This is a genomic window from Micromonospora reichwaldensis, from assembly GCF_031845925.1.
Classification (GTDB): Bacteria; Actinomycetota; Actinomycetes; order Mycobacteriales; family Micromonosporaceae; genus Micromonospora; species Micromonospora reichwaldensis.
In genome coordinates, this window is the sequence record NZ_JAVRFL010000038.1 from 1 (window position 1) to 57,671 (window position 57,671).

The following is a 57,671-nucleotide window of genomic DNA, read 5'->3' on the forward strand; positions in this document are numbered from 1 at the left end:
GGTGCATGGTGGGTGTCATTGGGTTGGCAGTGTGGAGTTGCTGGTCAGGCATTGTCGGGTGGTGGTGGGGCATGAGTCCGTCATCCGGGTCTGATGAACGGCGCACACACGGTGCGGGAACGGCGCCGGTGAGCTGCCGAAGGTTGCTCCCACGGCCGGTGGGGAGCAATTCCCTCCGGCCCGCTCCCCGGCCGGCCCACCGCCCGTGGCCCCTGTCGCGCAAGGGCTTCCCGGGTCGGGGGTCCACCCTGGACACCGCGCCCGCGGCGCCCGGACGGCCGGGCCGGGTATTGACAAAAGTCACCGGGCCTGCCACGTGTGACGGGTATGAGCGATTCACGAATGCGTTGTGACGAACCTTCGCGCAGACGGTGAACGCAGACCTTGTTGAAACACGTGCCCGTCCAGCAGGTTTAGATGGCGTTCCGCACCACCGGGCCAAGCTGTGCGAGAGGGGACTCCCATGTCTGTCAATGCGACCGAGATTCTCAATGCCTTCTTCTTCGATGGTGCCGACGCTCCGGCGGACGGTGACCTGCGCATCGACGTCGTGGACAGCTGGACCACCAGCGACCTGGCGGCGGTCCGGCCGACCACCATCAGCTGGAGCGAGGCCCGGGTGGACGCGGCCCGCTGACGGAACCGGGGCGACCGCCACCGGCGACCACGAGCTGAATCGCGGGGGAACGAGATGACGGACACCGACCTGTGGGTGCGACGGTTCCACCCGGCGGACGAGGCGGCGACCAGGTTGCTGTGCCTGCCGCACGCCGGCGGCTCGGCGAGCTACTTCGCCCGGGTGGCCAGGACGCTCGCTCCCGAGGTCGACGTGCTCGCCGTCCAGTACCCCGGTCGGCAGGACCGGTTGCGGGAGCCGGGCCTCACCTCGGTCCACGAGATCGCGGACCAACTGGTGACGGTGCTGCTGCCGCTGGTCGACCGGCCGATCACCGTCTTCGGCCACAGCCTCGGCGCGACCATCGGCTACGAGGTCGCGCTGAGGCTGCGGCGGGCGGGCGTCGGCCCGACCGCGCTGTTCGTCTCCGGCAGGCGGGCTCCGCACCTGCGCAAGGAGGAGCGGACCCACCTGCGGGACGACGCCGGCCTGATCGCCGAGGTACGCGCCCTGGCGGGCACCGACAGCGCGCTGCTGAAGGACGAGGACGTGCTGCGGATGGTCCTGCCGGCCATCCGCTCGGACTACACCGCGGCCGAGACCTACGAATACCGGCCCGGGCCACGCCTGGACTGCCCGATCGTCGCGCACATCGGCGACAGCGACCCGCGGGTGACGGTCGACGAGGCGAAGGCGTGGCGGGAACACACCGACGCGGGGTTCGAGTTCGTCGTCCACCCGGGCGGTCACTTCTATCTCAACGACAACATGTCCGCGGTGCTGCGCAGCATCAGGGCGCACACCCGGTCGCTCAGCTCGGCCTCGCGCGGCGCCGCCACGGTCGCCCACGCCGAACAACCGGGGTGAGTCGCCGGTCGACCCGAGCCTCAGGAGTGTCCGGAGGTGACCCACATGGCACTGATCGAGAGAGAACACCTGCTGTCCGACCTCGTCGAGACGTACGCGACGGCTGCCGCGGGCCAGGGCCGGGTCGCGCTGGTCGACGGCGGCGTCGCCAGCGGGAAGACCCGACTGGTGAACGCCGTGACCGAGGTGGCCGTCGGCGAGGGCGCGCTGGTGCTGACCGCGGCCTGTTCGGTCGCGGAGAGCATGATCCCCCTGGGGGTGGTGGGACAGCTGTTCCACAGCCTCCGGGCCCAGACCACCTCGACCGGCCACCTGCCGCTGCTGCGGCGCGACACCGGGCCGGCGGGGAACCCGGACGCCCCCACCCTGCGGCACGGTGACGCGCAACTGCTGGAGGACGTCTGCCAGGTCCTTCTCGACGTGGCCGCCGACCGGCCCCTGGTGGTGGTCGTCGACGACGTCCAGTTCGCGGACTCCCTGTCGTTGCAGGCGCTGCTGTACCTGCAACGGCGCATCCGTTTCGCGCGGGTGCTGCTCGTACTGAGCGGATGCGTGGGCGCGCGGCCCGAGGCGGCGGCGTTCCGTGCGGAGCTCACGCGGCAGCCGCACTGCCGTCACCTGCGGCTGCTCCCGCTGTCGCCCGACGGCGTCGGGCGACTGCTCGCCGAGCGGATCCGGCCGGAGGCCGCCCGGCGGCTCGCCGCGTCGGCGCACGCCGTCAGCGGCGGCAACCCGATGCTCGTACACGCGCTGCTCGACGACGCCCTCACCGGCGCCGACGGGGACGTCGCGCCGACGGTGGGCGCGTCGTTCGTCCAGGCCGCGCTCGCCTGCCTGCACCGCAGCGACCCCCGGCTGCTCGACGTCGCCCGCGCTCTCGCGGTCGTCGGCCCGTCCGCGTCCCCCGGGCTCGTCACCGGGCTGGCGGGCCTCTGCACGGCGACCACCCGGCAGGTGCTCGGCGCGCTCGCCGAGGCGGGCCTCACCGAGGGGCACGCCTACCACCACCCGGCGGTACGCGCGGCGGTGCTCGACGACTGCCCGCCGCAGACGCAGTCGGCACTGCGGTCGCGGGCCGCGCTCCTGCTCCACGAGGACGGCGCGTCCGCCGCCGAGGTGGCCGCGCACCTCGTGGGCGTCGGCGGGCCGGCCGGATCCTGGGCCGTGCCGGTGCTGGTCGCGGCGGCCGGGGAGGCCGTCGCCGGCGGCGCCGCACGGCACGCCGTGGACTGCCTGGAACTGGCGCTGCGATCCACCGAGGACGACCGCGAGCGGGCCGCCGTGGAGGCGGCCCTCGTCCGGGTGCACTGGCGCAGCGACCCCGAGGCGGTTCCGCGGCACCTGTCGTCGCTGGCGGCGGCGGGTCGCGCCGGCCTCCTCGACGAGGCCGACACGCTGCTGCTCGCCCGGTCGCTCGCCTGGCAGGGCAGGCACGACGAGGCGGTGGAGGCGCTCGACGGGGTGGGCGACCTCACCACGCACCCGGACCCCGACCTCGGCACCGACCACCTCGCCACCCGCGAGTGGCTGCGGCACTGCCGCCCGCATGGCGGCGACGATCCGGGCGACCCCGGGCCGGGCGCGGCGGTCGACCGCGCCGAGGAGGTGCTGCAACGCGCCCGCCCCGGTGACTCCCTCCTGGTGTCGGTGTGGCACGCGCTGCGGGTGCTGATCGGCGCCGACCAGCTCGACCGTGCCGCCGACTGGTGCGAGAAGCTGGCGGAGGAGGCCGAGTCGCACGGGATCACGAGCTGGCGTGCCGTCCTGACCGACGTACGGGCCGCCGTCGCCCTCTGCCGCGGCGACCTCGCCGCCGCCGAGCGGCACGCGCGCGACGCGCTGGCCGCGATGCCGCCCGCCGCCTGGGGCGTCGCCGTCGGCTCGCCGCTCGCGCACCTGGTCCTGGCCTGCACGATGACCGGGCAGCTCGCCCAGGCCGAGGCGGCCCTGCGGGAGCCGACGCCGGCCGCGATGCGCCAGAGCCTGTTCTGGCCGCAGTACCTGCGGGCCCGGGGCGTCTACTACGACGCCGTGGACCGGCGGCACGCCGCGCTCGCGGACTTCCAGACCGCCGGCCAGCTCGCCGTCGGCTGGGGCGCCGACGATCCGTCCGCGCTGCCGTGGCGGGTCGACCTCGCCCGGCTGTACGTGCGGATGGGCCGCCCCGACCAGGCCCGGAAGCTGGTCACCGAACACCTGGCGCTGCCGGGTGGCGACGCTCCGCGCGCCAAGGGCATGGGGCTGCGGGCGTTGGCGGCGGCGTACGCGCCGAAGCAACGGCAGGTGATGCTGCGCGAGGCGATGGACCTGCTGCACGCCAGCGGCGACCGGCACGAGCTGGCGCACGTCTTCGCGGACCTGAGCCAGACCGGGCACGCCCTCGGCGAGTTCGGGCGCGCCAAGATGATGGGCGCGCACGCCCTCCAGCTCGCCGAGGGCTGCCACGCCGAGCTGCTGCGGCGCAAGCTCAAGCCGTCCGACGACACCCTCGAAACCGGGGTGGCCGGCGCGAAGGACGGGCTCGCCACGCTGACCGACGCCGAGCGCCGAGTCGTGAACCTGGCCGCCCGCGGGCACACCAACCGCGAGATCGGCGACCGGCTGTTCATCACCGTCAGCACCGTCGAGCAGCACCTGACGCGGGCCTACCGGAAGTTGAAGATCAGCACGCGTACGGAGCTGGTGCACATCGACCCGCCGAAGGGCGCGCGCGGCGCGCGGCGCCGGCGCGTCGCCCCGGTCGGCCCGCCCTCGGGCGACAAGGAAACCACGATGCGATCGGACACGACATGACCGTTGCCGAGGACGAACAGGTCGGGAGCCGGGAGCGCACGCTCGCCCGGCAGATACTCGACCTTGTCTTCCGCTTCCGCCGTCTCGAGCACGCCGACGACCCGTGCGGGGCGCAGCCGTGCGACGAATGCTTCGCGATCCACGAGGAACGGGTGGGCCGGTACGTACGCAGCGGTGAGCCGCTGCACTTCGTGCTGCCGGCGTTCCCCGCGAAGTCCCGCAACCCGGAGAAGGTGGTCGGTACGCTGCCCGACCTCGGTGAGCGGATCTCCGTGGAGTTCCTCCAGTCCTTCTGCGAGCAGGTCAGCCACTACCACCCGGCGGGCGCGCGGATCCTCATCTGCTCCGACGGCCACGTCTTCTCCGACCTGCTCGGCATCCCCGACGAGGACGTGACCGCGTACCGCACGGAACTGCAACGCATCATCGACCAGACCGGCGCGTCCTCGGTCTCGATGTACTCGCTCGACGACGCGTTCGGGGCGATGTCCTACGACGAGATGCGCGGGCGGCTCCTCGCCGGGTACGCCACGCCGCTGGCGGACATCCGCGCCGAGGTGCTGACCGACCTGGGCGCCCGGTCGCTGTTCAACGGCATGCACCGGTTCATGCTCGAGGACCAGGGCCCGCTGCACCCCCACCTGAGCCGGACCAAGCTGCGCGAGCACTGCAAGGAGTTCGCGTACCAGATGATCCGGCGCAGCCGCGCCTGGGGAGACCTGGTCGGCACGAAGTTCCCCGACTCGCTGCGGCTGTCGATCCACCCGCAGCCCCGGCACGCCGAGAAGATCGGGCTGCACCTGATCCGGACCAGGGACAGCTGGCTGACGCCGTGGCACGGCGTCGTCCTCGACGACGGCGTCAACCTGACGCTGGTCAAGCGCAGCCAGGCCGAGCGGGACCGGGCCTCGCTGGTCTGGCGCAACGGCCGGCCGAGCCACTACGTCAACCCCCACTTCCGGCAGGAGGAGATCGCCTCATGACCACGGCAGACGAGCTGCGGGTGCAGCGGACGCCGCTGGCACCGTTCGGCACGCTGGTGACGGCGGAGCACGACGGCGCCGACCTGCGCGACATCGCGCCCGCGACGCTGGAGCGCTGGACGATCGAGTCCAAGGTGGTCGTGCTGCGCGGCTTCCCCCTGCTCGACACCGAGGACCTCGTCGCCTACTGCGAAACCTGGGGCGAGGTGCTGACCTGGGACTTCGGCGCCGTCCTGGACCTGGTGGTCCAGGAGGACCCGAAGAACTACCTGTTCAGCCGTACGGACGTGCCCTTCCACTGGGACGGCGCGTTCGCGCGGGCCGCGCCGCGGTTCTTCCTCTTCCAGTGCCTCGAGGCGCCGGTGCCCGGCGGCGGCGGCGAGACGGTGTTCTCCGACAGCACCGACGTGATCCGGCGCGCCTCGCCCGAACTGGTGCGCGAGTGGGCGGCGACGGAGGTCAGCTACCGCACGGAGAAGCTCGGCTACTACGGCGGCGAGACCGTGTCGCCGCTGCTCACCACGCACTCGGAGACCGGCGAGACGATCATGCGGTACGGCGAGCCGCTCGACCCGGAGCGCTACCGCAACCCGGTGTGGGTGACCATCGGCGGCAGGTCGGCGGAGGAGGCCGAGCCGTTCATGGCCGACCTGCGCGAGCGGCTGCACCACCCGGACGTCTGCTACCACCACGAGTGGGTCGACGGCGACATCGTGGTCGTCGACAACCAGGCGCTGCTGCACGGTCGCAACGCCTTCCGCGGCAACTCCTCCCGGCACCTCCAACGGATCCAGATCCTCTGACCCCGGTCAGGGCCCCGCGGGTGCCACCGAAGGTCCTCAACCCCGAAGGAAGACACCATGACCGTCGAAGAGGCGCGCGCGGGCGCGTCCACACCGGCGCCAGCCACCGCGCGGCGCCCGATCTACCACTCCATCCGCATCCGCCGGGTCGAGTTCCTGCCCGTGATGCTGGCCATCTACGCGATCCCGTCGCTGCTGTCGGTCGACGACCTGAGCACCCTGGCCTCGGTCCACTTCGCGCTGGTGATCGTGATGGCGCTGTCCATCATGCACTTCATCGACATGACCAACGCGTACGCCGACCGCGACGTCGACGCCGTGTACAAGACGTGGCTGTCCCAGGCGGTGTACGGGCTGGGGCTGCGCAACGTGCGGTGGCAGATCGCCGCCACGGGCGCGGGTGTGCTGGCCCTCGCGACCTACTTCACCTTCCAGACCGGGCACTGGGACATCCTGCCCCTGGTCGCGTTCACCCTCTGGATCGGCGCCCAGTACTCCATCCCGCCGGTCCACCTGAAGAGCTCCGGCGTGGGGCAGATCCCCGGCCTCGCCGCCGTGCTGATCTGGCTGCCGATGCTCGTCGTCGTCCGGTCGGTGCCCGGTGAGCTGTCGTGGCCGCTGCTGGCCGTGATCATCGGCTTCGGGCTGAACCAGGTCGGCATCGTCATGGTCAACACGGCCGAGGACTGGCCGGAGGACGCCGCGTTCAACATCCGCACGTGCGTACGCGCGCTGGGCCTGTCCCGCGCGATGGCCGTCGCGAGCGGGCTGATCGCGGTCGGCGGCTCGACGGTCTGCGTGTCGGTGCTCGCCATCGGCGGGTTCACCTGGGGTGCGGTGCCGATGATCGCCGCCATCGCGTTCGCGCTGGTGCACGTGTCGGGCACCTGGCGCGGCGTGCGCGGCAAGCCCCTCACGGACGCGCTGGCGTTCCTGCGGCCCCGGGCGAAGCTGGTGCCGTTGCAGGTGGCGAGCACCGGCTGGGGAACCGTGATCGCCGCCGCCTTCGCACAGGCGAGCTGAGTCCCGGTGGGGAGGGACACCATGGCGCAGGTCGTGCTGCTCGACGAGGAGGGACGGCCGGTGGGCGCCACCGAGGGCGCGACGGTGCACCACCTGCGTACGCCGTTGCACCTGGCGTTCTCCTGTTACGTCTTCACCAGCGACGGCAAGCTTCTGCTCACCATGCGCAGCGACCGGACGCGCACCTGGCCGGGGATCTGGACGAACTCGTGCTACGGGCACCCCGTGCCGGGGGAGCCGGTCCCCGCGGCGGTGACCCGCACCGTACGCGCCGAGCTCGGCCTGGCCGCGCCCGCGCCGGAGCTGGTCCTGCCCGCCTTCCGGTACCGCGCCACGATGGACAACGGCGTGGCGGAGAACGCCGTGTCCCCGGTCTTCCGGGTGGTGACCGACGACCGCCCCACCCCCGACCCGGCCGCCATCGGCGACTTCGAGTGGGTCGCCTGGGCGGACTTCGTGTACGCGGTGGGCACCGGCGACATCTCCGTGTCGCCGTGGTGTCGCCTCCAGGTCGCCGAACTCGTCACCCTCGGCGACGACCCGACGCGGTGGCCCACGGCCGACGAGTGTCTCCTGCCCGGCGGGACGCTGACGGCCACCGGCTGAGCGGCGCGCGGCGGACCGTGCCCACCGGCGGGGTGGGCGCGGTCCGTCGTCCGTTGCGGCGGGTGCGGCTGTCGGGCCCGGTCACGACCCGGCCCGGACGCTGGCCTGTACGGTGAACGTGCCGTCCCCCCGCCAGGTGCGCAGGGTGCCGCCCGCGTCCCGCAGCCGGTCGGCCAGCCCCGGCAGCCCGCTGCCGTCGAGGTCCGGCGCCCCGTCGCCAACCCCGTCGTTGACCACCGTCAGCCGCGCCCCGGACGCCTCGCCGGCGATCTCGATCGTGCACCACCGCGCCTCGCCGTGCCGCAGCACGTGGGCGCCGGCCTCACGCAGCACGGACACCAGCGGCCCGGTGAGCGCGGGCGGCAGGTCGCGCTCCGGTTGCGTCACGGAGCACCGCACGCCGGCGTTGCGCAGCACCCGTGCCACCGTCTGCGCCTGCTCGCGCAGGCCGACGCTGCGGTAGCCGTGCACGGCCTCGCGCATCCGGGCCGACGCGGCCGCCGCGAGCGCCCGCATCTCGGCCGTCTCCTTCCTGGTCCGCTCCCCGTCGACCATTGCCAGCCGCGACGCCAGCTCCGCCTTGAGGACGAGCGCCGACAGCTCGTTCGCGAGCAGGGCGTAGACGTCCCGGGCGCACCGCAGTCGCTCCTCGGCCGCCGCCAGGCGGGCCAGGGCGTCGTGCCCCTCCCGGGCCTGCGCCCGGAACGTCCAGAACCACAGGTGCAGCACGTTCCACGTCGCCACCGTCAGCCCGAGCACCACCGTGACGGTGACCGCGTCGCGCACGGGACCGCCGAGCCACCAGGCCGTCGCCGCGGCCACCAGCACCGTCCCGGCCATCAGGGTCACCGCACACCGGACCGGCAGCAGCAGCGGCGCGGCCCCGACGAGCGCGGCCCCCACGAACGCCCAGGCCCGCCCCGGGGCGCCGCCGACCGGCCCGACGAGCGGGACGGACAGCACGGCGGCCGTGGCGCAGCCGGCGACCAGCCACCGGCCGGTCGTCGTCGCTCGCCACGGCATGACCGACCGGTGCAGCGCCGCGGCCAGCGCCAGGACCAGGAGCAGCGACCCCGCCGCGCCGAGCACGATCCCGCGCGGGTCGGGCTCGCGACGCAGCTCCAGGGCGGCGAGCAGTACGCACGCCGCCACCCCGCTCGCGGCGCCCGCCAGGATGCACAGCCTCGCCCGCCGCATGCCCGGGGTGGACAGGGCGTCAGCCGGCGCGGCGGGGGTCCCCGTCAGGCCGGTGGGCCGGCTCCCGGTGACCATCAACGCCACGGCTCCCGGCAGACGTGGCGCGTGCCGGGCCCCGGCACGCGCGGACGCGCCGGCCCGGGCAGCGGCGCGCTCGGTGTCGTCGCCTGCCGGATCACGGTCACCACGGAATGCATGGTATCGGTTACGGTCGGTTCGTGCCGACGCGGATCCGTCCCTGCCGTCGAGTCCCGGGGCCGCCACCCGCCGGGCTCGCCCGTGCGGTGGGTGGTCTCGAGGAGCTGCGCTGTCATCGGAGGGCCTCCGTCCGGTCCTGGTCGCGTGGGCGCCAGCGGGCGCCGGTCCGCCCCGCGGGTCGCCGGCCGAGCCGCGGGCGTCGCCACGCGCTCGGTCGTGCCGTCAGCATGGCGGCGGGGACGCGCCGGATCCCATCCCCGCGTGTCACGTACGACCCGGGAGAACTGCACGGGTGAACCGTGCGTCGGGGTGTCGTCAGCGGGTTCCCGGGCGGCCCGGAAATTGCGCGTTCCATCGCCCTGAAATTGTTACCGCCATCGCTCGGTAATTTGCGCTTCGAGTCGTGTAGACGGATGGCGAACGTGATTGCGGCCGATGGTTCGACTCGGCTAATTTGCAGACACGAAATGCCTCTCCTCTCTGGAGGCTGCTGTGTCCTCATCCGTCGGAATTCTGGGCACCGGATCCTGGGTGCCCACGCGAGCATTGCCGAACGAGGAAATCGCGCGTCGCGTACCGGGCGCCAGCCCGGAATGGATCGTACGCAAGACCGCCATTCGTTCGCGCCGTTTCGCGGCGGCGGAGGAGGCCACGTCGGACCTGGCCGTGCGGGCCGCGTCCCGCGCCCTGCGGGACGCGGGCATCGGCGCCGACCGCGTCGACTACCTCATCGTGTCGACGTCGACCCCGGACCACCCGCAGCCGCCGACGGCCTGCCTCGTGCAGGACCGTCTCGGCGCGTACGGGGCCGCGTGCTTCGACGTCAACGCGGTGTGCGCGGGATTCGTGCACGCCCTGGTGCTGGCGCAGTCACTGGTGGCGGACCGGCCCGGCACCCACGCGCTCGTGGTCGGCGCCGACGTGTACTCGCGCATCCTGGATTTCGACGACCGGCGCACGGCCGTGCTGTTCGGCGACGGCGCCGGCGCGGCCGTCGTGGGGACGACGGCACCGGGGCGCGGTGTCGTCGAGTACGAGCTGGCCAGCCGGGGCGACGCCAGCGGCCTGATCGGGGTGGCGGCGGGCGGCAGCAGGCTGCCGGCGTCCGCGACGACGGTGGCGGACGGCGGTCACTTCTTCCGCATGCACGGCCGTGGCGTCACCGGGCTCGTCCTCCAGGACGTCCCGCCGTTCGTGGACAAGCTGCTGGCCAGGGCGGGCGTCGGCGCGGCGGACGTCGCGCACGTGGTGCCGCACCAGCCCAACGGCCTGCTCCTCGACGAGCTGGTACGCGCGTGCGGGCTGACCGCCGCGCACACGCACCGCACGGTGGAGGAGTACGCGAACGTCGGCAGCGCCTCGGTGCCGCTGACCCTCGACCACGCCAACCGGGCCGGGCTGCTCCGCGACGGCGATCTCGTCCTCCTGCTGGCGTTCGGCGGGGGGATGTCGCTCGGGGCGTGCCTGCTGCGGTGGGGCCGGACACCCGGCCCGGACCCCGGTGGGGACCGGTGAGCCCACCGGCCGACCACCGCACCCCCGAAACCCTGCCCGCTTCCACGCCAACCCTGTCGAAACAGGACGGTTATTCATGAAGACCTTGACGAAGCTCGGCGCGTTCGCGCTCGCCCTGGTGTTGGTGCTGGGGAGCGCCTACACCGTCGGCCGCGTGGTCGGGCCGCCGCCGACCGCCGCACCCGCAGCCGCACCCGCCGCCAAGCCGGCCGCCGTGGCCGAGGAGTCCTCGTACGGCCTGACCATCAACCACGAGAGCATGAACCTGAAGGTGATCACGGACAACGTCCGGGCGGGCACGAAGCAGACCTTCGCCTTCCAGATCCTGCAGCACGACGGCACGCCGCTGGTGAAGTACAAGCCGCAGCACGAGAAGCTGATGCACCTGATCGTGGCGCGGCGCGACCTGACGAACTTCCAGCACGTCCACCCGAACCTCGGCTCGGACGGCGTGTGGCGGGTGCCGCTGACCTTCGCGGCGGCGGGCGAGTACCGCGTCTTCGCCGACTACATGCCGCTGTGGGGCATCCACGGCGAGACGCTCGGGGCGGACGTGTCGGTGTCGGGCGACTACCGGCCGGAGGCGCTGCCCGCGCCGTCGACCACCTCGACGGTCGACGGCTACACGGTGACCCTCGGCGGCGAGCTGACGCCCGGCAAGAGCGGCAAGCTGACGCTCAGCGTCGCGAAGGACGGCAAGCCGGTCACCGACCTGGAGCCGTACCTCGGCGCCTTCGGGCACCTGGTCGCGCTGCGCGACGGCGACATGGCGTACCTGCACGTCCACCCCGACGGCACGCCGGGCGACGGGCAGACCGCGCCCGGTCCGGACGTCCTGTTCCACGCCACCGCGCCGAGCTTCGGCGACTACCGGCTGTTCCTGGACTTCCAGCACCAGGGCGTCGTGCGCACGGCGTCGTTCACCCTGCGCGTGAAGGGCCCCAACCCGCCGCCGCACGGCCTGAGCGAGGAGGCCTTCGCGGCGGCCAAGGCCCGCAACGAGGAGGCCGTACGCAACGGCGGAGCCGCTGTCCCGGCCGACACGACCGGCGGCGGCACGGAGGGGGGCACCGAGCATGGCCACGGCTGAGAACCACCTGGAACTGCTGATCGGTGGCATGACGTGCGCGGCCTGCGCCGCGCGCATCGAGAAGCGCCTCAACGACATCGACGGGGTGGAGGCGACCGTCAACTACGCCACCGAGAAGGCGAAGGTGCTCCTCGCGCCCCAGGTCTCGCGGGAGACGGTGATCGCCGCCGTCGAGGAGATCGGCTTCACGGCCCGGCCGGTGCTGCCGGCCGCGGCGCCGGCGGCGGACGTCCCGGATCCGGCGGCCGCGGAGGAGGCCGAGCACGACCGTGAGCTGCGGGCGGCCCGCCACCGCCTCTGGGTCGTCGCCGTGCTGGCGGTGCCGGTCATCGCGATGTCGATGTTCTCCCAGCTCCAGTTCGAGTACTGGCAGTGGGCCTGCCTCACGTTGAGCGCGCCGGTCGTGGTGTGGGGGGCGTGGCCGTTCCACCGGGCCGCCTTCGCCAACCTCCGGCACGCCGCCGCCTCGATGGACACGCTGGTCTCGGTGGGCACGCTCGCCGCGTTCGTGTGGTCGCTGTACACGCTGTTCCTCGGCACCGCCGGCGTGCCCGGCATGCGGCACCCGTTCCGGATCACCCTGGAGCGGACGCCCGGCGAGGGCAACATGTACCTGGAGGTCGCCGCGGGCGTCACCCTCTTCATCCTCTGCGGCCGGTACTTCGAGGCCCGCGCGAAGCGCCGCTCCGGCGCCGCGCTGCGCGCGCTGCTGTCGCTGGGCGCCAAGGACGTGACGGTGCTGCGTGACGGCGCCGAGGCGATCGTGCCGATCTCGGCGCTCGCCGTCGGCGACCGGTTCCTCGTGCGGCCGGGCGAGAAGGTGGCGACCGACGGCGTCGTGGAGGAGGGCTCCTCGGCGGTCGACGCGAGCATGCTGACCGGCGAGTCCGTGCCCGTCGAGGTGGGACCGGGTGACGAGGTCGTCGGCGCGACGGTGAACGCCGGCGGGCGGCTCGTCGTCCGCGCCACGAAGGTGGGCGGCGAGACGCAGCTCGCGCAGATGGCCAGGCTCGTCGAGGACGCGCAGACCGGCAAGGCCGCCGTCCAGCGGCTCGCGGACCAGGTGTCGGCGGTGTTCGTGCCCGGGGTGATCGCGCTGTCGCTCGCCACGCTGGGCTACTGGCTCGGCTCCGGCCAGCCGGCGGCGGCCGCGTTCACCGCCGCCGTGGCCGTACTGATCATCGCCTGCCCGTGCGCGCTGGGACTGGCGACGCCGACCGCGCTGCTGGTCGGCACCGGCCGGGGCGCCCAGCTCGGCATCCTCATCAAGGGACCGCAGGTGTTGGAGTCCACGCGGACCGTCGACACCGTCGTGCTCGACAAGACCGGCACGGTGACCACCGGCGAGATGTCCGTCGTGGAGGTCGTGCCCGTCGACGGGGAGGACGACGTCCAGCTGCTGCGGCTCGCCGGCGCACTGGAGAGCGCGTCGGAGCACCCCATCGCCCGGGCCGTCGTCGCGGGAGCCAGGGACCGGTGCGGCGAACTGCCCCCGGTCGCGGACTTCGCCAGCGAGGCCGGCGTCGGCGTGCGCGGCACCGTCGACGGGCACGAGGTCGTCGTCGGCCGGGCGTCGCTGCTGGGCGCGTGGGCGACCGACCTGCCCCCGGAGTTGGTCGCCGCCAAGGCGACGGCCGACGCGGCGGGCCGTACGTCGGTCATGGTCGGCTGGGACGGCGCCCTGCGGGGGATGCTCGTCGTGTCCGACCGGGTGAAGTCCACCAGCGCGGCGGCGGTGGCGCAGTTCAAGCGGCTCGGGCTGCACCCGATCCTGCTGACCGGCGACAACGCCGCGGTGGCGGCGGCGATCGCGGCGGAGGTGGGGATCGACGACGTGGTCGCCGAGGTCCTCCCCGCCGGGAAGGTCGATCTGGTCAAGCGGCTCCAGGCCGACGGCAAGGTCGTCGCGATGGTCGGCGACGGCGTCAACGACGCCGCCGCCCTCGCGCAGGCCGACCTGGGCATCGCGATGGGCACCGGCAGCGACGTGGCGATCGAGTCCGGCGACCTGACGGTGGTCCGCGGCGACCTGCGGGTGGTCGCGGACGCCATCCGGCTGTCGCGGCGCACCCTCGGCACGATCAAGGGCAACCTGTTCTGGGCCTTCGCGTACAACGTCGCGGCCATCCCGCTCGCGGCGAGCGGACTGCTCAATCCGATGCTGGCGGGTCTGATCATGGCCGGCAGTTCGGTGTTCGTGGTGTCGAACAGCCTGCGGCTGCGGCGGTTCAAGGCGCTCGCCGGCAACGAACTCCCGGACCGCGCCGACACGGCCGAGGCGTCGCGCGCCCCGATGGTCACCGCCTCCTGACGCGTCGAGCGCGCACGTCCGCACGGAAAGAAACGGAGCCGCACCATGGCCGAGCCGAGCCGGCTCGCGGAGGATCCTCAGCTCCTGCTGCTGCACGCGGCCGGTCTCGGCCGGGCGAGCTGGGACGCCGTCGTCGAACGCATCCCGGGCTTCGCCCGGACCCTCGCGATCGACCTGCCCGGTCACGGCAGCGTGCCGGGGCTCGCGTACGACCGGGACGTCGTGCCGAGGCTTGCCGAGTACGTCGCGGAGCGGATCGCCGCGCTGGGGCTGCGCAGGCCGCACGTGGTCGGGCACTCGCTCGGCGGGGTGATCGCGCTCGAACTGGCGCGTCGGGTGCCCGTCGCGGCGGTGACCGCCCTGTGCAGCATCGGGTTCCGGGCGGTCTGCCACGCCTCGATGTGCGTGGTGCGGACCCACGCGATCCTGAGGATGACCGCCGCGGTGGGGCCGAGGACGCGGGGGCGGCTGCTCAACCGGGGGGTGGTCCGCAGGATGGTCATGGGCAGCGTGTCGGCCCGGCCCGCCGCCCTCCGGCCGGACGTGGCCGCCGCCGACGTGAACTCGATGATCACCAGCGACCTGTCCGCCCTGACCCGGTACGCGGGTCTCTACTCGTTCCGCGCCGACGCCACCGACACGACGCCGGTGAACCTCGTGTGGGCCGACCAGGACCGCGTGGTCCCGTTACGCGACGCGCTGCGGGCCCGGCGGGTGCTCCCGAGGGCGCAGCACTACGTCATCCCCGGCAGCGGTCACTTCGTCGTACGCGACGACCCGCACAGCGCCGCTGCCGTCATCCACGCCTGTCACGCCCAGGTGCTGCGGGAGAGGCAGGCCGAGACTCGCAGAGGAGTTCGCGGAAATGTGAACCCACAGCGCGGTAATTGAGCAGGCAATTCGGCCCCGCACATCTGTCGGGGCGGGAACTGTTGACCGACCGGACGCGACTACTGAGGTACGCGGAGCCCGGGACCACCGCTCAGAGGAGTGCGAATGAAAATCACCCCGCAGGCTGGAAAGAAGTTCGGCGTGATCGTGGAGGGTTTCGACGCGGAAACCGCCTCGCCGGAGGACATCGTCGAGCTGAAGAAGGCCATCTACTCGAACAAGATCGTCGTGCTGAAGAACCAGGACCTGTCGCCGCGGCAGTTCCTGGCGCTCGGCCAGCGGCTGGGCCGGGTCGCGGAGTACTACGAGCCGGTCTACCACCACCCCGAGGTGAAGGAGGTGTTCGTCTCCTCCAACGTCAAGGAGGAGGACGGCCGCCAGATCGGGGTGCCGAAGACCGGCAAGTTCTGGCACTCGGACTACCAGTTCATGCCGCGTCCGTTCGACATCACCATGATCTACCCGCAGGTCGTGCCGTCGAAGAACCGGGGCACCTACTTCATCAACCTGGCGACCGCCTACGAGCAGCTCTCCGAGGAGCTGAAGCTGGCCGTCAAGGACAAGACGGCGACGCACAGCGTGCTGCGGTACTTCAAGATCCGGCCGACCGACGTCTACCGGCCGATCTCGGAGATCATCGACGAGGTCAACGCGAAGACCCCGCCGGTGACGAGCCCGCTCGCGTTCCCGCACCCGCACACGGACGAGACCCTGCTCTACCTGAGCGAGGGCTTCACGCTGTCGGTGCAGGACGCGGACGGCAACGACCGGCCGGAACTGCTGGCCGAGCTGCTCACGGCCACCGGCCAGCTCGACCGCACCTACGAGCACGAGAACATCCACCTCCAGACGTTCGAGAAGGGCGACATGCTCCTCTGGGACAACCAGAGCCTGGTCCACCGGGCGCTGCACACCGCGACGCCGGAGCCGGCCGTGTCCTACCGCGTCACCGTCTACGACGACGTGGACGCCGCCTAGTCCCGCACGGACGTTCGATCCGCGGTGGGATCCGACGGCGTCGACCGTCGGATCCCACCGGTGTCCACATCGCACGAGGTCGAGAGGCATGACGTGGCAGGTCAGTTGACGGCGGCGAGGATCAGGGCGGACGTCGCCGAGATGCTCCACCGTCGCCCGGACGAGAGTTTCGACGCGGAGGATCTGTTCGACTCCGGCCTGGACTCGGTGCGGCTGATGACGCTCATCGAGCGGTGGCGCGACGCCGGCGCCGAGGTCAGCTTCGTCGATCTGGCCGAGCGGCCGACGGTGGAGCACTGGGTGAAGCTGCTGGTGGGCGGCGATGGCTGAGCCGTTGCCGCTGGGCGCCGCCCAGGAGGGCATCTGGACCGGTCAGCAGTTCGACCCGGACAGCCCCGCCTTCAACACCGCCGAGTACGTGGAGATCCGCGGCCCGGTCGACGTGCGGCTGCTGGAGGCGGCCGTGCGCGGGGCCGTCGGCGAGGCCGAGGCGCTGAACGTGGTGTTCGAGGAGGACGCCGACGGGCGCCCGTGGCAACGCCCCCGCGACGACGGGTCGTGGCCGCTGCACACCATCGACACCAGCGCCGAGGCGGACCCGCTCGCCGCCGCGACGGCCTGGATGCGCGCGGACCTCGACACCCCCGTCGACCTGCGCAAGGACCCGCTGTTCCGGCAGGCGTTCCTCCGGCTCGGCCCGGACCACCTCCTGTGGTACCAGCGGGTGCACCACATCGCCCTGGACGGGTACGGGCTGTCCCTGGTCGCCCGCCGGGTCGCCGAGCTCTACACCGCCCTCGTCGAGGGGCGTGAACCCCCGCCCCGGACGTTCGGGTCGCTGGCCGCCGTGGTCGACGAGGACCGGGCCTACGCCGACTCGGACAGGTACGCCGCCGCCCGCGAGCACTGGACGTCCCGGGCGCAGGGCAGGCCGGCGCCGGTGGTGCTCGCCCGCCGCACCGGGAAGCTGGCGCGGACGGTGCTGCGCGCCACCGCGGACCTCGACGCCGCCGGCATCGACGCGTTGAAGGCGGTCGCCAAGGCCACCGGAACCACCTGGAGCGAGACCGTCATCGCGGCCTTCGCGGCGTACCTGCACCGGATGACCGGCGCGGACGAGCTGACGCTCGCGCTGCCGGTCATGTCGCGGCTCGGTTCGGTGTCGCTGCGGGTGCCGTGCATGGTCACCAACGTCGTGCCGCTGTGGGTCCGCGTCGAGCCCACCGCCACGCTGGCGGGCCTCACCGCGCAGGTCGCGGCGGAGCTGCGGGCCGGGCGCCCGCACCTGCGCTACCGCTACGAGCAACTGCGCCGGGACCTGCGGATGGTCGCCAGCGAGCGCAAGCTGTTCGGCCCGTCGGTCAACATCATGCCGTTCGACTACGGCCTGCGCTTCGCCGGGCACCGGGGCGTCGTGCACAACGTCAGCGCCGGGCTCGTCGAGGACCTGGTGGTCCACGTGTACGACCGGGCGGACGGCAGCGGGCTGCGGATCGTCCTCGACGCCAACCCGAACTGCTACGACGACGAGGAGCTCACCGGTCACCTGACCCGGTTCCTGGCCTTCCTGCGCCGCGTGACCGATGCCGCCGACACTCCGGTCGCCGACGTCGACCTGCTCCTCGACGGCGAGCGCCGGCTCCTTCTCGAGGAGTGGAACGACACGGCCCGGCCCCTGCCGGCGGTGACCGTACCCGCGCTGTTCGCGGCACAGGCCGCCGCGACGCCGGACCGTACGGCGCTGGTGGCCGGCGACGCCACGCTGACCTTCGCCGAACTCGACCGCCGCGCCGACCGCCTCGCCCACCTGCTCGTCGCTAGGGGGGCGGGCCCCGACCGGCACGTGGGGCTCCTGCTGCCCCGCACCTCCGAGGCGATCGTGGCGCTGCTCGCCGTGCTCAAGGCCGGCGCCGCGTACGTGCCCGTCGACCCGGACCTGCCCGCCCGGCGGGTCGCGGCGATGCTCGCCGACAGCGCACCCGTCGTGCTGCTCGCCACCGGGGCGCTGTGGGCCGGGCACCGGCAGTCGGAGGTCCCGGTCCTGCTCGTGGACGCCCCCGCGACCGTCGCGGAGCTGGCCGGGGCGCCCGACGCGCCCGTACCGGACACCGGCCTCGCGCCGGAGCACGCGGCCTGCCTCATCTACACGTCCGGCTCCACCGGCGTGCCGAAGGGCGTCGTGGTCGAACACCGTGGCCTGGTCAACCTCTTCCACCACCACCGCGACACGATGATCCGGCCGGCCGCCGCCGGCCGGGTGTGCCGGGCCGCGCTGTCCGCGTCGCTGTCGTTCGACACGTCGTGGGAGGGCCTGTTGTGGCTGCTCGACGGCCACGAGCTGCACTTCGTCGACGACGACCGGCGTCGGGACCCCGCCGCGATGCTCGACTACGTCGACCGGCACCAGATCGACTTCATGGACATCACCCCCACGTACGCCGAGGAGCTGGTGGCGAACGGGTTCCTCGACGCCGGCCGGCACCGGCCCGCCGTGCTCGCGCTCGGCGGCGAGGCCACCGGCCCGGCGCTCTGGACGGCCCTGCGCGACGCCGGCACGACCGTCTACAACCTGTACGGCCCCACCGAGTGCACGGTCGACACCCTCTGGTGCCGGCTCTCCGAGAGCGCCGAGCCGATCGTGGGCAGGCCGCTGACCAACACCAGGGCGTACGTGCTGGACCCGGCGCGCGGGCTCGTTCCGCCGGGCACGGTGGGCGAGCTGTACTTCGCCGGGGCGCCGGTCGCCCGCGGCTACCACGACCGTCCGGAGCAGACCGCGGAGCGGTTCGTGACGGATCCCTTCGGGCTCCCGGGCAGCCGGATGTACCGCACCGGCGACCTCGCCCGCTGGCGGCGCGACGGCACCCTGGAGTTCCTCGGCCGCGCGGACGACCAGGTCAAGATCCGGGGCTTCCGCATCGAGCCGGGGGAGATCGAGGCGGTCCTGCTGGCCCACCCCGCGGTCGCCCAGGCGGCGGTGGTGCCCCGCGAGGACGCGCCCGGTCAGGTGCGGCTCGTCGGCTACGTCGTGCCGGTGGGCGACGCCGCGCCGGAGCCCGCCGCGCTGCGGCAGTTCGTGGCGGAGCGGCTGCCCGACTACATGGTGCCGCCCGCGTTCGTCGCGCTGGAGGCGATCCCGCGTACCACGAACGGCAAGCTCGACCGCGCGGCGCTGCCCGCGCCGGACCTGGCCGCGACGGTCGGCGGCCGCGCGCCCCGCGACCACCGTGAGGCGGTGCTGTGCGGTCTCTTCGCCGACCTGCTCGGCCTGCCGGAGGTCGGCATCGACGACGACTTCTTCTCGCTCGGCGGGCACTCCCTGCTCGTCGCCCGGCTGATGGGTCGGGTACGCGCCGAGTTCGGCGTGGAGATCAGCATCCGGACGGTGTTCGAGGCGCCGACCGTCGCGAAGCTCGCGCCGGCGCTCGCCACGGATACCGGCGGCGGCTCGACGGAGGTGCTGCTCCCGCTGCGGACGCGGGGGAGCGGGCCGCCGCTGTTCTGCGTCGCGCCGGCGACCGGGCTGGCGTGGTCCTACGCCGCGCTGCTGGCGAGCCTGCCCGACCGCCCGGTGTACGGACTCCAGTCGGTCGCCGCCGCCGGGTGCGCGAGCGTCGCCGACCTGGCCGCCGACCATGTGCGCCGCATCCGTGAGATCCAGCCCGCCGGGCCCTACCACCTGCTCGGCGCCTCGTTCGGCGGCCTGGTGGCCCACGAGATGGCCACGCAGCTCGCGGAGGCCGGCGAGGCGGTGGCCCTGCTCGCGCTGCTCGACTCGTATCCGGTGCCGGCCGCCTGGCGGGAACTGCCGCCGCCCGCCGAGCACGACGCCGCCGCCGCAGTGCTCGGCCAGGCCGTGCTCGGCGGCCTCGACGAGACGCAGCGTCGCCTCGCGTACGACGCCTTCGCGCGCAACTCGCGGCTCGCCGCCGACTGGACGCCCCGGCGCCTCGGCGGCGACGTGCTGGTCATCGAGGCGACCGAGGGCAAGACACCGGACTGGCCCGGCCCGCGGAGCTGGGCGCCACACGTCGACGGGCGCATCGACGTGCACCGGCTGGACTGCACCCACGACGGCATGCTCGCCGCCGGTCCCCTGGCGCGGGTCGGCGCCGTACTCGCACCTGTCGGCGACCTTCGGAGGGCAACATGAGCGAACGGCGTGAGTGGCTCGGACTCGGCGCGGTTCTCGCCGCGACGTTCATGACCCAGGTGGACGGCTTCGTCGTCAACGTGGCCAGCCCGTCCATCCAGCGCGACCTCGACGCGGGCTTCGACCAGATCCAGTTCGTCGGCGCCGCGTACGTGATCGCCTTCGGGGCCCTGATGGTCACCGGCGCGCGGCTCGGCGACCGGATGGGCCACCGCACGGTGTTCCTCTGGGGCGTCGCCGGCTTCACGGTGACCTCGTTGCTGTGCGGCATCGCGCCGGACGCCGACCTGCTCATCGTGGCCCGCTTCCTGCAGGGCGCCACGGCGGCGTTCATGGCACCCCAGGTGCTCGCGATCATCCGGGCCACGATGCAGGACCCGGACCGGCTGGCGAGGGCCATCAGCGTCTACGGCGTGGTCATCGGCCTGGGCGTGATCAGCGGCATCGCGGGCGGCGGTCTCATCGTCGAGGCCGACCTCTTCGGCCTCGGCTGGCGGCCGGCGCTGCTCATCAACGTGCCCGTCGGGATCGCGATCCTGGCGCTGGGCGGGATCCTCCCGCGTACCGTGCCGAAGGCGCCGCACCGCCTCGACCTCGCGGGCGCGGCGCTCACCATCGTGGCGGCCCCCGCCCTGCTCGTGCCCCTGGTCTTCGGGACGGACGGCTCGCCGTGGCTGTGGCTCGGCGTGCCGCTCGCCCTCGTCCTGGCCGTCGTGCTGGTGCGCCAGCAGCGGCGCCTGCACCGCGAGGGCGGCGAGCCGCTGTTCCCGCCGCGGGTCGTCACCGCCCCCGGGATGCGGCTGTCCCTGCTGACGGTGCTGGCGCTGTTCGCCACGAACTCGGGGCTCTTCCTCGTGTTCACCTACTACCTGCAGACGGGGCTGCGCTTCACGCCGCTCACGGCGGCGCTGATGTTCGTACCGCTCGGGATCGGCTTCTCGCTGGGCTCCGCGGCGAGCCGCCGGGTGGCACGCCTGGTCTCGGCGCCGACCCCGGCCGTGGGCTGCGGCCTGCTCGCCGCCGTCCTGCTGGCCAGCGCGGCCGTCGTCCAGGCGCCCGAGTCCGCGCAGGCGCCCATGCTCGTCGCGGTGGTCACGCTGGCCGGCTTCGGACAGGGCCTGGTCGTCTCACCCCTGGTGGCCGGGATCCTCGGCCGGGTCAGGCCCGCCGAGGCGGGCGCGGCGTCCGGCATGGCGACCACCGTGACGCAGTTCGGCCTGGCGCTCGGGGTCGCGGTCGCGGGGGTCTGCTACCGCACCGTGCTCGGCGCGACGCCCGGCGACCCCGACGTGCCCTTCGCCGACCACGCGACGGCCTTCGCGGTCACCGCGCTCCTGCTCGCGGCCTCCGCGATCTGCGCCGGCCTGGTCAGTGTCCGTCTGCACCACCTGCCCAAGCCCGAGGCCGCGGCAGCGGAACCGGAACAGGCGGCGGCGCCGTCGCCCGTCGCCACGTCAACTGCTCGGAGGACCGGATGAAACTCAAGCGACTCCCCCTCGCGGCGGCCGTCGCCGCCCTGCTTCTCACGACGGCCTGCTCGACGGCCAAGAGCGAGGCTGGCCAGTCGAACGACCCGCCGAAGGCGGGCTACCCGGTGACGATCACCAACTGCGGCAAGAAGTACACCTACCAGCAGGCGCCGAGCCGCGTGGTCGTGATGAACGGCGGGTCGGTCGCGGAGGTCTCCGCGCTGCTGGAACTCGGCGTCGCCGACCGGATCGTCGCCAACGCGCAGTCCTACGGCGCCTCCGAGGTCGACGGCCGGGTCGACGCGATCAAGAAGCTGCCGACGGGCAACATCAAGCTCAACGACATGTCGGACATCCCGCGCGAGGCCATGATCGGGCTGACGCCCGACTTCGTGATCTCCACGTACGACGGCGGCTTCCGCGCCGAGGCGGGCTTCGCCACCCGCGACGACCTCGCGGCCGTCGGGGCCAACACGTACGCCCCGAAGAGCTCGTGCGGCGAGGTCGGCACGGTCTCCGGCACGCCGACCGTCGAGGACAGCTACGCGCTGCTGCGCGACCTCGGGGCCATCTTCGGGGTGTCCGAGCGCGCCGAGAAGATCATCGCCGACTCGAAGGCGCGCATCGCGGAGGTCGGGACGAAGACCGCGAGCCTGCCGAAGCAGAAGGTCATGCTGATCATCCCCGGCATGGCGATGGGCGGGGAGTTCAGCTCGGTCGGCGGCAACGGGATCTGGAACGACATCATGGCCAAGTCCGGTGCGGTGAACGCCTTCGAGGGCGCCACCGACCAGATGTTCGCCAACCTCTCCCGCGAGCAGGTCGCCAAGGCCGACGTGGACGTCCTGCTCGTCGTGAACTACATGTCGAAGGATCCGGACGCGGACGCGAAGAAGCTGCTCGCCCAGTTCCCGCAGTGGGACGCGGCGAAGAACAACCGCTACGTCGTGTTGTCCGACTCGATCTACCTCGGCCCCAGCAACCACCTCGCGGTCGCCAAGATCGCGCAGGCCGCGCACCCCGAGGCGTTCTGAGCGCCATGACCACCTTGTCGCGTTCCACGAACGGCCGGGTGTCGGCCGCGCCGAAGGGCCACGCCACCCGGCCGGCCCCCCTGCACGGCGCGCCCCTGCCGCTGTGCCTGCTCGTGCTCGGCGTACTGCTGGTCGTCCTGATCCTCGTCGCGGCGGCCGTCGGCTCGGTGCCGGTCTCCATCGGCGACACCGGCCGGATCGTCTGGGCGCACCTGACCGGGGCGACCCCCGCCGTGGACCCGGCCCACGACCAGATCGTCTGGACCTTCCGGATCCCACGGGTGCTGCTGGCCGCGCTGTGCGGCGCCGGGCTCGCGGTAGCGGGCGTCGTGTTGCAGGCCCTCGTGGCCAACCCGCTCGCCGACCCCTTCATCCTCGGGGTGTCGGCGGGCGGCTCGGTCGGCGCCGTCACCGTGATGGCACTGGGCGCCGGCGCGGCCGGCGGCCTCGGGGTGTCGGGCGCGGCGTTCGTCGGCGCGATGCTGGCGGTGGCGCTGGTCTTCACCCTCGGGCAGCAGCACGGCCGGCTCAACCCGGTCCGGCTCGTGCTCGCGGGGGTCGCGATCAGCTACGTGTTCACCTCGATCACGAGCCTGCTCCAGTTGCAGACGACGCCCAACAACATGCGCCAGATCATGTTCTGGCTGCTCGGCAGCGTCGCGGGCGCCCGCTGGGAGCAACTCCAGGTCGCGGGCGTGGTCGTCCTCGCGGTGACCGTGCTGCTGACCATGTACGCCCGGCAGTTCAACGCGCTCGTCACCGGCGACGAGTCGGCGACCGCCCTCGGGATCGACGTCAAGCGACTGCGGATCGTGTCGATCGTCCTGACGTCGCTGCTCGCGGGCGTGCTCATCGCCGTGGCCGGCGGCATCGGCTTCGTCGGGCTGATGGTGCCCCACCTGGTGCGGCTCGCGTTCGGCGTGGACCACCGCCGGGTGCTGCCCCTCGCGGCCCTCGTCGGCGCGGTCTACCTCGTGGTCGTCGACCTGCTGTGCCGGACGGTCGACCCGCCGAACGAGTTGCCCCTCAACATCCTGACCGCCCTCTTCGGCGCACCGTTCTTCATCTGGCTGATGCGCCGGGATAGGAGCCTGTCCCACTCTTGACTTCCTACCCACGTCTAGAGGCGGGGGATTTCAGCGGTCGCCCGCTGGGTTTCCTGCTTCACCGACGGCCGCCCCGTCCGGACGTTCGTCCGTTGGGGTCTTATACCGCCTCCACAGGCAATCACGGAGAGCCCCTCCGCGAGAATGTTGCGGGCCGCGTTGACGTCGCGGTCGTGGGTCTGCCCGCATCGGCAGGTCCACGACCGCATGTTCAGCGGCATCCGCTGCGCGAGCGCACCGCACACCGAGCACAGTTTGGACGACGGGAACCAGCGGTCCACGACAACGAGGTTGCGGCCGTGCCAGTCGGCCTTGTATTCGAGCAGGGTGCGGAACTGCCGCCAAGCCGCGTCGCTGACGGCGCGAGCCAGGCTGTGGTTTGTGACCATGTTGCGCACGGTCAGGTCCTCGACGACGATCGTTTGGTTCTCACGAACGAGCCGAGTGGTCAACTTGTGCAGATGGTCCCGCCTGCGGTCGGCGATCCGGGCGTGCACGCGGGCGACCTTGAGCCGGGCCTTGGCCCGGTTCGCGGAGCCCTTCTCCTTCTTGGACAGGTTCCGCTGCGCCTTGGCGAGTGCGGCTCGGTCGCGGCGTTCGTGCTTCGGGTTGACGACTTTCTCGCCGGTGGACAGCGTGAGCAGGCTGTCCAGGCCGGCATCGACCCCGACGGCCGGGCTCGGCGCCGGAGCCTGCTCGATCCGGTCGTCGCACAGCAGCGACACGAACCAGCGACCGGCCGCGTCCTGCGACACGGTCACCGTGGACGGCGCCGCGCCCTCGGGAAGCGGCCGGGACCACACGATATCCAGCGGCTCGGCCATCTTCGCCAGCGTCAACTGGCCGTCGCGGTAGCGGAACCCGCTGGTGGTGTACTCCGCCGACCGGCGCGACTTCTTCTTGCTCTTGAAGCTCGGGTACCGGGCGCGCTTGGCGAAGAAGTTCGTGAACGCGACTTGCAGGTGCCGCAGCGTCTGCTGCAACGGCACGGACGACACCTCGTTGAGGAACGCCAGGTCGTCGGTTTTCTTCCACGCGGTCAACATCGCCGACGTGGTGTTGTAGTTGACCCGTTCCTGGCGCAGCGTCCACGCCTCAGTGCGGGCCTGCAATGCCATGTTGTAGACCAGCCGGACACAGCCGAACGTGCGGGCAAGCTCGCAAGCCTGCTCGGAGCTCGGGTAGAAGCGGAACTTGAATGCCCGCTTCACAGCCCTGGCCATGGCTCACAGCCTAGCAAGATAGCCAGTAAGCCTTGCGGTGACTTGCGGGTGGACGCCCATCCTCCTTGGCCGCGGATCGGCCTTTCCTGTCCTGCTCCGCAGGAGTTCCGTTTCCTCCCCACGGCTGAAGCCGGGGGTTTCCACGGAGGTTTTCGATGAAGCTTCAGGTGCAGCAGGTGTGCGTCTCCATCGGTGGTACGCCGATCCTCCGCGACGTCAGCATGGAGGTCGCGCCCGGCGAGGTCGTCGGCCTGATCGGCCCCAACGGCAGCGGCAAGTCCACGCTCCTGCGGACCATCTACCGGTCGGTCCGGCCCGCCGGCGGGCAGGTGCTGCTCGGCGACGAGGACGTCTGGTCGCTGTCGGCGCGGGCGGCCGCGCGGCGGACCGCCGCCGTGTTGCAGAACAGCCCCACCCCGCCGGGCCTCACCGTGCGGGAGGTCGCCGCGCTGGGCCGGACGCCGCACAAGGGGGTGTTCGACCGCGAGACGGCCGACGACCACGACATCGTCGTCGACGCGCTGGAGCGCACCGGCATGCTGGGGCACGCGGAGCGGATCTACGGCTCGCTGTCCGGCGGTGAGCGGCAGCGGGTGCTGCTCGCCCGGGCGCTGGCCCAGCAGCCGCAGCTCCTGGTGCTCGACGAGCCGACCAACCACCTGGACATCCGGGCCCGGTTCGAGCTGTTGGAGCTGGTGCACACGCTGGCCGTCACCACGCTGGCGGTGCTGCACGACCTGGACCTCGCGGTACGCAGCTGCGACCGCCTCGTCGTGCTGGACCGCGGTGAGGTGGTCGCGTCGGGGCCGGTGCTGGAGGCGCTCACGCCCCAGGTGCTGTCCGGGGTCTTCGGGGTCACCGCCGAGACGGAACGTCACGACGACGGGGTCGTCCGCGTCACGTACGGCGCCCGGCCGCTGGCCAAGACGGGCTGAGCCGGGTGCGGCGGACGTGCCCGCCGCCCGGCCGGACCCGGCCGGGCGGCGCCCCGTCGGGCGGGCGGCGCACCTCGGGCGGGCGGCCCTCGTCGGGCGCGCGCCCGACGCCGCCTTCCCCGCGCCCGTGCGCCGCGCGGTCCCCGGGACGCCCGGCACGCTGCCCGAACGGTTCCATCGAATTCTGGTTGCCGGCGATGAGGCCGGCTGGACTACCGCTGGAATCCGTTCTTCTCGGCATCCCGCACGGTTACCGTGAATTCATGTCGGAGCCACTGGAAGAAAGCACGGTCACGGCTCTGGCCCTGGCCGTCGGGCGCGGCGACCGTTCCGCGGCGGATCCTCTCGTCCGCAGCACGCAGCGTGACGTCTGGCGATTCCTGGTCTACCTGGTGGGGCACGCCGACGCCGAGGACCTGACGCAGGAGACGTTCGTCCGCGCGCTGGGCAGCGCGCACCAGTTCACCGGGCGCCACCACGCACGGTCCTGGCTGCTGGCCATCGCGCGACACGTGGCCGCCGACCACTTCCGCGCCGCCGCGAGCCGGCCCCGGATCGTGTCCGACCAGGACTGGCAGGCCACCGCGGAGCGTTCCGCGGCCCACCACCTGCCCGGCCCGGACGACACGGTCGCGCTCAACCTCGCGGTACGCACGCTGCCCGCGGCCCGCCGCGACGCGTTCGTGCTCACCCAGGTCGTCGGCCTCGGCTATGCGGAGGCGGCCGCACTGTGCTGCTGTCCCGTCGGCACGATCCGCTCCCGCGTCGCGCGGGCCCGCCGCGACCTCGTGTCGGTCCTGGCACCGGCCCCTCGGCGGCGTCCGGCGCTGCCCCGGTAGGCCCTCGCCGCGGTGCGGCGGCCACCGCGTCAAATGTCCCTACTAGAGGATATGACGTGACGGTGGCAAATGTTCCCTAGCATCGATTAGGACCCTTTCGCGCTGCGGCGGCCAGGGGCGGACGGCTTGACGGCCGTCATTTTTTTGTGGAAAGGTCGACCCTCAAGGGGGAAGGTGTCCGTAAGGGCACATCGCAATTCGGGGCCGGGAATCCGTCGAAAACGTTTGCGTTGCGTAACAACTCTGTGGGGTGCGACGCCTGTCGGCGTCCGATCGGCCGCACCGGGTTCTTGCGCGGGGTAGACGGGGCATTCCCGCCCTCGGGTCGATCACTGGGGAGTGTGTCGTGGTTGTTGGATCGACGCCCGTCACCGGGCATCGCGGCTGGCGGGGGGCCGGCCACACCGGGTACGGGGCCAGTTGGCCTCTGGGCGTACGCCGGCTGCGCTAGAGCAAACGAGAGCGCTGCTGCCGTGAACCTCTCCGTCACACCAGGGCGCTCATCATCGCGAGGGGCCGCGCCGCTACCGGCGCCCCGTCTCGCGATGGGCGTCGTCACCGCCGTCTTCGCAAGCATCAGTCTCATCGGCTTCATCCACGTCATGTTCCTGCCGGTCGGTCCGGTGGCCATCGCGCTGTCGTTCACGTGCATCGCCGTCCTGATGGCGATGCAGCTGCTGTGGTACGGCCGCGACAACGGACGCCTGCGCACGCCGCTGGGCTACGGCGTCCTCGCCACCCAGGCCGCGCTGGTCTACCTGCCGATCCTGACCTTCGGGCAGGCGTGGGTCGGCATGCCGGGCTTCCTGGCCGGCAGCGTGCTGCTCGTGCTGCGGGCGGTCACGGCGTGGGTGACCTTCGTCCTCATCGTCGCCTCGATGGCCGTCGCCCAGTGGCTCTTCACCCGCGCGCCGATCGACATGCTCTACACCGCGATCTCCACCGTCACGACGGGGCTCGTGGTGTACGGGTTGTCCCGGCTGACCGCCCTCGTCGTCGAGGTGCAGGAGAGCCGTGCGGAGATCGCGCGCATGGCGGTGCTGCGGGAGCGGCTGCGGTTCGCCCGCGACCTGCACGACCTGCTCGGCTACAGCCTGTCCGCCATCTCGCTCAAGATCGAGCTGGTGCACCGGCTGATGGAGAAGTCACCGCAGGAGGCGAGCGACCAGCTGCTGGAGATCCTGGAGATATCGCGGGTCGCCCTCTCCGACGCGCGGACCGTCGCCAGTGGCTACCGCGAACTGTCGCTGGAGGAGGAGTGCCGGTCCGCCGTGTCCGTGCTGTCCGCCGCGGACATCCAGGTGCGGCTGGACAGCGACCACCTGGACCTGCCGGTCCAGGTGAGCACGGTGCTCGCCACGGTGCTGCGGGAGGGGGTGACCAACATCCTGCGACACAGCAAGGCCAAGCGCTGCGACATCACCATCCGGCAGACGCAGGACGACGCCTGGATCGAGATCGTGAACGACGACCTGGCCGTCGGGCCGCCCAGGGACCCGGGCAGCGGTCGGAACGGGCTGCGCAACCTGTGCGTACGCGCCGAGGAGATCGGCGGCACGCTGACGGTCGACCAGCAGCCGGACCAGTTCCGGCTCTGCGCCAGGGTGCCCCTGCGGCTGGAGCGCCACGGGGCGTCCCGGTCACAGCCAGCCGGCGTCCCGGGCGACCCGGATGGCGTCGACGCGGTTGCGCGCGGAGAGCTTGTTGACGATCGTGGTCAGGTAGTTGCGGACGGTGCCGACTGACAGGAACATCTGCGCCGCGATGTCGACGGCCTGGAGTCCCTCCGCCGTGAGGCGGAGGACTTCGGTCTCGCGCGCCGTGAGGGGGCACTCGGCGCTGTCCCAGGCGGACATCGCGAGCTGGCTGTCGACGACCCGGCGGCCGGCGGCGACGCTGCGGATGGCGTCGACCAGCTGCTCGGTCGGGGCGTCCTTCAGCAGGAAGCCGGTCGCCTTCGCGGACAACGCCCGGCGCAGGGTGCCCGGTCGGCCGAGTGCGGTCAGGACCAGGGTGCGGATCTCCGGCAGGTGGGCCTGGATGTCGGCGATGGCGGAGAGCCCGTCCTTGCCCGGCAGGTCGATGTCGATCACGGCGACGTCGGGCCGGAACCGCTGCGCCATGGGGAGGATCTCCGTGCCCGAGGCGACCGCGGCGACGACCTCGATGTCCGGCTCCAGGTTGAGCAACGCGACCAGCGCATCGCGGACCATGTGCATGTCCTCGGCCAACAACACCTTGATCAACTTGGCATCCCCTGTCGGGCCGGCGCAATTAACCCCGTTCTATCACGCGCCCGCACGCATCCTGAATGCTGTTTTCGCGCCCGCGTGCGAAGGGTCGCCGAGCCATTTGCCGACGGTCGATCGACCATTCACATTCCGTGCACACCCAGATACTCGTCGTTACAGGACATGTCGTTTTCGGGTAGTCCGATGGCGAATTCGCCGACCCCGACCTCCGCCGGCCAGTCGAGCCCGAACGCCGATGCGGAAACTCTGGCGTCCCCCATGGTCAGGGCGCACGTGGCGAGCCCGAGCATCGTGGCGACGAGGCAGAGCGTCTGCTGGAGCATGCCGACGTGCTTCAGGGTGGTGGCGTAGGAGATGCTGTCGTACACCCAGGAGAGCCTGCCCACCCGCGCGGTCATGGTGATCAGCACCGGCGGGGGCCGACGGTCCCCGACGGACACGCGGGCGTTGTCGAGCATCTCGTCGATGTCCGCCGGACTGGCGTTGACGAGGGTCAGCGCGTGCTCGACCGGGCTGTAGTGGTAGATCCCGCGCCGCAGGTCCGGGCAGCGGTCCACCGTCAGGTACAACTCCAGCTCGTACAGCGAACCCGCGCTGGGATACGGCCGTCGCGTCACCGTGTACCGCACGTTGTCGGGAGCCGTGGCCACCGTCTGCATCCGGACCCGCGCCGCGTGGAACAGCAGTTCCCCCAGTTCGCGGGTCGACGGCGCCGCCTCGGCGAACGTGCGGGTGGACCGGCGCCGGTCGACGGCCTCGGTGAGCGTCATCCCGTGCGGAACCGAGACGGGCGGCCGGTACATCGGGATCCGCGGCCCGGCGGGTGCCGGCTTGACGGCGGCCGGGGGCGGCAGGGCCGCGACGTGACGGAACGTGGCGCCGGCGGGGTCGTCGTGGGTGCCGAGCCTGCTGCGCGAGTGGAACAGCAGGTCGTACGGCGACCACATGGCCAGCGTGGGGTCGGAGTCCTCGGGGAACCGCGACGTGCCGGCCTCACCGACGACGACCATGCCCGCGCCGACCAGGTAGGTGACGACGTCGGCCACCCCGGGCAGCGCCAGGCCGACCCGCCGCGCCACCTCGACGACGGTGGTCGCACGGGGGAGCGCGCCGAGCACCAGCGACACCTGCGGCCGGTGCAGCACCACCCGGTGGTGCGACAGCGGGGACTCGAGCACCAGCTCGCCGTCCCGCTGGTGGGCGAACGCGAAACGGGAGAGCCTGACCGGCTGGTCCTCGGCCACCTCCGGCAGCTCGAAGACCCCCAGCGGGGACACCGGCTGGACGGACAGCAGCGGCACCGGCGAGTCCCGCGAGCCGAGCGAGCGGACTATCCGGCCGGGCAGCCGGTCGAGGAGCGACCGGAGGGCGCGCCCGTCCAGCCCGGCGACGTTGCCGAGCGCGACCGGCCCGTAGGTCATGCGGTGCAGGACCTCCTCGACGGCGGGCGCGGGGCGGCCCACCGGGACGTCGCCCCAGCGGGTGAGGATGGTCAGACTGCCGTCCTCAGCCGTCTCGATGGTCACGTCGTCCCGGAAGGACCACAGCGACAGGCTCGGTCCGGGGCGGGACGTGTCGGCGTCGGATGGCAACCTGGCTCCTCGACGGGCGTGGCTGGGGCCACGTGCGCCCCCGCTCTACACGAAAAGTGGTATCGGGTTGAGGTTCTCGTACTCCGTGGGGCGGTCGAGCCTGCCGAGCTGCACCGGGACGTCGAACAGTCTGCCCGGCGCGAACCTCGCCCAGAAGCCGCGCATCCCCGGCACGATGGCCTTCACCACGGGGAGCCCGACGTCCGGGCGGGTCTGGTCGAGCACGAGCACGTCGAGTCCCAGTGCCTCCAACCTGTGCTGCACCGAGCGGACGTCGGCCAGCAGATCGTCCGTCGGGGTGTGGCGGTAGTCGGCGAGCCGGCGCGCCGGCACCGTCGGATCGGGCCGCAGGTAGGCGTCCCCGGCCCAGGTGGCGGTGCGCCACCACCGTACGGCGTCGGGATCGGACCAGCCGTACCCGCCGTCGTCGTCGCCGACCTCCGCCACGGTCGGCATCAACTGGTTCATCTCGGTGAGCGCGCGGACCAGCGCCGCCCGCGGGTCGGGGTGGGTGCCGAAGCCGAACATGATGTCCTCGCACCGCTTGTCGGTGCGCCGGGACAGCGCGGCCATGGTGGGGATCCCGACGTCCGACGACACGTCCAGCACCCACACCTCGCGGTGCAGGCCCGCGTAGACCTCGCGCAGCTCGTCGATCCAGCGGTCGCGGAAGCTGTCCAGGTCGACGGCGGGGGCCTGGGTGCGGTTGTACCACCAGAGGGCCACCGCGTCGCGTTCCACCACCTCCAGCAGGCCCTGGAGCAGCGCGTCCTCCAGGCTGCTGCCGGCGGCGTTGCCGTTGGAGTCCGCGCACAGCGACATGCCGCCGTGCTGCTCCGGCACGTTGAAGTAGAGCATCGAGGTGGGCAGCAGGCGGTGCCGCTGCTCGGTGAGCGACCACACCGGGGTCCAGCTCGTCACGGCCGCGTCGTCGAAGGGCGCGCACACGTACTGGAACGGCGAGCAGGTGGCGTTCCAGCGGTCGCGGTCGGCGTACTGCCGCTCGTCGAACAGCAGGCAGTCGTCGGGGTGGACGGCCGTGTCGGCCAGCTCGGCGTAGCTGCCGGTGACCCGGGCCTCGTCGCCGTGGAAGTACGCGCTGTGCCGCTCGATGGCCTCGCACAGCGCGCTCACCTCGGCGTGCACGGGGGTCACGCCCTTGCCGCCGTTCTCGGCCCGCAGCGCGAAACGCATCTGCTCGGCGTTCCTGCGCGTGGTCATCGCGAGGTTCGGGCCGGAGCGGAACGAGTTGAAGAAGGCCGGGCCCCGCCCGTCGCGGGTGATCTCCTTGACCACGCCGCTGACCGGGCTCACCAGGTGCCCGTAGTCGCGCAGCACCCGCTCCGGCGGCAGGGCGCGGTGGCTGCCGCCGCTGCGGGACGCCTTCGGCCGGCTGCGCAGCGGCACGGGGCGGAACGCCCGGTCCCGCTCGATGCCGGGGTCGCCGCACTCGGGGCACTGCGGCCGGGCCCGCACCTCGTGGTGGGCGCCGCGCAGGGTGACGCTGTCCAACGTCCACACCGCGCGCTGCCCGTCGTGCCGGAGCCCGGCCGTCCACTTCGCGGCCTCCAACGCCACCAGGTGCAGGGCGGCGGCGCCGAGCGGGGGCAGCGACACCGGCGGGGTGCCGATCGCCGTGCCGGAGCCGACGACGGCGCGCAGGCGCGTCTCGGCCTGACGGTGGCCGCGCAGCCGGTGCCCCAGGCAGTGCCAGCACCCCGTCGCGGCGGCGGGGTCGAACACGGGCCCCACCCACACCTGTGCGCCGCCCGGCTTCGCGAGGAGCCAGGGCCGGCCTGCCGCGCGATGCGCGGCGTCGACGGCAGCCAACCCCTCGTCGAGGTAGTCCTCACAGAGCACAATCGATAAGTCGGCGGGCAGGGCCGAAAAGTTCCCGGACACCGGCGTCACCGTCAACCCGGCCGCGCGCAGCGCGTCTGTCGCCGCCGCGGCATCCTCCGCACGGCCGCCGACGCGGACGAGGTCGACCCGGGCGGCGGCGGTGGCCCGTACGGCGGCGGTGGGGTCCAGACCCGCCGCCTCCCAGTACGCGAGCGCGGGCTCGTCGGCCTCCGCCTCCCGCGCCGGCCGCAGCGTCACCAGGCCGGCGTCGACGAGCCGCCGGACGACCGTGCCGATCTCGGCGGGCGACATCCCGGCCGGACTGTCCCGCACGAGTTCCGTCAGGTCACGGGTGCCGTCGAGCAGCGGGGCCAGGGCCTCGACGTGCGCCCCGCTGACCGAGGTCGCTCCGCGCTCGGAGAGCAGGTAGACCGCGTCACCGCGTACCACGTGGGCCCGCAGGTGCCGCTTGAATCCGACGCGCAGCTGTGCATCCCCACCCGACATGGCTGCTCCCTGCTCGACCAGTGCCGCTCCAGCGACACTCCAGCGTGCCTCCAGCCAGCCTCGCGGCAGCGCAGGCTGCGGGCAAGTGCCGCGGTCACATGCTGCCCCCTCGTTTGGTCATGCCCGTCCATGACGCGGTCACTATCGGCTCGACCTTCGCTTGGAATAGCGTGGAAGCCTGTCCTGACTCCCCCTGGTCGGAATCGTCGCTCCCGTCACGGAACCAGTACGCCGACACGCTCGTCGGCGGTGGAAAGTGCGGTGGATCCGACTGATAGCGAGGTCGGCGAAATGATTACCAAGTTTGCGGAACTGGGATCGATGTCGCACGAGGAGAAACTGACGCTCCTCGCCGCGTTGCTGGAGTCGGCGGCCGAACCCGCGACGGAAGTCCGGCGCCCCGAGCCGCCGCCGGTCGTGCCGCCGCGGCACCCGGCGGGGAACCCGCTCGCCGGGCTGCGGTTCGAACTGCTCGGCCCGCTCGTCATCCGGCACGACGGGGTCGACATCGCACCGAGCGCACCGAAGCTGCGGCTGGTCCTGTCCGCGTTGCTGTTCAACGTGAACCAGCCGGTCGGCGCGTCGGTGCTCGTCCGGGAGCTGTGGAGCACGGGGGCGCCCCGCACCGCCCACGCCACCCTCCAGACGTACATGTTCAAGGTGCGCAAGCTCTTCCGCGGCGTGCTCGGCGGCTCGGTCGAGGACATCGCGCGCGACGTCCTGCTCACCTGCTCCGGGGGCTACACGCTGCGGGTGGACCCGAAGCAGCTCGACATCGTCGAGTTCGACGAGCTGGTCACGGCGGGCACCGCGGCGATGCACGCGGGCGACTACGAGCAGGCGGGCGCGCACCTGCGCCGGTCGCTGGCGCTCTGGCGCGGCAGCGTCGTGCACCAGGGCCAGTGGGGCCCGCAGCTGCGCGCCCAGGCCGCGCGGCTCGAGGAGCGGCGGTTCTACGCGTACACCACCAGGATCGATGCCGACCTCTGCCTGGGCCGGCACCGGGAGGCGACCTCCGAGCTCGCGTCGCTGGTCGTGGAGCACCCGCTGCACGAGTCGGCGCACACGATGCTGATGCTCGCGCTGCACCGGTCGGGCCGCACGCCGGCGGCGCTGGAGGTCTACCTGCGGTTCCGGCGGCGGATGATGAACGAACTCGGCATCGAGCCCTCGGAGCGGATCCAGGCGCTGCACCTGGCGCTGCTGTCGACCGACCCGCTGCTCGCGGACCTGTCGCTCACCTCCGACATGCTGCTGGACCGGCTCGTCGGCCGGGTCCGCCACGGGCGTCGGCTGAGTTCTTCCGCTGTTACCGGCTGATGGGCCGGCCGCGATTACCTTCAATTTCGCACTCGTGCGCAAAGGAGGAATAGCAATGACCACATCGCCGGTGAAGAACAGTGCGCCTATCGGGCGTGCGACATTTGCCAACGACCCGGGACTGCTTTCGGACGTGCTGCGCCCGTACGCGAGGCCGAAGACCCAGTACCTGAAGTCCGCGACGGTCACCGTCGCCAACGGGCTGGCGAGCGCGGAGGGCGAGTTCGCCATCCCGTACCCGTGCTACATCGACGACACCGGTCACCTCAACTCGGTCGAGGTGAACATCTGCTTCAACCAGCTCATGTACTACCTGATCGCCAAGTGCGTCCAGGAGCGGACGGTGCCCGCGCTGGCCGCCTGGACGATGGAGGACTACTGGGCCAAGCAGTTGCCGGACATGCTCATCGCGAACTTCACCAGCAGGTTCCGCCGGCCGATCGACTCGTCGTCGTTCCACGGCGAGGTCTCCTTCGCCGAGTTCAGCGAGCGCAACCGCAGCAAGCCGGTCCAGATCATCGACATGCCCTGGCGCTTCTGGGACACCCAGGGTGGCGTCGCCGACGGCGAGGTACGGATGGCGCTGGTCAACCCGCCCGGCATGCGTTTCCAGGCCGACGCGGCGTAAGCCGCCCCCACCCGTACGTCCCCTGAGGAGGACCCCGGTGACTGTTCAGTTGCGCACCCTCGTCGACGTGGTGCGCAGGCACGCCGTCCAGCAGCCGGACGTCGTCGCCATGGTCTGCGAGGGCCGGCGCGTCGACTACGCCACCCTGCACCGCGTCAGCAACCAGGTCGCGCGCGCCCTCCAGGCGGCGGGCCTGCGCCCCGGTGACCGCATCGCCTACCTGGGCAGGGAGTCCGAGCACTACTACGAGCTGCTCTTCGGCGCCGCGAAGACGGGCGTGGTGCTGGTGCCGATCAACTGGCGGCTGGCCGCCGGCGAGGTCGAACACATCCTGCGCGACTCGGGCGCGGCCCTGCTCTTCGTCGACTCGGACTCGGCCGCCGTCGCCGAGAAGCTGGCGGCGGAACTGCCGACGCTGACCGGGGTGGTCGGGCTCGACGGGCCGGGTGCCGCCGGGGCCGGCTTCACCGCCTGGGTGTCGGCGCAACCGGACGCGAACGTGCTGGCCAGGGTCACCCCCGACACGCCGCTGGTGCAGATGTACACCAGCGGCACGACGGGCCTGCCGAAGGGCGTCGTCCTCGCGCACCGCAGCTTCTTCGCGGTACGCCAGGCGCTCGCCTCGGCCGAGCTGGACTGGATCGACTGGCGCGAGGGCGACGTCAGCCTGGTCGGCATGGCCGGTTTCCACATCGGCGGCCTGTGGTGGGCGACGCAGGGCTTCGTGTCGGGCGTGACGAACGTCGTGATGCGCGAGTTCACCACGGCGGGCGCGGTCGAGCTGATCAGGACGCTGCGCGTCACCACCGCCTGCCTGGTGCCCGCGATGCTGCGGCTGCTGCTGGCGGAGCCCGGCGTGTCGAAGGAGGACTTCACCTCGCTGCGCAAGGTGGTCTACGGCGGCGCGCCCATCTCGGCGGCGCTGCTGGCCCGCTGCGTCGAGGGCTTCGGCTGCGAGTTCGCCCAGATCTACGGCCTGACCGAGACCGGCAACACGGCCATCTGCCTGCCCCCGGCCGACCACACGCCGGACAGCGGCCGGATGCAGGCGGCGGGGCGCCCCTACCCGGGCTTCGAGGTCAAGATCGCCGACAGCCGGGGCGAGCCGCTGCCGCCCGGCGAGATCGGCGAGGTCTGGCTGCGTACGCCGGCGGCGATGGTCGAGTACTGGAACCTGCCCGAGGCCACGGCGAAGACGCTTGTCGACGGCTGGGTCGTGACCGGTGACGCGGGCGTGCTGGACGAGGACGGCTACCTGTTCATCCGGGACCGGATCAAGGACATGATCATCGTGGCGGGGGAGAACGTCTACCCGGCGGAGGTCGAGCACGTCATCGGGCGCCACCCGCTGGTCGCCGAGTCGGCCGTCGTGGGCGTGCCGGACGAGCGCTGGGGTGAGGCCGTGCACGCGTTCGTGGTGCCGGTGGAGGGCCAGCAGCTCACCGAGAGTGACCTCGCCCTGCACCTGCGCGGCAAGCTCGCCGCCTTCAAGCAGCCCCTGCACTACGAGTTCATCGACCGGGTGCCCCGCAACCCCAGCGGCAAGATCCTGCGCCGCGAGCTGCGCGAGCGATTCTGGCAGGGCCACGAGCGCAGGGTGAGCTGACCGCGATGACCACCGAGCGCGAATGCCGCGCCCCGCTGCGCCGGCTGCCCCGGCCGGCACGGCGGCGCGGCGCCACGCTGCTCGACACCACGCCGCCCGACGCCCTCGCCGAGGTCGCCGCCATCCACCACACGACGATCGCGGCGCCCGGCGGGACCGGACGCCGCGAATCCGTGGCGCGGGGCGTCGCAGACCACGCGCGGGTCGTGGGCGGCCCCGACCGCGCACGCGACCTCGGCGTGGTCGCCGAGGTCGTCCGCCCGGAGGACACCCGGGCCCGTCCCGTGTCCGCGCCCGCCGCCGGCCCCGTCCGGCGGCGCGGTGCGCACGGGCGCATCCCGCTCTAGCACACGATCCCCCACCGGTCCGCCCTTGGAGTGACGTCGATGCCCGACAACGAGGAAAAGCTGCTCGACTACCTCAGGCGGACGACAGCGGAGCTGCGCGAGACGCGGCGGAAGCTGCGTGACGCGGAGGAGGCCGCGCACGAGCCCATCGCGATCGTCGGCATGGCGTGCCGGTATCCGGGGGGCGTGCGCACGCCGGAGGACCTGTGGGACCTGGTCGCCGCCGGACGCGACGGGATCGGCGGCTTCCCCACGGACCGGGGCTGGAACGTGGGGGAGCTGTACGACCCGACCCCGGGCACGCCGGGCCGGTCGTACACCCGCGAGGGTGGCTTCCTGCCCGACGCCGCGGACTTCGACGCCGAGTTCTTCGGGATCAGCCCGCGCGAGGCGTTGACCACGGACCCGCAGCAGCGGCTGCTGCTGGAGACCTCGTGGGAGGCGTTGGAGAACGCGGGCATCGACCCGGTGGGCCTGCGGGGCAGCGCCACCGGCGTCTTCGCCGGGATGATGTACCACGACTACACGGGCAACAGCTCCACGGGCTCGATCGCCTCGGGCCGGGTCGCGTACACGTTCGGGCTGGAGGGGCCGGCGGTCACCGTCGACACCGCCTGCTCGTCGTCGCTGGTCGCCCTGCACCTCGCCGGGCAGGCGCTGCGCAACGGCGAGTGCACGCTGGCGCTGGCCGGCGGCGTGACGGTGATGGCGACCCCGGAGACGTTCATCGAGTTCTCCCGGCAGCGCGGGCTGTCGCCGGACGGCCGCTGCAAGTCCTTCGCCGCCGCCGCCGACGGGACCGGCTGGTCCGAGGGCGTCGGCGTGCTCGTGCTGGAGCGGCTGTCCGACGCGCGGCGCAACGGGCACCGCGTGCTGGCGGTGGTCCGGGGCACGGCCGTCAACTCCGACGGGGCCTCGAACGGCCTGACCGCCCCGAACGGGCCGGCGCAGCAGCGGGTGATCCGGGCCGCGCTGGCCAACGCGCGGCTGTCGGCGAGCCAGGTCGACGTGGTCGAGGCGCACGGCACGGGCACCGTCCTGGGCGACCCGATCGAGGCGCAGGCGATCCTGGCCACCTACGGGCGGGACCGGGACCGGCCGCTCTGGCTGGGCTCGATCAAGTCGAACATCGGTCACACCCAGGCCGCGGCCGGCGTCGCCGGCCTGATCAAGATGGTGGGCGCGCTGCGGCACGGGCTGCTGCCGCGCACCCTGCACGTCGACGAGCCGTCCCCGAAGGTCGACTGGTCGGCGGGGGCGGTGTCGCTGCTGACCGAGCCGGTGGCGTGGCCCGCCGGCGACCGTCCGCGCCGGGCCGCCGTGTCGTCGTTCGGCATCAGCGGCACCAACGCGCACGTGGTGCTGGAGGAGCCCGAGCCGGCCGAGGCCCCCGAGCCGGTCGCCTCGGCCGAACCGCCGGTGATCCCGTGGGTCCTCTCCGGACGGACGCCGGAGGCGGTACGGGCACAGGCCGCGCGCTTGGCCGGCGCGGTGGCGGGCCGCGATCCCGAGGACGCCGGGTTCGCCCTGGCCGTCGGGTTCACGCTGGCCGTCGGGCGCACCGCGTTCGAGCACCGCGCCGCGGTGGTGGGCCGCGACCTCGCGGAGCTGGTACGCGCGCTGGAGGCCGGCGTGCAGCCGACCCCCGCCGGCACGGGCGGCCGGCTCGCCTTCCTGTTCACCGGGCAGGGGGCGCAGCGGCCGGGCATGGGCGCCGAACTCGCCGCCGCGTACCCCGTCTTCGCCACCGCCTTCGACGAAGCCTGTGCCGCCCTCGACAAGCACCTCGACCGGCCCCTACGCGACGTCATCGACACCGACGAGCTGCACCGGACCGGCTACACCCAACCCGCCCTGTTCGCCTTCGAGGTCGCCCTGCACCGACTCCTCGAATCCTGGGGCGTCCACCCCCACGCCGTCGCCGGACACTCCATCGGCGAACTCGCCGCCGCCCACATCGCCGGCATCCTCGACCTCACCGACGCCGCCACCCTCGTCACCGCCCGCGCCCGCCTCATGCAGGCCCTCCCCGCCGGCGGCGCCATGATCGCCGTCGAGGCCACCGAGGACCAGGTCACCCCCCACCTCAACGGCCAGGTCGGCATCGCCGCCGTCAACACCGCCACCAGCCTCGTCATCTCCGGCGACGACACCGCCACCCTCGCCGCCGCCGACGCACTCGCCGCCCAGGGCCACCGGACGAAGCGCCTCACCGTCTCGCACGCCTTCCACTCCCACCTGATGGACCCCATGCTCGACGACTACCGGGCCGTCGCCGCGTCCGTCACCCATCACGAACCCCGCATCCCCCTCATCTCCACCGTCGACGGCCGACCACTGCGGCCCACCGCCGACCACTGGGTCGACCAGGTCCGCCAGGCCGTCCGCTTCCACGCCGCCGTCACCACCCTCACCACCACCCACCACGTCGACACCTTCCTCGAGATCGGCCCCGACACCGTCCTCGCCACGGCCGCCGCCACCGGCGACGCCACCGCCGTCGCCACCACCCGCCGGGGACAACCCGAGACGCACACCCTCACCAGGGCCGTCGCCGCCCTCCACACCCGCGGCGTCCCGGTCGACTGGCCCACGTTCTTCGCCGGCGCCCGGAGCACGGAGCTGCCGACGTACCCCTTCGAACGCCAGCGGTACTGGGCGGAGAACGCCGCCGCGACCGGGGCGGCGAGCCGACTCGGGCTCGCCGACACCGCGCACCCCCTGCTCGGCGCGGCCGTCGCGCTGCCCGACTTCGACGGCGTCGTCTACACCGGCCGGCTGTCGACCGGCACCCACCCGTGGCTCGCCGACCACGTCGTCGCGGGCGTCGTGCTCGTTCCCGGCGCGGCGCTCGTCGAACTCGCGGTGCACGCCGCGGACGCGGTCGGCTGCCCGGTGCTGGAGGAGCTGACCACGGTCGCCCCGCTGGTCCTGCCCACCGACGGCGCGGTGCAACTGCGGTTGCGCGTCGGCGAGCCGGACGAGGAGGGCCGCCGCACCGTCGAGATCCACTCGCGCGGCGAGCACACCGGGAGCTGGACGGCGCACGCCACCGGACTCGTCGCCGCGGACGCGGTCACCGCGCCGGACTCCGTGACCGAGTGGCCCCCCGCCGACGCCCGGCCGGTCGACCTGACCGACGCCTACGACCGGCTCGCCGACTCCGGCTACGAGTACGGGCGGGCGTTCCGTGGCGTCACGGCGGTCTGGGAGCGCGGCGACGAACTGTTCGCCGAGGTCACCCTCCCCGAGGCGGACGAGCGGTTCGCGCTGCACCCCGCCCTGCTGGACGCCGCGCTGCACGCCCCGCTGCTGGCCGGCCCCGCCGGCACGGGCAACACCGTGCTCCCGTTCTCGTGGCAGCAGGTGGTGCTGCACGCCACGAACGCCACCGCCCTGCGGGTCCGCATCGCCCCCGTCGACTCCGGCTGGGCGATCACCGCGACCGACGGCACGGGCGCTCCCGTGGTGTCGGTGGGCAGGCTGGAGACCCGGCCGGTCGGCGCGCTCGACGCCCGCCCGACCCACCACGACTCGCTGTACGAGCTGACCTGGACCCCCGTGCCGGCCGCCGCAGGGCAGGACGGGGACGTACGGCTGCTCGACACGACCACGTTCCCGCCCGGCCCCGCCCCGGCGGACACCCCGGCCGGCGTCCGCGCCGTGCTGCACCGCGTCCTCGACGAGCTCACGTCGTGGCTGGCCGAACCCGCCGGCTCCCGCATCGTCGTGCGTACCCGCGGCGCGGTGGCCCTGCCCGGCGAGGACGTCACCGACCTCGCGGGCGCCGCCGTGTGGGGGTTCGTCCGCTCGGTCCAGGCCGAGCACCCCGACCGCGTCGTCCTGGTCGACGGCGACGTGGTGCTGGCCGACGACGAGCCGCAGCTCGTGGTCCGCGACGGCGTCCCGTACGCCGCCCGGCTGGCCCGGGCAGCCACCGCCGACCCGGTCGCCACGGACCTCGGCGCCGGGACGGTGCTGGTCTCCGGCGCGTCCGGCGCGTTGGGCGCGGTGGTGGCCCGGCACGTGGTGGCGGTGCACGGGGTGCGCGACCTGCTGCTGGTGTCCCGCCGTGGCGCGGGCGCCCCGGGCGCCGAGGAGTTGGCGGCGGAGCTGACCGCGTCGGGTGCGTCGGTGCGCTGGGCGGCCTGCGACGTGGCCGACCGGGACGCGGTGGCGAAGCTGGTCGCCGGCTGCGACCTGTCGGCGGTCGTGCACGTCGCCGGCGTGGTGGACGACGGTCTGCTGGCGTCGTTGTCGCCGGAGCGCCTCGACCGGGTGCTGGCGCCGAAGGTGGACGCGGCGTGGCACCTGCACGAGGTGACGGCCGGGACGCCCCTGTCGGCGTTCGTGGTGTTCTCGTCGGCGGCGGGCGTGTTCGGCAACGTGGGCCAGGCGGCGTACTCCGCCGCGAACGCGTTCCTGGACGCGCTGGTCGTGCGACGCCGGGCGGCCGGCCTGACCGGGCAGTCCCTGGCGTGGGGCATGTGGGACGGGGGGATGGCGGGCGAGCTGACCGGCGCGGAGCGGCAGCGGCTGGCCCAGGCGGGCGTACGCGCCCTGCCGGTCGACGAGGGCCTGCGCCTCTTCGACGCCGCGCTCACCTGCGCCGCGCCGGTCCTCGTACCCATCGGGCTCGACCTCGGCGTGGTCGACGGTCCGCTCTACCGCGGCCTGGTCCGCCCCCGGACCCGGCGGGCGGCGTCCACCGGCGACGGCCTCGCCGCGCGCCTGGCCGGCCGGTCCGGACCGGAGTGCGCGGACCTGCTGCTGGACCTGGTCCGCACGAACGTCGCGACGGTGCTCGGGCACCGCGACCCCGACGCCGTCGACCCCGGCCGCGCCTTCACCGAGCTGGGCTTCGACTCGCTCGCCGCGCTGGAACTGCGCAACCAGCTCAACGCCGCGACCGGCCTGCGGCTGCCCGCCACCCTGACCTTCGACCGGCCCAACACCCGCGCGGTCGCGGAGCTGCTGTACGAGCGGCTCGTCCCCGACACCGGCAGCGACGGCGGGCTGCCGGAGGACGAGGTCCGCCGCATCCTGCTCGCCATCCCCCTCAGCCGGCTCCGGGACGCCGGCCTGATGGACAGCCTGCTCGAACTGGGCGGCGTCCGGGTCGCCGCCGCCGAGCCGGACGCCGCACCCAGCGGATCCATCGACGACATGGACGCCGACGCACTGATCAGCATGGCGCTCGCCGACCTCGGTGAAGCGACGACGGAAGCGGGGAGCTGACCACATGGCCAACTCGGAGGAGAAGCTCGTCACCGCGCTGCGGGCCTCGCTCAAGGAGAACGAGTGGCTGCGGGAGCAGAACCGCAAGCTCAACTCGACGCTGCGCGAGCCGATCGCCATCGTCGGCATGGCCTGCCGCTACCCGGGCGGGGTGCGGACCCCCGACGACCTGTGGGACCTCGTCGCCGCCGGCGGGGACGGCATCACCGGCTTCCCCACCGACCGCGGCTGGAACGTCGCGGAGCTCTACGACCCCACGCCCGGCACGCCGGGGCGGTCGTACACCCGCGAGGGCGGCTTCCTGCACGACGCGGCCCAGTTCGACCCGGAGTTCTTCGGGATCAGCCCGCGCGAGGCGTTGACGATGGACCCGCAGCAGCGGCTGCTGCTGGAGACGTCGTGGGAGGCCCTGGAGAACGCCGGCATCGACCCGACCGGGCTGCGCGGCAGCGACACGGGCGTCTTCGCCGGGATGATGTACCACGACTACGCGGAGAACAACGCCACCGGCGCGATCGCCTCCGGCCGGGTGGCGTACACCTTCGGCCTGGAGGGGCCCGCCGTCACCGTCGACACCGCGTGCTCGTCGTCGCTGGTGGCCCTGCACCTGGCCGTGCAGGCCCTGCGCAACGGCGAGTGCTCGCTCGCGCTGGCCGGCGGGGTCACCGTGATGGCGACCCCGGAGACCTACGTCGCGTTCTCCAAGCAGCGCGGGCTGTCGCCGGACGGCCGGTGCAAGTCCTTCGCCGCCGCCGCCGACGGCACCGGCTTCGCCGAGGGCGTCGGCATGCTGATCGTGGAGCGGCTCTCCGACGCCCGACGCAACGGGCACCGGGTGCTCGCCGTCGTCCGCGGGACGGCGGTCAACCAGGACGGCGCCTCCAACGGCCTGACCGCCCCGAACGGGCCGGCGCAGCAGCGGGTCATCCAGGCGGCGCTGGCCAACGCGCGGCTGTCGGCCAACCAGATCGACGTGGTCGAGGCGCACGGCACCGGCACCACCCTCGGCGACCCGATCGAGGCACAGGCCATCCTCGCCACCTACGGCCAGGACCGGGACCGGCCGCTGTGGCTCGGCTCGGTCAAGTCCAACATCGGTCACACCCAGGCCGCCGCCGGCGTCGGCGGCATCATCAAGATGGTGCTCGCCATGCGGCACCGGCTGCTGCCGAAGACGCTGCACGTGGACGCCCCCAGCGACCAGGTCGACTGGACCGAGGGCTCGGTCGACCTGCTGACCGAGGCCGTCGCCTGGCCCCGGGGCGCGGAGCCGTCCCGCGCCGGCGTCTCGTCGTTCGGCGTGAGCGGCACCAACGCCCACGTGATCATCGAGGAGCCGCCCGCGCCGGAGGCCGCGCAGCCCGCCGTGGCGGCGACCGGGCCGGTGCCCTGGGTGGTGTCCGGCCGTACGCCCGAGGCCCGGCGCGAGCAGGCGGCCCGGCTGGCGGCCCACCTCGACCGGCACCCCGCGGCCCCGGCCGACGTCGCCGCCGCCCTGGCGACGCGCGCCCGGTTCGAGCACCGCGCGGTCGTGGTCGGCGCGGACCCCGCCGGGCTGCGGGCCGGCCTGGCCGCCGTCGCGGCGGACGAACCCGGGCCGACCGTCGCCACCGGCGCCGTGCTGGGCGACGAGCCCCGGGTCGTCTTCATGTTCCCCGGCCAGGGCTCGCAGTGGGCGGGCATGGCCGTCGAGCTGATGGACACCGCCGAGGTGTTCGCGGACCGGATGGACGAGTGCGCGCGGGCCGTCGACGCGTTCACCGACTGGTCGCTGCTGGACGTCGTCCGGGGCGTGCCCGGCGCGCCGTCGCTGGAGCGGGTGGACGTGGTGCAGCCCGTGCTGTTCGCCGTGATGGTGTCGCTCGCGGCGCTGTGGCGGTCGTACGGCGTGCGGCCCGCCGCCGTGGTGGGGCACTCGCAGGGCGAGATCGCCGCCGCCGTCGTCGCCGGCGCGCTCACCCTCGACGACGGCGCCCGGGTGGTCGCGCTGCGCAGCCGGGCGATCGCCGCCGGGCTGGCCGGGCGCGGCGGCATGGCCTCGGTGGCGGCGCCCCGGGCGGACGTGGAGGCGCTGCTCGCCCGGTGGGGTGAGCGGATCTCCGTCGCGGCGGTCAACGGTCCCGCCGCCACCGTCGTCTCCGGCGAGCCCGACGCCCTCGCCGAGCTGCTGGCCGCGTGCGAGGCCGACGGCGTGCGGATGCGGATGATCCCCGTGGACTACGCCTCGCACTCCGCGCAGGTCGAGGCCATCCGGGACGAGCTGCTGGACGTCCTCGCCGACGTCCGGCCGCGAAGCGCCGACGTGCCGCTGTACTCCACGCTCACCGGCGAGGTCGTCGACACCGCCACCCTCGACGCCGACTACTGGTACGCGAACCTGCGCGGCACGGTCCGGTTCGAGGACGCCATCGACCGCCTGCTCGCCGACGGGCACGACGTCCTCGTGGAGATCAGCCCCCACCCCGTGCTCGGCATGGGAGTGCGCGAGATCCTGGACCGCGCCGACGCCCCGGCCGCGCTCGTCGGCTCGCTGCGGCGCGACGAGGGCGGCCTGTCGCGCTTCCTGCTCTCCCTGGCCGAGGCGTACGTGCGCGGGGTCGCCGTCGAATGGTCCCCGCACACCCGCGGCGTCCCGGCCCCGCTGCCGACGTACGCGTTCCAGCACCAGCGGTACTGGCAGCTCGCGGCGGCGTCCGCCGTGGACGCCCGCGGCCTCGGCATCGACGTCGTCGGCCACCCGCTGCTCGGCGCCGCGCTCACCGTTCCGGAGCGGGACCTCGTCGTGCTCGCCGGCCGGATCAGCCTGGAGACGCACCCGTGGCTGGCCGACCACGCCGTCCTGGACACCGTCCTGCTGCCCGGCACGGCGCTTGTCGAGCTGGCCGTCCGCGCCGGCGACGAGGTCGGCTGCCCGGCCGTCGAGGAACTCGTCATCACCGCCCCGCTCGTCGTGCCGGCACACGGCGGGGTGGCCCTGCGGCTCACCGTGGAGGCGCCGGACGAGCACGGCCGCCGCGCGCTCGGCGTCTACGGGCAGACCGACACCGAGGCGAGGATCGGCATGTGGACCCGGCACGCCACCGGTGTCCTCGCCGCCGCCACGGCAGCGGGGGAGCAGCTCACCGAGTGGCCGCCCGCCGACGCGCTGGCCGTCGACCTCGGCGACCTGTACGACCGGCTCGCCGGGCTCGGCCTGCGGTACGGCCCGGTGTTCCAGGGCCTGCGGGCCGCGTGGCGGCGCGGCGACGAGACGTACGCCGAGGTGGCCCTGCCGCAGGGCGTCGACGTCGACGGGTTCGGCCTGCACCCGGCGCTGTTCGACGTCGCCCTGCACGCGCTCGCCGCGGACGTCGGGGACGGGGCCGCGAAGCTGCCGTTCTCGTGGAACGGCGTGACGCTGCACGGGGCCGGCGCGACGAGCCTGCGCGTCCGGCTCACCAGGACGGGGGCGGACAGCGCGACCCTGCTCCTCGCGGACCACACGGGCGCCCCCGTCGCCTCCGTGGCGGCGCTCACCGTACGCACGGTGGCCCCGCAGGCGCTCAAGGGACGCAGCGGCTTCGTCGAGTCGCTGTTCCGGCTGGAGCACGTGCCGCTGCCCGCCGGCCGGGCCGAGCGCGGCACGTGGCAGACGCTGGGGGACACGGCGGTCTTCGGCGCGCCGCCGGTGGCGCTGGCCGACGTGGCCGCCGACACGCTCTTCCTGCCGTGCTTCTCCGACGCGCCCGGCATCGCCGCGGTGCCCGACCTCACGGCGTTCGCGCTGAGCACGATCCAGCAGTGGCTCGCCGATCCCCGGCAGGCCGAGACCAGGCTCGTCGTGGTGACCCGCCCGGACGACCTCGCCGGCGCGGCGGTGCACGGCCTGGTCCGCTCCGCGCAGGCGGAGAACCCGGAGCGGATCGTCCTGCTGGAGGCCGACGACACCGCCGACGAACTGGTGGCGGCGGCGCTGGCGACGGGCGAGCCGGTGCTCACCGTCCGCGACGGCGTGGTGCGCGCGCCCCGCCTGGCCCGGGTGCCCGAGCAGGACGTCGCCGGGCCGGCGGTGTTCGGCCCGGACAGCCGGGTGCTCGTCACCGGCGGCACCGGCACCCTGGGCGGGCTGGTCGCCCGCCACCTGGTCACCGGGCACGGCGTACGCGACCTCGTGCTGACCAGCCGCCGCGGCCTCGCTGCCGCCGGCGCGGCGGAACTGCGCGACGAACTCGCCGAGCTGGGCGCGACCGTGACGGTGCTGGCGTGCGACGTCGCCGACCGCGACCAGGTCGCGGCGCTGCTGGCGGACCACCCGGTCACCGGCGTCGTGCACACGGCGGGCGTGATGGGCGACGCCACCATCGCCACGCTCACCCCCGACCAGCTGGCCGCGGTGCTGCGACCCAAGGTGGACGCGGCCTGGCACCTGCACGAGCTGGCCGGGGACGTCACCGCCTTCGTGCTGTTCTCCTCGGCCGCCGGCATCTTCGGCAGCCCCGGCCAGGGCGCCTACGCCGCCGCGAACGCGCTGCTCGACGCGCTCGCGGCGCGACGCCGGGCCGCGGGACTGCCCGCCCACTCGCTCGCCTGGGGGCTGTGGGCCGAGCGCAGCGAGATGACCGCCGACGTGGGCGGCGCGCAGCTGGGCCGGATGGCGCGCAGCGGCATGAGCGAGCTGTCCAGCAAGGACGGCCTGGCGCTGTTCGACGCCGCGGTCCGGTCGGCCGACGCGCTGCTCGCGCCGGTGCCGGTGGACCTCGCCGCGTTCGGCCGCGACGACCGGGAACCGCCGGAGCTGCTGCGCGGCCTGGTCCGCGCCCCGGCCCGCCGGGCGGTGGGCGGCTCCTCCCTCGCCCAGCGGCTGGCCGAGGTGCCCGGCGAGCGCTGGCCCGAGGTCGTGCTGGAGGTGGTGCTCACCCGGGTCGCGTCCGTCCTCGGCTACGCCCGGGCGGACCGGCTGCCGGCGGGCCGCCCCTTCAAGGAACTGGGCTTCGACTCGCTCACCGCGCTCGACCTGCGCAACCAGCTCGGCGCGGCGACCGGGCTGCGGCTGCCGGCGACCCTGGTGTTCGACTACCCGACGCCGGAGGCGCTGGCCGGGTACCTGGTGTCGCAGTTGGCCGGCGGGCGGACCGCGACGGCCGACGTCGCCGTGACCCGGCACGACCACGAGCCGGTCGCGATCGTCGGCATGGCCTGCCGCTTCCCCGGCGACGTGCGTACGCCCGAGGACCTGTGGCGGCTGCTGGTGGGCGGCGGCGACGCGATCGGGCCGTTCCCCGGCAACCGGGGATGGAACCTCGACGCGCTCTTCGACCCCGACCCGGACACGTCGGGCACCAGCTACGTCGACCGGGGCGGCTTCCTCCACGACGCGGCCCACTTCGACCCCGGCTTCTTCGGCATCTCCCCGCGCGAGGCGCTGGCGATGGACCCGCAGCAGCGGCTGCTGCTGGAGACCTCGTGGGAGGCGCTGGAGCGGGCCGGCATCGACCCGACCAGGCTGCGTGGCAGCCGGACCGGGGTGTACGCGGGCGTCATGTACAACGACTACGGCACCGTGCTGAGCGCCTCCGCCGAGTCGGTCGACGGGTTCCTCTCCACCGGCAACTCCGGCGGCGTCATCTCCGGCCGGATCTCGTACACGCTCGGGCTGGAGGGCCCGACGATGACCGTCGACACCGCCTGCTCGTCGTCGCTGGTCGCCCTGCACCTCGCCATCTCCGCGCTGCGCAACGGGGAGTGCTCCCTCGCGCTCGCCGGTGGCGTGTCGGTGATGTCGACGCCGGGCACCTTCCTGGAGTTCTCCCGGCAGCGCAATCTCGCCCCCGACGGGCGGTGCAAGTCGTTCGCGGGCGCGGCCGACGGCACGTCGCTCTCCGAGGGCGTCGGCGTGCTGGTCGTCGAGCGGCTCTCCGACGCCCGGCGGAACGGGCACCCCGTACTGGCCGTGGTGCGCGGCTCGGCCGTCAACTCCGACGGCGCCTCCAACGGGCTCACCGCACCCAACGGGCCGTCGCAGCAGCGGGTGATCCGGGCCGCCCTGGCCGACGCGCGGCTGTCCCCGTCCGAGGTCGACGTGGTCGAGGCGCACGGCACCGGCACCACCCTGGGCGACCCGATCGAGGCGCAGGCCGTCCTCGCCACGTACGGCCAGGACCGGGCCACGCCCGTGCTGCTCGGTTCGGTCAAGTCGAACCTCGGGCACACGCAGGCCGCCGCCGGAGTCGCCGGCATCATGAAGATGGTGCTGGCGCTGCGCCACGGCGTGCTCCCGCAGACCCTGCACGTGGACGAGCCCTCGCCGCACGTGGACTGGTCCGCCGGCGCGGTACACGTCGCCTCGGAGACCGTCCCGCTCACCGCCGCCGACCGCCCACTGCGGGCCGCCGTGTCGTCCTTCGGCATCAGCGGCACGAACGCCCACGTCGTACTGGAGCAGGCCGACCCGGCGCCGCCGGCCGACGAGCCGGACGTGCCGTTCACGCCGTGGCTGCTCTCCGCGCGGACCGAGGAGGGGCTGCGGGAGCAGATCCCGCGGCTGCGCGCCCACGTCGCCGCAGACCCGACGCTGCGCCCGGTCGACGTCGCGTACACCCTCGCCACCGGGCGGGCCGGGTTCGCGCACCGCGCGGTGCTGCTCGGCGACGAGGTGGTGACCGGCACGGCCGACGGCGGCAAGCTCGCCATGGTCTTCACCGGGCAGGGGTCGCAGCGGGTGGGCATGGCGGGGGAGCTGATGGGCTTCCCGGTGTTCGCGGCGGCGTTCGACGAGGTGTGTGCGGAGCTGGACGGGCATCTTGAGCGGCCGTTGCGGGAGGTGTGGGGTTCCGAGGAGGTGCATCAGACGGGGTGGGCGCAGCCGGCGTTGTTCGCGGTGGAGGTGGCGCTGTTCCGGTTGTTCGAGTCGTGGGGGGTGCGGCCGGACTTCGTGGCGGGGCACTCGATCGGTGAGTTGGCGGCGGCACACGTGGCGGGGGTCTGGTCGTTGGCCGACGCCGCGAAGGTCGTCGCGGCGCGGGGCCGGTTGATGCAGGCGCTGCCGACCGGTGGCGCGATGGTGGCCGTACGGGCCACCGAGGACGAGGTCGTCCCGTTGCTCTCCGACGCCGTGGCGATCGCCGCCGTGAACGGGCCGGAGTCGGTGGTGCTCTCCGGCGACGAGGCCGCCACCCTCGCCGTGGCCGAGAAGCTGTCGGGGAAGGGCCGCAGGGCGCGGCGGCTGACCGTGTCGCACGCGTTCCACTCGCCGCTGATGGACCCCATGCTCGACGAGTACCGCGCGGTCGTGGCCCAGGTGGACTGCCGGGAGCCGGCCGTCGCGCTGGTCTCGACCGTCACGGGCGGGCCCACCACGCTGGACGCCGAGCACTGGGTGCGGCAGGTGCGCGAACCCGTCCGGTACGCCGACGCGGTCGCCACGCTGGCCGCGGCCGGGGCCACCACCTTCCTGGAGATCGGCCCCGACGCGGTGCTGACCGCGCTCGGCCGCAACGTGGCCGACGGCGAGTGGATCCCGGCGTGCCGCAAGGGCCGCGCCGAGCCGGAGACCGTGGCCACCGCGCTCGCCCGGCTCGCGGTGCGCGGCGCGCCCGTCGACTGGCCCTCGGTGGTGCCGGGGCGGACCGTCGAACTGCCCACGTCCGTGTTCCAGCACCAGCCGTACTGGCCCCGGGCGGGCGCCGGCACCGGCGACGCGAGCGGGCTGGGCCAGGCGCGGGCCAACCATCCGCTGCTGGGCGCGGCGGTCGAGCTGCCGGACGGCGGCGCGGTCTTCACCGGCCGGCTCGCGCTGACCACCCACCCGTGGCTGGCCGACCACGCGGTGGCGGACCTGGTGCTGCTGCCCGGTGCGGCGCTGGTCGAGCTGGCGGCCCACACCGGCCGCGAGGTCGGCTGCCCGCGCGTCGAGGAGCTGACGTTGGAGGCGCCGCTGGTGCTGCCGGACTCCGGCGGCGTCCAGGTGCGCGTGACGGTGGGCGAACCGGCGCCGGACGGCGGCCGGGAGGTGGGCGTCCACTCGCGGACCGAGGACGGGGACGGGTGGACCACCCACGCGGTGGGCCGGCTGACCCCGGCCGGGGCCGCCGGCGCCGACCTGCGGGCCTGGCCGCCGGACGCGGAGCCGGTCGATGTCGCCACGGCGTACGACGACCTGTTCGCGCGCGGCCTGCGCTACGGCCCGGTCTTCCAGGGCCTGACCGCGGCGTGGCGGCGCGGCGACGAGGTGTTCGCGGAGATCACCCTGCCCGAGCAGGCCCACGACGACGCCGGCCGCTTCGACCTGCACCCGGCGCTGCTGGACGCCGTCCTGCACGCGGTGGCGTCGACCGGCGACGGCGACCCGGTGCTGCCGTTCTCGTGGCGCGGATTCACCGTGCACGCGGCGGGCGCCGACCGGCTGCGGGCCCGGATCGTGCCGGGCGACGGCACGGTGGCCATCACCCTGGCCGACACGACCGGCGCCCCGGTGGCCTCCGTCGAGGCGCTGGCGGTACGCCCGGTGTCGCCCGAACAGCTGGCGGCGCTGCGCCGCGACCGGCACGAGTCGCTGCTGCGCCTGGACTGGACGCCGCTGACCGGGTCACCCCGGCCGCGCACCCTCGCGGTGCTCGGGGAGCGGATCGACGGCCTCGACGCGACCGCGTACCCGGACCTGGCGGCCCTCGCCGCCGCCGTCGACGCCGGCGCCGCGGTGCCTGAGGTGGTGGTGGCGCGGTGCGTCCCGGACCGGGGCGTCGCGGAGGACGCGCGGGCCCGCGCGGCCACCCACCAGGTGCTCGACCTGGCGCAGCGGTGGCTCGCCGACGAGCGGTTCGCCGCCGCCCGGCTCGCCGTGCTGACCAGCGGCGCCGTGGCCACCGGCCCCGACGGCGACGTCACCGACCTCGCCGGGGCGGCGGCCTGGGGCCTGGTCCGCTCCGCGCAGTCCGAACACGGCGACCGGTTCGTCCTGGTCGACGTCGACGACGACCGGGCCGCCGGGACCGGCCTGTCGGCCGCGCTCGGCTCCGACGAGCCGCAGCTCGCCGTCCGCGGCGCCGACGTCCTGGTGCCCCGCCTGGCGCGGGCCGGCGCCACCGACGAGACCGCCGCGACCGCGTTCGAGGGGACCGTCCTGGTCACCGGCGCCACCGGCGCGCTCGGCCGGCTCGTCGCCCGGCACCTGGTCACCCGGCACGGCGTACGCGAGCTGGTGCTGGTCAGCCGCAGCGGCCCCGCCGCCGAGGGCGCGGCCGAGCTGCGCGACGAACTCGTCGCCCTGGGCGCCGAGGTCACCGTCGCCGCGTGCGACGTCGCCGACCGGCCCGCCCTCGCCGCGCTGCTCGCGGCGCACCCGGTGCGCGGCGTGGTGCACACGGCCGGCGTCGTCGACGACGCCGTCATCACCTCGCTCACCCCGGACCGGATCGACCGGGTGCTGCGCCCCAAGGTCGACGCCGCGACGAACCTGCACGAGCTGACCCGGGACCTGACCGCGTTCGTCCTGTTCTCCTCGGCCTCCGGGGTGCTCGGCGGCCCCGGCCAGGGCAACTACGCCGCCGGCAACGCCTACCTGGACGCGCTCGCCCAGCACCGGCGGGCGAACGGCCTCCCGGCCGTGTCGCTGGCCTGGGGCCGCTGGGAGCAGGCGGGCATGGCGGAGCAGCTGACCGAGGCCGACCTGCGGCGCATGTCGCGCTCCGGCGTCGGCGCGCTCCCCGTCGACGAGGCGCTGGAGCTCTTCGACGCGGCGTTGCACACCGGCGGCATGGTGGCGCCCATCAAGCTCGACCACCGGGCCCTGCGGGAACGCGCCGTCGCGGGCATGGTGCCACCGGTGCTGAGCGGGCTGGTCCGGGTGCCCGCCCGGCGGACGGCCGACGCCGACGCGGGAGCGGCCGACGCGCTGCGGCAGCGGCTCGCCGGCCGGGACGCCGAGGAGGCCGAGGCGATCCTGCTCGACCTGGTGCGTACCCAGGTGGCGGGGGTGCTGGCCTATCCGGACCCGGGCGCGGTCGCCGCCGACCGGCCGTTCAACGAGCTCGGCTTCGACTCGCTCACCGCGGTCGAGCTGCGCAACCGGGTGAACGCGGCGACCGGGCTGCGACTGCCCGCGACGCTGGTGTTCGACCACCCCACGTCGAAGGCCCTCGCCGCGTACCTGCGGGCCGAACTCTCCGGCGAGGCGGCCGACACCAACGCGGTGCTGGCCGCGTTCGCCGAACTCGACCGTCTCGAGGCGGTCCTGTCGGACGTCGACGAGCAGTCCCGCACCCGGCTGACGCTGCGGCTGCGCGACGTGCTCTCGAAGCTGGGCGGCGAGCCGGCGTCCACCGGCAACGACATCGATTCCGCGACCGACGACGAGGTCTTCGCTCTCATCGACAGCGAGCTGGGGATCTCATGACAGTGCGAGGAGGGCGACCGTAGTGGCCAACGAGGACAAGCTCCGGGACTACCTGAAGCGGGTCACGGTCGACCTGCAGAAGACCCGGCAGCGCCTGCACGAGGTGGAGGCGTCCGCGCACGAGCCGGTCGCGATCGTCGGCATGGCCTGCCGCTACCCCGGCGGCGTGACGAGTCCCGAGGACCTGTGGCGGCTGGTGGAGTCCGGGACCGACGCCACCGGCGCGTTCCCGACCGACCGCGGCTGGGACCTGGAGTCGCTGTACGACCCCCAGTCGCAGCGGGAGGGCACCTCGTACACCTCGCGCGGCGGTTTCCTGTACGACGCGGCGGACTTCGATCCGACGTTCTTCGGCATCAGCCCCCGCGAGGCGGTCGGCCTGGACCCCCAGCAGCGGCTGCTGCTGGAGGTCGCGTGGGAGACGCTGGAGCGGGCCGGCATCGACCCCACCTCGCTCGCCGGCAGCCCGACCGGCGTGTTCACCGGCCTGATGTACCACGACTACGCGGGCAGCAACAGCTCCGGCAGCGTGGTCTCCGGCCGGGTCGCCTACACCCTGGGGCTGGAGGGGCCGGCGGTCACCGTCGACACCGCCTGCTCGTCGTCGCTCGTCGCGCTGCACCTGGCGATCCAGGCGCTGCGCCGGGGCGACTGCACCCTCGCGCTCGTCGGCGGCGTCTCGGTCATGGCGACGCCGCTGACGTTCGTCGAGTTCTCCCGCCAGCGTGGCCTGTCGCCGGACGGGCGGTGCCGCTCGTACTCGGCGGACGCCGACGGCACCGGGTTCGCCGAGGGCGCCGGCGTGCTGCTGGTGGAGCGGCTGTCGGACGCGCTCGAGCACGGCCACCGCGTCCTGGCGGTCGTGCGGGGCTCCGCGGTCAACCAGGACGGCGCGTCGAACGGGCTGACCGCGCCCAACGGGCCGTCGCAGCAGCGGGTCATCGAGGCCGCGCTGGTCGACGCGGGCCTGTCGACGCGCCAGGTCGACGTGGTCGAGGGGCACGGCACCGGCACGACCCTGGGCGACCCGATCGAGGCGCAGGCGCTGCTCGCCACGTACGGCCAGGACCGGGAGGACCCGCTCTGGCTCGGCTCGGTGAAGTCGAACATCGGCCACACCCAGGCCGCGGCCGGGGTGGCCGGGGTCATCAAGATGGTGGAGGCGATCCGGCGTGGCGTCCTGCCCGCGACGCTGCACGCCGAGCAGCCGTCGGACCAGGTGGACTGGACGGCCGGCAACGTACGGCTGCTGACCGCCGCCACCGAGTGGCCGCAGACCGGGCAGCCGCGCCGGGCGGCGGTCTCGTCGTTCGGGTTCAGCGGCACGAACGCCCACGTGATCGTGGAGCAGGCGCCGGACGCCGTCGCCGCGCCCGAGCCGGCCGCCGCGCCGGTGACGTCGCTGCTGCTCACCGCCCGCGACGCCAACGCGCTGCGGGACCAGGCACGGCGGCTCTCCGCCGTGGTGTCGCAGGTGGAGCCGGCCGAGCTGGGTTACGCCCTGGCCACCACGCGGTCCCGCTTCGCGCACCGGGCCGCGGTGCTCGGCGGCACCGCCGAGGAACTGGCCGCCGGCCTGGGCGCCCTGGCCCGCGACGAGCAGGCCGCCAACCTGGTCCGCGGCCGGGTGGCCGACGGCGGGGTCGCGATGCTCTTCTCCGGGCAGGGCGCACAGCGGCTGGGCATGGGCCGCGGGCTGTACGCGGCGTACCCCGAGTTCGCGGCGGCGTTCGACGAGGTGTGCGCCGCCCTGGACCCGCACCTGGACGGGCCGCTGCGCGACGTCCTCGACACCGAGGACCTGCACCTGACCGGCTGGACCCAGCCCGCCCTGTTCGCCGTCGAGGTGGCCCTGTACCGGCTCGTCCGGTCGTGGGGCGTCACCCCCTCGGTCCTGGCCGGGCACTCGATCGGCGAGCTGGCCGCCGCGCACGTCGCGGGGGTGTTCACGCTCGCCGACGCGGCCCGCCTGGTCGCCGCCCGGGGCCGGCTGATGCAGGCGCTGCCGGCCGGCGGGGCGATGCTCGCCGTGCAGGCCACCGAGGACGAGGTCGCGCCGATGCTCGGCGCGGACGCCGACATCGCCGCCGTCAACGGCCCGGACTCGGTGGTCGTCTCCGGCACGGAGGAGGCGGTGGCGGCGGTGGCCGAGCGGTTCGCCGACCGCCGCACCCGGCGGCTGACCGTGTCGCACGCCTTCCACTCGCCGCTGATGGACCCGATGCTCGCGCAGTTCCGGGCGGTGGCCGAGACGGTCTCGTACGCGCCGCCGAGCATCCCGCTGGTCTCCACGGTCACCGGCGCGCCCGCGGGCGACGAGCTGGCGACGCCCGACTACTGGGTCGGGCAGGTCCGCGCGACCGTGCGTTTCGCGGACGCGGTACGCGCCGCCGCCGCGACCGGCGCCACGACGTTCCTCGAACTGGGCCCGGACTCGGTGCTCGCCACCATGGCGGCGGACTGCCTGGACGGCGACGTGCTGGCCGCGCCGGTGCTGCGCCGGGACCGCGACGAGCCGAGTGCCCTGGTGGAGGCGCTGGCGCGGTTGGAGACCCGGGGCGTCACGCTGGACCCGGAGGCGTTCTACCACCGGTCCGGACGGTCCTGGGTGGACCTGCCGACGTACCCCTTCCAGCACGAGCGTTTCTGGCAGGCCAGCGTGGACCCGGCCGGCTCCGGCCAGGCCGGCGACGACGACGGCCTGTGGGCGGCGGTGGACAGCGGTGACCTCGACACGGTGGTCACCACGCTCGACGTGGACCCGCAGGCGCCCCTGGCGTCGGTGCTGCCCGCGCTCTCCGCGTGGCGCAGGGGACGGCAGGAGCGCTCCGCGCTGGACCGCTGGCGCTACCAGGCCCGCTGGGAGCGCCGCCCCGGCGGCACCCCGGCGGCGCTGACCGGCACCTGGCTGCTGGTGGTCGCCGACCCGGCGGCGCCGGGCGACGCGGGTGCAGCGGTCGCCGACGCGCTCAGCGCGCACGGCGCCACGGTCGTCACCACCGGCCCGGCGGACCTGGCCGGCCACCTCGACGCGGATCCGGCCGGCGTGGTCTCCCTCCTCGCGCTCGACGAGGCGTTCCTGCCCGGCCACCCCGGCGTCCCGGCGGGCGCCGCCGCCACCCTCGACCTGATCCGCGCGCTCGCCGGGCGGGGCGCCAGGCTGTGGTGCCTCACCCGTGGGGCCGTCGCCACCTCCCCGGCCGACCCGGTGACCGGCGTGGCGCAGTCGCAGGTGTGGGGCCTCGGCCGGGTCGCCGCGCTGGAGCTGCCCGACACCTGGGGCGGCCTGGTCGACCTGCCCGCCGAGCTGGACGGGCGCGCCGCCGCCGCGCTGGCCGGCGTGCTCGCCGGCATCGGGGAGGACCAGGTCGCGGTGCGCCCGGACGGGGTGTTCGTCCGCAGGCTGCACCGCGCGCCGGTGACCGGCGCCCCGCGCTGGCGCGGCGCGTCCGGCACCGTGCTGATCACCGGCGGCACCGGCACCCTCGGCATCGAGGCCGCCCGCCTGTACGCGCGTCACGGCGCCGAGCGGCTCGTGCTGCTCAGCCGGCGCGGCACCGCCCCCGCCGAGGCGCTCGACGAGCTGCGCGGACTGGGCGCGCAGGTCGACGTCGTCGCCTGCGACGTGGCCGACCGGGCCGCCCTGGCGGCGGTCGTCGACGGCTACCCCGACGTACGCGCCGTGGTGCACGTGGCGGGGCTGGCGCAGCTCACCGGCATCGTGGACATGGACCTCGCCGAGTACGCCGACGTCGTCTCCGCCAAGGTCGCCGGCGCCACCCACCTCGACGCGATCTTCGCGGATCGCGACCTCGACGAGTTCGTGCTCTTCTCCTCCGTGGCCGGCGTCTGGGGCAGCGGTGGCCAGGCCGCCTACGCCGCCGGCAACGCGCACCTGTGCGCCCTCGCCGAGGCGCGGCGCGCCCGGGGGCAGGTCGCCACCGCCCTCGCCTGGGGCCCGTGGGCCGAGAGCACCCTGGTGGACGACGACATCTCGGCCTCGCTGCGCAAGCGGGGCCTGGCGCCGATGGCACCGGAGCGGGCCGTCGCCGCCATGCGTACGGCCCTGGCGGCCGGGGACACGGACGTCGTGCTCGCCGACGTGGACTGGGCCACCTTCGTGCCGTCGTTCGCCGCGCTGCGGCCGAGCCGGCTCTTCGACACCATCCCCGAGGCCGTGGTCGACGAGGAGCCGGCCGAGACGGCCACCTCGTCGGACTTCGCCCGCCGGCTCGCCGACCTGCCCGAGGCGGACCGCCTCGACCACGTCGTCGGGCTGGTCCGCACCCAGGTCGCGCTCACGCTCGGCTACGCGGGCCCGGAGGCGGTCGAGCCGGCCTCCGCGTTCAAGGAACTGGGCTTCGACTCGGTCACCGCCGTCGAGTTCCGCAACCGGATGGTCGAGGCCACCGGCGTACGGCTCTCCGCGGCCGTCGCCTTCGACTACCCGACCCCGGTCGCGCTGGCCGAGCACCTGCTGGAGACCGGCCGCGCCGAGGTGGTCGTCGGCACCGTCGCCGCCGACGAGCCGATCGCCATCGTCGGCATGAGCTGCCGCTTCCCCGGGGGCGTCAGCTCGCCCGAGGAGCTGTGGACGATGCTGCGCGAGGGGCGCGACGGCATCGGCCCGTTCCCCACAGACCGCGGCTGGGACCTCGACGGCCTGTTCCACCCCGACCCGGAGCACTCCGGGACCAGCTACGTCCGTGAGGGCGGCTTCCTCGCCGACCTGCCGGGCTTCGACGCGGCCTTCTTCGGCATCAGCCCCCGCGAGGCGGAGGCCATGGACCCGCAGCAGCGGCTGGTGCTGGAGGCGTCCTGGGCGGCCTTCGAGGACGCCGGCATCGACCCGACCGGGCTGCGGGGCAGCGCGACCGGCGTGTACGTCGGCGCCAACAACGTCGACTACGCCCGGATCACCGGCGCGGCCGGGGCGAGCGCGGAAGGCTTCATGGCCACCGGCAACGCCGCGAGCATCCTCTCCGGTCGCCTCTCGTACGTGCTGGGGCTGGAGGGCCCGGCCGTGACCGTGGACACCGCCTGCTCGTCGTCGCTGGTGGCGATGCACCTGGCGGTGCGGGCGCTGCGCTCGGGCGAGTGCGCGATGGCGGTCGCGGGCGGCGTCACCGCCATGTCGACGCCGGGCGCGTTCCTGGAGTTCAGCCGGATGCGCGGGCTCGCCCCGGACGGGCGCTGCAAGGCGTTCGCGGCCGGCGCGGACGGCACCAACTGGGGCGAGGGCATCGGCATGGTCGTCCTCGAACGGCTCTCCGACGCGCTGGCGGCGGGCCACGAGGTGCTGGCCGTGCTGCGCGGGACCGCCGTCAACCAGGACGGCGC

32 protein-coding genes (1 of these 32 running past the window's edge) are annotated in these 57,671 nt (G+C 73.8%); 27 read left to right on the forward strand and 5 right to left on the reverse strand.

What is annotated here, in order from left to right:
• The first annotated feature begins 463 nt into the window (after positions 1-463).
• Genes RM555_RS25470 through idi form a run of 7 tightly spaced genes read left to right on the forward strand, consistent with a single transcriptional unit; the run spans position 464 to position 7,691 of the window.
• On the forward strand, positions 464-637 hold the full coding sequence (locus RM555_RS25470; RefSeq protein WP_311414118.1) for a hypothetical protein: 174 nt from the start codon (positions 464-466) through the stop codon (positions 635-637).
• 54 nt (positions 638-691) lie between these two features.
• Entirely contained in the window at positions 692-1,483 is a 792-nt protein-coding gene (locus tag RM555_RS25475) for a thioesterase II family protein (RefSeq protein WP_311414119.1), read from the forward strand.
• A gap of 45 nt (positions 1,484-1,528) precedes the next feature.
• Positions 1,529-4,276, forward strand: a complete 2,748-nt coding sequence (locus RM555_RS25480) for an AAA family ATPase (protein ID WP_311414120.1) — start codon at positions 1,529-1,531, stop codon at positions 4,274-4,276.
• Positions 4,273-5,259: an isocyanide synthase family protein gene (locus RM555_RS25485; RefSeq protein ID WP_311414121.1), complete on the forward strand. Its 987-nt coding sequence runs from the start codon at positions 4,273-4,275 to the stop codon at positions 5,257-5,259. The genes RM555_RS25480 and RM555_RS25485 overlap by 4 nt, the downstream gene beginning before the upstream one ends.
• Positions 5,256-6,062: a TauD/TfdA dioxygenase family protein gene (locus RM555_RS25490; protein WP_311414122.1), complete on the forward strand. Its 807-nt coding sequence runs from the start codon at positions 5,256-5,258 to the stop codon at positions 6,060-6,062. Before RM555_RS25485 ends, RM555_RS25490 begins: the two co-directional genes overlap by 4 nt.
• A gap of 57 nt (positions 6,063-6,119) precedes the next feature.
• A complete protein-coding gene (locus tag RM555_RS25495; RefSeq protein ID WP_311414123.1) occupies positions 6,120-7,085 on the forward strand; it encodes a UbiA family prenyltransferase in 966 nt (321 codons plus the stop codon).
• A 21-nt stretch (positions 7,086-7,106) separates the two neighbouring features.
• Positions 7,107-7,691, forward strand: a complete 585-nt coding sequence (gene idi / locus RM555_RS25500) for an isopentenyl-diphosphate Delta-isomerase (protein WP_311414124.1) — start codon at positions 7,107-7,109, stop codon at positions 7,689-7,691.
• Positions 7,692-7,772: 81 nt separating this feature from the next.
• Here the strand turns inward: idi and RM555_RS25505 are convergent, their stop codons facing one another.
• Positions 7,773-8,963: a sensor histidine kinase gene (locus tag RM555_RS25505; RefSeq protein WP_311414125.1), complete on the reverse strand. Its 1,191-nt coding sequence runs from the start codon at positions 8,961-8,963 to the stop codon at positions 7,773-7,775.
• A gap of 615 nt (positions 8,964-9,578) precedes the next feature.
• On the opposite strand from RM555_RS25505, the gene RM555_RS25510 reads away from it, so the two are divergent.
• The 10 genes from RM555_RS25510 to RM555_RS25555 all read left to right on the forward strand — a co-directional run bounded on the left by RM555_RS25510 (position 9,579) and on the right by RM555_RS25555 (position 23,633).
• Positions 9,579-10,601: a 3-oxoacyl-ACP synthase III family protein gene (locus tag RM555_RS25510; RefSeq protein ID WP_311414126.1), complete on the forward strand. Its 1,023-nt coding sequence runs from the start codon at positions 9,579-9,581 to the stop codon at positions 10,599-10,601.
• Positions 10,602-10,677: 76 nt separating this feature from the next.
• Entirely contained in the window at positions 10,678-11,691 is a 1,014-nt protein-coding gene (locus tag RM555_RS25515; protein WP_311414127.1) for a hypothetical protein, read from the forward strand.
• The gene (locus RM555_RS25520; RefSeq protein WP_311414128.1) at positions 11,678-14,002 is read left to right on the forward strand and encodes a heavy metal translocating P-type ATPase; all 2,325 of its coding nucleotides are present in this window, start codon (positions 11,678-11,680) and stop codon (positions 14,000-14,002) included. Before RM555_RS25515 ends, RM555_RS25520 begins: the two co-directional genes overlap by 14 nt.
• Before the next feature lie 45 nt (positions 14,003-14,047).
• A complete protein-coding gene (locus RM555_RS25525; protein WP_311414129.1) occupies positions 14,048-14,893 on the forward strand; it encodes an alpha/beta fold hydrolase in 846 nt (281 codons plus the stop codon).
• Between the two features lie 105 nt (positions 14,894-14,998).
• Positions 14,999-15,871, forward strand: a complete 873-nt coding sequence (scoE, locus tag RM555_RS25530) for a (3R)-3-[(carboxymethyl)amino]fatty acid oxygenase/decarboxylase (protein ID WP_132240686.1) — start codon at positions 14,999-15,001, stop codon at positions 15,869-15,871.
• Between the two features lie 93 nt (positions 15,872-15,964).
• The gene (locus tag RM555_RS25535) at positions 15,965-16,201 is read left to right on the forward strand and encodes a phosphopantetheine-binding protein (RefSeq protein ID WP_311414130.1); all 237 of its coding nucleotides are present in this window, start codon (positions 15,965-15,967) and stop codon (positions 16,199-16,201) included.
• Positions 16,194-20,024 carry an amino acid adenylation domain-containing protein gene (locus RM555_RS25540; RefSeq protein WP_311414131.1) on the forward strand — a complete coding sequence of 1,277 codons (3,831 nt, stop codon included), beginning with the start codon at positions 16,194-16,196 and terminating at the stop codon, positions 20,022-20,024. Before RM555_RS25535 ends, RM555_RS25540 begins: the two co-directional genes overlap by 8 nt.
• Positions 20,021-21,502 (forward strand): MFS transporter, encoded by a 1,482-nt coding sequence (locus RM555_RS25545; protein WP_311414132.1) that lies wholly within the window; start codon positions 20,021-20,023, stop codon positions 21,500-21,502. Before RM555_RS25540 ends, RM555_RS25545 begins: the two co-directional genes overlap by 4 nt.
• A complete protein-coding gene (locus tag RM555_RS25550) occupies positions 21,499-22,527 on the forward strand; it encodes an ABC transporter substrate-binding protein (RefSeq protein ID WP_311414133.1) in 1,029 nt (342 codons plus the stop codon). The genes RM555_RS25545 and RM555_RS25550 overlap by 4 nt, the downstream gene beginning before the upstream one ends.
• A gap of 5 nt (positions 22,528-22,532) precedes the next feature.
• Positions 22,533-23,633 (forward strand): FecCD family ABC transporter permease, encoded by a 1,101-nt coding sequence (locus tag RM555_RS25555; RefSeq protein ID WP_311414134.1) that lies wholly within the window; start codon positions 22,533-22,535, stop codon positions 23,631-23,633.
• Between the two features lie 14 nt (positions 23,634-23,647).
• Here RM555_RS25555 and RM555_RS25560 read toward each other — a convergent pair whose 3' ends face one another.
• Positions 23,648-24,856 (reverse strand): RNA-guided endonuclease InsQ/TnpB family protein, encoded by a 1,209-nt coding sequence (locus RM555_RS25560; RefSeq protein ID WP_311414135.1) that lies wholly within the window; start codon positions 24,854-24,856, stop codon positions 23,648-23,650.
• Positions 24,857-25,011: 155 nt separating this feature from the next.
• Between RM555_RS25560 and RM555_RS25565 the strand changes: the two genes are divergently transcribed.
• The 3 genes from RM555_RS25565 to RM555_RS25575 all read left to right on the forward strand — a co-directional run bounded on the left by RM555_RS25565 (position 25,012) and on the right by RM555_RS25575 (position 28,375).
• Positions 25,012-25,791 (forward strand): ABC transporter ATP-binding protein, encoded by a 780-nt coding sequence (locus tag RM555_RS25565; RefSeq protein WP_311414136.1) that lies wholly within the window; start codon positions 25,012-25,014, stop codon positions 25,789-25,791.
• A 263-nt stretch (positions 25,792-26,054) separates the two neighbouring features.
• Entirely contained in the window at positions 26,055-26,630 is a 576-nt protein-coding gene (locus RM555_RS25570) for a sigma-70 family RNA polymerase sigma factor (protein WP_311414137.1), read from the forward strand.
• Positions 26,631-27,175: 545 nt separating this feature from the next.
• On the forward strand, positions 27,176-28,375 hold the full coding sequence (locus RM555_RS25575) for a histidine kinase (RefSeq protein WP_311414138.1): 1,200 nt from the start codon (positions 27,176-27,178) through the stop codon (positions 28,373-28,375).
• Here RM555_RS25575 and RM555_RS25580 read toward each other — a convergent pair.
• The 3 genes from RM555_RS25580 to RM555_RS25590 all read right to left on the reverse strand — a co-directional run bounded on the left by RM555_RS25580 (position 28,271) and on the right by RM555_RS25590 (position 32,823).
• Positions 28,271-28,867, reverse strand: a complete 597-nt coding sequence (locus tag RM555_RS25580; protein ID WP_449560152.1) for a response regulator transcription factor — start codon at positions 28,865-28,867, stop codon at positions 28,271-28,273. The two genes, RM555_RS25575 and RM555_RS25580, sit on opposite strands and share 105 nt — an antisense overlap.
• A gap of 137 nt (positions 28,868-29,004) precedes the next feature.
• The gene (locus RM555_RS25585) at positions 29,005-30,474 is read right to left on the reverse strand and encodes a SagB family peptide dehydrogenase (RefSeq protein ID WP_311414140.1); all 1,470 of its coding nucleotides are present in this window, start codon (positions 30,472-30,474) and stop codon (positions 29,005-29,007) included.
• Positions 30,475-30,519: 45 nt separating this feature from the next.
• Positions 30,520-32,823, reverse strand: a complete 2,304-nt coding sequence (locus tag RM555_RS25590) for a TOMM precursor leader peptide-binding protein (RefSeq protein ID WP_311414141.1) — start codon at positions 32,821-32,823, stop codon at positions 30,520-30,522.
• Between the two features lie 291 nt (positions 32,824-33,114).
• On the opposite strand from RM555_RS25590, the gene RM555_RS25595 reads away from it, so the two are divergent.
• From RM555_RS25595 to RM555_RS25625, 7 genes are all read left to right on the forward strand, one after another.
• Positions 33,115-34,143 carry an AfsR/SARP family transcriptional regulator gene (locus RM555_RS25595; RefSeq protein ID WP_311414142.1) on the forward strand — a complete coding sequence of 343 codons (1,029 nt, stop codon included), beginning with the start codon at positions 33,115-33,117 and terminating at the stop codon, positions 34,141-34,143.
• Between the two features lie 133 nt (positions 34,144-34,276).
• Entirely contained in the window at positions 34,277-34,771 is a 495-nt protein-coding gene (locus RM555_RS25600; protein ID WP_311414143.1) for an FcoT family thioesterase, read from the forward strand.
• Between the two features lie 37 nt (positions 34,772-34,808).
• On the forward strand, positions 34,809-36,377 hold the full coding sequence (locus RM555_RS25605) for a fatty acid--CoA ligase (RefSeq protein ID WP_311414144.1): 1,569 nt from the start codon (positions 34,809-34,811) through the stop codon (positions 36,375-36,377).
• Positions 36,378-36,382: 5 nt separating this feature from the next.
• A complete protein-coding gene (locus RM555_RS25610) occupies positions 36,383-36,724 on the forward strand; it encodes a hypothetical protein (RefSeq protein WP_311414145.1) in 342 nt (113 codons plus the stop codon).
• Positions 36,725-36,754: 30 nt separating this feature from the next.
• Positions 36,755-41,962, forward strand: coding sequence for a type I polyketide synthase (locus tag RM555_RS25615; protein ID WP_396888841.1), 5,208 nt, complete (start codon positions 36,755-36,757; stop codon positions 41,960-41,962).
• On the forward strand, positions 41,934-52,331 hold the full coding sequence (locus RM555_RS25620; RefSeq protein ID WP_449560151.1) for an SDR family NAD(P)-dependent oxidoreductase: 10,398 nt from the start codon (positions 41,934-41,936) through the stop codon (positions 52,329-52,331). Before RM555_RS25615 ends, RM555_RS25620 begins: the two co-directional genes overlap by 29 nt.
• Before the next feature lie 22 nt (positions 52,332-52,353).
• Positions 52,354-57,671, forward strand: the beginning of a protein-coding gene (locus RM555_RS25625; RefSeq protein WP_311414148.1) for a type I polyketide synthase. It continues 5,533 nt past the right edge of the window; 5,318 of the gene's 10,851 nt are visible here — the first part of the coding sequence; it begins with the start codon at positions 52,354-52,356; its stop codon lies off the right edge, out of view.

Excerpts from the sequence above, each read along its gene's own strand:
- RM555_RS25485 (WP_311414121.1), top strand. The coding sequence starts at position 4,273 with ATGACCGTTGCCGAGGACGAACAGGTCGGGAGCCGGGAGCGCACGCTC.
- RM555_RS25540 (WP_311414131.1), top strand. The coding sequence starts at position 16,194 with ATGGCTGAGCCGTTGCCGCTGGGCGCCGCCCAGGAGGGCATCTGGACC.
- RM555_RS25590 (WP_311414141.1), bottom strand. The coding sequence starts at position 32,823 with ATGTCGGGTGGGGATGCACAGCTGCGCGTCGGATTCAAGCGGCACCTG.
- RM555_RS25570 (WP_311414137.1), top strand. The coding sequence starts at position 26,055 with ATGTCGGAGCCACTGGAAGAAAGCACGGTCACGGCTCTGGCCCTGGCC.
- RM555_RS25470 (WP_311414118.1), top strand. The coding sequence starts at position 464 with ATGTCTGTCAATGCGACCGAGATTCTCAATGCCTTCTTCTTCGATGGT.
- RM555_RS25515 (WP_311414127.1), top strand. The coding sequence starts at position 10,678 with ATGAAGACCTTGACGAAGCTCGGCGCGTTCGCGCTCGCCCTGGTGTTG.
- RM555_RS25555 (WP_311414134.1), top strand. The coding sequence starts at position 22,533 with ATGACCACCTTGTCGCGTTCCACGAACGGCCGGGTGTCGGCCGCGCCG.
- RM555_RS25525 (WP_311414129.1), top strand. The coding sequence starts at position 14,048 with ATGGCCGAGCCGAGCCGGCTCGCGGAGGATCCTCAGCTCCTGCTGCTG.
- scoE (WP_132240686.1), top strand. The coding sequence starts at position 14,999 with ATGAAAATCACCCCGCAGGCTGGAAAGAAGTTCGGCGTGATCGTGGAG.
- RM555_RS25475 (WP_311414119.1), top strand. The coding sequence starts at position 692 with ATGACGGACACCGACCTGTGGGTGCGACGGTTCCACCCGGCGGACGAG.
- RM555_RS25520 (WP_311414128.1), top strand. The coding sequence starts at position 11,678 with ATGGCCACGGCTGAGAACCACCTGGAACTGCTGATCGGTGGCATGACG.
- RM555_RS25610 (WP_311414145.1), top strand. The coding sequence starts at position 36,383 with ATGACCACCGAGCGCGAATGCCGCGCCCCGCTGCGCCGGCTGCCCCGG.
- RM555_RS25480 (WP_311414120.1), top strand. The coding sequence starts at position 1,529 with ATGGCACTGATCGAGAGAGAACACCTGCTGTCCGACCTCGTCGAGACG.
- RM555_RS25560 (WP_311414135.1), bottom strand. The coding sequence starts at position 24,856 with ATGGCCAGGGCTGTGAAGCGGGCATTCAAGTTCCGCTTCTACCCGAGC.
- idi (WP_311414124.1), top strand. The coding sequence starts at position 7,107 with ATGGCGCAGGTCGTGCTGCTCGACGAGGAGGGACGGCCGGTGGGCGCC.
- RM555_RS25490 (WP_311414122.1), top strand. The coding sequence starts at position 5,256 with ATGACCACGGCAGACGAGCTGCGGGTGCAGCGGACGCCGCTGGCACCG.
- RM555_RS25545 (WP_311414132.1), top strand. The coding sequence starts at position 20,021 with ATGAGCGAACGGCGTGAGTGGCTCGGACTCGGCGCGGTTCTCGCCGCG.
- RM555_RS25495 (WP_311414123.1), top strand. The coding sequence starts at position 6,120 with ATGACCGTCGAAGAGGCGCGCGCGGGCGCGTCCACACCGGCGCCAGCC.
- RM555_RS25565 (WP_311414136.1), top strand. The coding sequence starts at position 25,012 with ATGAAGCTTCAGGTGCAGCAGGTGTGCGTCTCCATCGGTGGTACGCCG.
- RM555_RS25550 (WP_311414133.1), top strand. The coding sequence starts at position 21,499 with ATGAAACTCAAGCGACTCCCCCTCGCGGCGGCCGTCGCCGCCCTGCTT.
- RM555_RS25575 (WP_311414138.1), top strand. The coding sequence starts at position 27,176 with ATGGGCGTCGTCACCGCCGTCTTCGCAAGCATCAGTCTCATCGGCTTC.
- RM555_RS25595 (WP_311414142.1), top strand. The coding sequence starts at position 33,115 with ATGATTACCAAGTTTGCGGAACTGGGATCGATGTCGCACGAGGAGAAA.
- RM555_RS25505 (WP_311414125.1), bottom strand. The coding sequence starts at position 8,963 with ATGGTCACCGGGAGCCGGCCCACCGGCCTGACGGGGACCCCCGCCGCG.